This window comes from Micromonospora sp. URMC 103 (assembly GCF_051386435.1).
Classification (GTDB): Bacteria; Actinomycetota; Actinomycetes; order Mycobacteriales; family Micromonosporaceae; genus Micromonospora.
In genome coordinates, this window is the sequence record NZ_JBPQTR010000004.1 from 1,756,510 (window position 1) to 1,814,180 (window position 57,671).

The 57,671-nt window shown below is 74.0% G+C and carries 48 protein-coding genes and 1 riboswitch (2 of these 49 only partly in view); of the genes, 19 read left to right on the forward strand and 29 right to left on the reverse strand.

Features of this window, described 5'->3' with window-relative positions; genetic code table 11:
- The 6 genes from ACSNOA_RS11765 to ACSNOA_RS11790 all read right to left on the reverse strand — a co-directional run.
- A protein-coding gene (locus ACSNOA_RS11765) for a glycosyltransferase (RefSeq protein ID WP_436658008.1) crosses the window boundary here: on the reverse strand, window positions 1–140 show its start. Its footprint begins 1,078 nt before the window's first position; 140 of the gene's 1,218 nt are visible here — the first part of the coding sequence; its start codon is at window positions 138–140; its stop codon lies beyond the left edge, outside the window.
- Window positions 125–1,147: a glycosyltransferase gene (locus ACSNOA_RS11770; protein ID WP_436658009.1), complete on the reverse strand. Its 1,023-nt coding sequence runs from the start codon at window positions 1,145–1,147 to the stop codon at window positions 125–127. The genes ACSNOA_RS11765 and ACSNOA_RS11770 overlap by 16 nt, the downstream gene beginning before the upstream one ends.
- 49 nt (window positions 1,148–1,196) lie before the next feature.
- The gene (locus tag ACSNOA_RS11775) at window positions 1,197–2,861 is read right to left on the reverse strand and encodes an HAD-IIIA family hydrolase (protein WP_436658010.1); all 1,665 of its coding nucleotides are present in this window, start codon (window positions 2,859–2,861) and stop codon (window positions 1,197–1,199) included.
- On the reverse strand, window positions 2,807–3,814 hold the full coding sequence (locus ACSNOA_RS11780) for a glycosyltransferase family 2 protein (RefSeq protein WP_436658011.1): 1,008 nt from the start codon (window positions 3,812–3,814) through the stop codon (window positions 2,807–2,809). Before ACSNOA_RS11780 ends, ACSNOA_RS11775 begins: the two co-directional genes overlap by 55 nt.
- Complete coding sequence (locus tag ACSNOA_RS11785; protein WP_436658012.1) at window positions 3,811–5,463, reverse strand: carbamoyltransferase family protein; 1,653 nt, start codon at window positions 5,461–5,463, stop codon at window positions 3,811–3,813. The genes ACSNOA_RS11780 and ACSNOA_RS11785 overlap by 4 nt, the downstream gene beginning before the upstream one ends.
- Window positions 5,464–5,701: 238 nt before the next feature.
- The gene (locus ACSNOA_RS11790; protein ID WP_436658013.1) at window positions 5,702–6,361 is read right to left on the reverse strand and encodes a class I SAM-dependent methyltransferase; all 660 of its coding nucleotides are present in this window, start codon (window positions 6,359–6,361) and stop codon (window positions 5,702–5,704) included.
- 297 nt (window positions 6,362–6,658) lie between these two features.
- Here ACSNOA_RS11790 and ACSNOA_RS11795 point away from each other — a divergent pair, with 297 nt between their 5' ends.
- On the forward strand, window positions 6,659–8,788 hold the full coding sequence (locus ACSNOA_RS11795) for a DNA gyrase/topoisomerase IV subunit B (RefSeq protein WP_436658380.1): 2,130 nt from the start codon (window positions 6,659–6,661) through the stop codon (window positions 8,786–8,788).
- Between the two features lie 19 nt (window positions 8,789–8,807).
- Window positions 8,808–11,291, forward strand: a complete 2,484-nt coding sequence (locus ACSNOA_RS11800; RefSeq protein WP_436658014.1) for a DNA gyrase/topoisomerase IV subunit A — start codon at window positions 8,808–8,810, stop codon at window positions 11,289–11,291.
- Between the two features lie 209 nt (window positions 11,292–11,500).
- On the opposite strand, the gene ACSNOA_RS11805 is transcribed toward ACSNOA_RS11800, so the two are convergent.
- The 8 genes from ACSNOA_RS11805 to pseB form a co-directional block, all read right to left on the reverse strand.
- Window positions 11,501–12,844 (reverse strand): uracil-xanthine permease family protein, encoded by a 1,344-nt coding sequence (locus ACSNOA_RS11805; protein ID WP_436658015.1) that lies wholly within the window; start codon window positions 12,842–12,844, stop codon window positions 11,501–11,503.
- Between the two features lie 219 nt (window positions 12,845–13,063).
- Window positions 13,064–13,699, reverse strand: coding sequence for an alpha-ketoglutarate-dependent dioxygenase AlkB (locus tag ACSNOA_RS11810; RefSeq protein ID WP_436658016.1), 636 nt, complete (start codon window positions 13,697–13,699; stop codon window positions 13,064–13,066).
- Between the two features lie 44 nt (window positions 13,700–13,743).
- The gene (locus tag ACSNOA_RS11815) at window positions 13,744–14,802 is read right to left on the reverse strand and encodes a PseG/SpsG family protein (protein WP_436658381.1); all 1,059 of its coding nucleotides are present in this window, start codon (window positions 14,800–14,802) and stop codon (window positions 13,744–13,746) included.
- Entirely contained in the window at window positions 14,799–15,530 is a 732-nt protein-coding gene (locus ACSNOA_RS11820) for a cytidylyltransferase domain-containing protein (RefSeq protein WP_436658382.1), read from the reverse strand. Before ACSNOA_RS11820 ends, ACSNOA_RS11815 begins: the two co-directional genes overlap by 4 nt.
- A gap of 16 nt (window positions 15,531–15,546) precedes the next feature.
- Window positions 15,547–17,376 (reverse strand): class I SAM-dependent methyltransferase, encoded by a 1,830-nt coding sequence (locus ACSNOA_RS11825; protein WP_436658017.1) that lies wholly within the window; start codon window positions 17,374–17,376, stop codon window positions 15,547–15,549.
- Window positions 17,366–18,208 carry a hypothetical protein gene (locus ACSNOA_RS11830; protein ID WP_436658383.1) on the reverse strand — a complete coding sequence of 281 codons (843 nt, stop codon included), beginning with the start codon at window positions 18,206–18,208 and terminating at the stop codon, window positions 17,366–17,368. The genes ACSNOA_RS11825 and ACSNOA_RS11830 overlap by 11 nt, the downstream gene beginning before the upstream one ends.
- 10 nt (window positions 18,209–18,218) lie before the next feature.
- Complete coding sequence (locus ACSNOA_RS11835; protein WP_436658384.1) at window positions 18,219–19,367, reverse strand: DegT/DnrJ/EryC1/StrS family aminotransferase; 1,149 nt, start codon at window positions 19,365–19,367, stop codon at window positions 18,219–18,221.
- Between the two features lie 5 nt (window positions 19,368–19,372).
- On the reverse strand, window positions 19,373–20,356 hold the full coding sequence (gene pseB / locus ACSNOA_RS11840) for a UDP-N-acetylglucosamine 4,6-dehydratase (inverting) (RefSeq protein ID WP_436658018.1): 984 nt from the start codon (window positions 20,354–20,356) through the stop codon (window positions 19,373–19,375).
- Between the two features lie 363 nt (window positions 20,357–20,719).
- On the opposite strand from pseB, the gene ACSNOA_RS11845 reads away from it, so the two are divergent.
- Window positions 20,720–22,456 carry a hypothetical protein gene (locus ACSNOA_RS11845; RefSeq protein ID WP_436658019.1) on the forward strand — a complete coding sequence of 579 codons (1,737 nt, stop codon included), beginning with the start codon at window positions 20,720–20,722 and terminating at the stop codon, window positions 22,454–22,456.
- A 90-nt stretch (window positions 22,457–22,546) separates the two neighbouring features.
- On the opposite strand, the gene ACSNOA_RS11850 is transcribed toward ACSNOA_RS11845, so the two are convergent.
- Window positions 22,547–23,098 carry a GNAT family N-acetyltransferase gene (locus ACSNOA_RS11850; protein ID WP_436658020.1) on the reverse strand — a complete coding sequence of 184 codons (552 nt, stop codon included), beginning with the start codon at window positions 23,096–23,098 and terminating at the stop codon, window positions 22,547–22,549.
- A 59-nt stretch (window positions 23,099–23,157) separates the two neighbouring features.
- On the opposite strand from ACSNOA_RS11850, the gene ACSNOA_RS11855 reads away from it, so the two are divergent.
- The 4 genes from ACSNOA_RS11855 to ACSNOA_RS11870 all read left to right on the forward strand — a co-directional run bounded on the left by ACSNOA_RS11855 (window position 23,158) and on the right by ACSNOA_RS11870 (window position 26,018).
- On the forward strand, window positions 23,158–23,409 hold the full coding sequence (locus tag ACSNOA_RS11855; RefSeq protein ID WP_167402636.1) for an acyl carrier protein: 252 nt from the start codon (window positions 23,158–23,160) through the stop codon (window positions 23,407–23,409).
- On the forward strand, window positions 23,406–24,680 hold the full coding sequence (locus ACSNOA_RS11860; RefSeq protein WP_436658021.1) for an AMP-binding protein: 1,275 nt from the start codon (window positions 23,406–23,408) through the stop codon (window positions 24,678–24,680). Before ACSNOA_RS11855 ends, ACSNOA_RS11860 begins: the two co-directional genes overlap by 4 nt.
- Window positions 24,673–25,428, forward strand: a complete 756-nt coding sequence (locus ACSNOA_RS11865) for an SDR family NAD(P)-dependent oxidoreductase (RefSeq protein WP_436658022.1) — start codon at window positions 24,673–24,675, stop codon at window positions 25,426–25,428. Before ACSNOA_RS11860 ends, ACSNOA_RS11865 begins: the two co-directional genes overlap by 8 nt.
- Before the next feature lie 146 nt (window positions 25,429–25,574).
- A complete protein-coding gene (locus ACSNOA_RS11870; RefSeq protein WP_436658024.1) occupies window positions 25,575–26,018 on the forward strand; it encodes a hypothetical protein in 444 nt (147 codons plus the stop codon).
- Here ACSNOA_RS11870 and pseI read toward each other — a convergent pair.
- Both pseI and ACSNOA_RS11880 read right to left on the reverse strand, forming a co-directional pair.
- Window positions 26,015–27,067 carry a pseudaminic acid synthase gene (pseI, locus tag ACSNOA_RS11875; RefSeq protein ID WP_436658385.1) on the reverse strand — a complete coding sequence of 351 codons (1,053 nt, stop codon included), beginning with the start codon at window positions 27,065–27,067 and terminating at the stop codon, window positions 26,015–26,017. The genes ACSNOA_RS11870 and pseI overlap by 4 nt on opposite strands.
- 133 nt (window positions 27,068–27,200) lie before the next feature.
- Window positions 27,201–28,355 (reverse strand): glycosyltransferase family 2 protein, encoded by a 1,155-nt coding sequence (locus ACSNOA_RS11880; RefSeq protein ID WP_436658025.1) that lies wholly within the window; start codon window positions 28,353–28,355, stop codon window positions 27,201–27,203.
- 232 nt (window positions 28,356–28,587) lie between these two features.
- Here ACSNOA_RS11880 and ACSNOA_RS11885 point away from each other — a divergent pair, with 232 nt between their 5' ends.
- From ACSNOA_RS11885 to ACSNOA_RS11905, 5 genes are all read left to right on the forward strand, one after another.
- Window positions 28,588–29,799, forward strand: a complete 1,212-nt coding sequence (locus ACSNOA_RS11885) for an acyltransferase family protein (protein ID WP_436658026.1) — start codon at window positions 28,588–28,590, stop codon at window positions 29,797–29,799.
- 92 nt (window positions 29,800–29,891) lie between these two features.
- Complete coding sequence (locus ACSNOA_RS11890) at window positions 29,892–30,305, forward strand: hypothetical protein (RefSeq protein ID WP_436658027.1); 414 nt, start codon at window positions 29,892–29,894, stop codon at window positions 30,303–30,305.
- A gap of 139 nt (window positions 30,306–30,444) precedes the next feature.
- Window positions 30,445–31,212: a hypothetical protein gene (locus ACSNOA_RS11895; RefSeq protein ID WP_436658028.1), complete on the forward strand. Its 768-nt coding sequence runs from the start codon at window positions 30,445–30,447 to the stop codon at window positions 31,210–31,212.
- A 360-nt stretch (window positions 31,213–31,572) separates the two neighbouring features.
- A riboswitch (cyclic di-AMP (ydaO/yuaA leader) is annotated at window positions 31,573–31,716 on the forward strand.
- 226 nt (window positions 31,717–31,942) lie between these two features.
- Window positions 31,943–32,773, forward strand: a complete 831-nt coding sequence (locus tag ACSNOA_RS11900) for a C39 family peptidase (protein ID WP_436658029.1) — start codon at window positions 31,943–31,945, stop codon at window positions 32,771–32,773.
- Window positions 32,774–32,988: 215 nt separating this feature from the next.
- Complete coding sequence (locus ACSNOA_RS11905) at window positions 32,989–33,723, forward strand: alpha/beta fold hydrolase (protein WP_436658030.1); 735 nt, start codon at window positions 32,989–32,991, stop codon at window positions 33,721–33,723.
- Between the two features lie 11 nt (window positions 33,724–33,734).
- On the opposite strand, the gene ACSNOA_RS11910 is transcribed toward ACSNOA_RS11905, so the two are convergent.
- From ACSNOA_RS11910 to ACSNOA_RS11925, 4 genes are all read right to left on the reverse strand, one after another.
- The gene (locus ACSNOA_RS11910) at window positions 33,735–35,450 is read right to left on the reverse strand and encodes a CDP-glycerol glycerophosphotransferase family protein (protein WP_436658031.1); all 1,716 of its coding nucleotides are present in this window, start codon (window positions 35,448–35,450) and stop codon (window positions 33,735–33,737) included.
- Window positions 35,451–35,491: 41 nt separating this feature from the next.
- Window positions 35,492–37,009 (reverse strand): D-ribitol-5-phosphate cytidylyltransferase, encoded by a 1,518-nt coding sequence (locus ACSNOA_RS11915; RefSeq protein WP_436658032.1) that lies wholly within the window; start codon window positions 37,007–37,009, stop codon window positions 35,492–35,494.
- Between the two features lie 167 nt (window positions 37,010–37,176).
- Window positions 37,177–37,995: an ABC transporter ATP-binding protein gene (locus ACSNOA_RS11920; protein WP_436658033.1), complete on the reverse strand. Its 819-nt coding sequence runs from the start codon at window positions 37,993–37,995 to the stop codon at window positions 37,177–37,179.
- Window positions 37,988–38,884, reverse strand: a complete 897-nt coding sequence (locus tag ACSNOA_RS11925) for an ABC transporter permease (RefSeq protein ID WP_436658034.1) — start codon at window positions 38,882–38,884, stop codon at window positions 37,988–37,990. Before ACSNOA_RS11925 ends, ACSNOA_RS11920 begins: the two co-directional genes overlap by 8 nt.
- Window positions 38,885–39,101: 217 nt before the next feature.
- Here ACSNOA_RS11925 and ACSNOA_RS11930 point away from each other — a divergent pair, with 217 nt between their 5' ends.
- The 3 genes from ACSNOA_RS11930 (at window position 39,102) to ACSNOA_RS11940 (ending at window position 44,072) form a co-directional block, all read left to right on the forward strand.
- Window positions 39,102–39,701: a TetR/AcrR family transcriptional regulator gene (locus ACSNOA_RS11930; protein ID WP_436658386.1), complete on the forward strand. Its 600-nt coding sequence runs from the start codon at window positions 39,102–39,104 to the stop codon at window positions 39,699–39,701.
- Between the two features lie 149 nt (window positions 39,702–39,850).
- Window positions 39,851–41,938 (forward strand): DUF6077 domain-containing protein, encoded by a 2,088-nt coding sequence (locus ACSNOA_RS11935; protein WP_436658035.1) that lies wholly within the window; start codon window positions 39,851–39,853, stop codon window positions 41,936–41,938.
- 376 nt (window positions 41,939–42,314) lie between these two features.
- The gene (locus tag ACSNOA_RS11940) at window positions 42,315–44,072 is read left to right on the forward strand and encodes a CDP-glycerol glycerophosphotransferase family protein (protein WP_436658036.1); all 1,758 of its coding nucleotides are present in this window, start codon (window positions 42,315–42,317) and stop codon (window positions 44,070–44,072) included.
- Between the two features lie 34 nt (window positions 44,073–44,106).
- Here ACSNOA_RS11940 and ACSNOA_RS11945 read toward each other — a convergent pair whose 3' ends face one another.
- On the reverse strand, window positions 44,107–44,445 hold the full coding sequence (locus tag ACSNOA_RS11945) for a DUF952 domain-containing protein (protein WP_436658037.1): 339 nt from the start codon (window positions 44,443–44,445) through the stop codon (window positions 44,107–44,109).
- A gap of 105 nt (window positions 44,446–44,550) precedes the next feature.
- Here ACSNOA_RS11945 and ACSNOA_RS11950 point away from each other — a divergent pair, with 105 nt between their 5' ends.
- From ACSNOA_RS11950 to ACSNOA_RS11960, 3 genes are all read left to right on the forward strand, one after another.
- On the forward strand, window positions 44,551–44,862 hold the full coding sequence (locus ACSNOA_RS11950; RefSeq protein ID WP_436658038.1) for a hypothetical protein: 312 nt from the start codon (window positions 44,551–44,553) through the stop codon (window positions 44,860–44,862).
- Window positions 44,863–44,948: 86 nt separating this feature from the next.
- Window positions 44,949–45,605 (forward strand): response regulator transcription factor, encoded by a 657-nt coding sequence (locus ACSNOA_RS11955; RefSeq protein WP_436658039.1) that lies wholly within the window; start codon window positions 44,949–44,951, stop codon window positions 45,603–45,605.
- 10 nt (window positions 45,606–45,615) lie between these two features.
- Entirely contained in the window at window positions 45,616–47,055 is a 1,440-nt protein-coding gene (locus ACSNOA_RS11960; protein ID WP_436658040.1) for an ATP-binding protein, read from the forward strand.
- Window positions 47,056–47,118: 63 nt separating this feature from the next.
- Here ACSNOA_RS11960 and ACSNOA_RS11965 read toward each other — a convergent pair whose 3' ends face one another.
- From ACSNOA_RS11965 to ACSNOA_RS11980, 4 genes are all read right to left on the reverse strand, one after another.
- A complete protein-coding gene (locus tag ACSNOA_RS11965) occupies window positions 47,119–48,069 on the reverse strand; it encodes a TAXI family TRAP transporter solute-binding subunit (RefSeq protein ID WP_436658041.1) in 951 nt (316 codons plus the stop codon).
- 175 nt (window positions 48,070–48,244) lie between these two features.
- On the reverse strand, window positions 48,245–48,919 hold the full coding sequence (locus ACSNOA_RS11970) for a hypothetical protein (RefSeq protein WP_436658043.1): 675 nt from the start codon (window positions 48,917–48,919) through the stop codon (window positions 48,245–48,247).
- Window positions 48,920–49,021: 102 nt separating this feature from the next.
- Window positions 49,022–49,819 carry a peroxide stress protein YaaA gene (yaaA, locus tag ACSNOA_RS11975; RefSeq protein ID WP_436658044.1) on the reverse strand — a complete coding sequence of 266 codons (798 nt, stop codon included), beginning with the start codon at window positions 49,817–49,819 and terminating at the stop codon, window positions 49,022–49,024.
- Window positions 49,820–49,828: 9 nt separating this feature from the next.
- Entirely contained in the window at window positions 49,829–51,448 is a 1,620-nt protein-coding gene (locus ACSNOA_RS11980) for a hypothetical protein (RefSeq protein WP_436658045.1), read from the reverse strand.
- 132 nt (window positions 51,449–51,580) lie between these two features.
- Here ACSNOA_RS11980 and ACSNOA_RS11985 point away from each other — a divergent pair, with 132 nt between their 5' ends.
- Window positions 51,581–52,621, forward strand: coding sequence for an App1 family protein (locus tag ACSNOA_RS11985; RefSeq protein ID WP_436658046.1), 1,041 nt, complete (start codon window positions 51,581–51,583; stop codon window positions 52,619–52,621).
- Window positions 52,622–52,639: 18 nt separating this feature from the next.
- On the opposite strand, the gene glgB is transcribed toward ACSNOA_RS11985, so the two are convergent.
- The 3 genes in view from glgB to glgA are tightly spaced (at most 38 nt apart) and all read right to left on the reverse strand, a layout consistent with a single transcriptional unit that may run on beyond the window.
- The gene (gene glgB / locus ACSNOA_RS11990) at window positions 52,640–54,742 is read right to left on the reverse strand and encodes a 1,4-alpha-glucan branching protein GlgB (protein ID WP_436658047.1); all 2,103 of its coding nucleotides are present in this window, start codon (window positions 54,740–54,742) and stop codon (window positions 52,640–52,642) included.
- Window positions 54,730–56,826 (reverse strand): maltotransferase domain-containing protein, encoded by a 2,097-nt coding sequence (locus ACSNOA_RS11995; RefSeq protein WP_436658048.1) that lies wholly within the window; start codon window positions 56,824–56,826, stop codon window positions 54,730–54,732. Before ACSNOA_RS11995 ends, glgB begins: the two co-directional genes overlap by 13 nt.
- Before the next feature lie 38 nt (window positions 56,827–56,864).
- Window positions 56,865–57,671, reverse strand: partial view of a glycogen synthase gene (gene glgA, locus ACSNOA_RS12000; RefSeq protein ID WP_436658049.1) — the 3' portion only. It continues 414 nt past the right edge of the window; the window shows 807 of its 1,221 coding nt (coding positions 415–1,221); its start codon lies off the right edge, out of view; it ends in the stop codon at window positions 56,865–56,867.

A 57,671-nucleotide genomic window follows, 5' to 3' on the forward strand; every position in this document is an offset into this window, starting at 1 on the left:
CGCGTGTAGACCCGGACGTCGTGGCCCTCGGTCGCCAACGCGGCCGCCAGCTCGGCGACGTGCGTGTTCTGCCCACCGGAATCCTCCTCGCCGAGAACGGCGAGCGGGCTGGCGTGCTCCGAGATCATCGCGATGCGCATGTTTCCTCCTCCAGAAGTCGGTCCCAGTCCGCGAGGAACCGGTCGAGCCCGAACCGTTCCTTGGCCACCTCCCGCGCCCGCGCGCCCAGCCGGTACGCGGCGTCGCGGTCCTCCATGAGCCACCGGGCCGCCTCGACGAGCGTCTCGACGCGGGTGGAGAGCACCCCGGCGTCGGGCGGCACGGCCGTCACCGCCTCGGTGGTGGCGAGTGCCACGACGGGCATGCCGATGGACATGGCCTCGATGAGGCTGAGTCCCAGCGAGGTCCACCGGCACAGGTGCAGGTACGCCCGCCGCCGCGCCAGCTCGGCGTGCATCTCGGCCTGCGGCAGGTCGTCGTACGCGGTCAGCCGCAGCCCGCCCGCGCCGCCGTCGCCCGCACCGGCGGCGGCCAGGCCGGGAACCCGGGCGGCGAGCGCCTCGGCCAGCCCGGCCACCCCCATGCCGAACACGTCCAGCGGTGCCACGCCGGCGAACCGGGGCATGAGGTCGGTGCCCGTGACCCGCCACCGCCGTACCGGCTCGTTTGTGACCACGGCCAACCGGTCCAGCTCGCCCGTGTACTCGACGGCCGGCGGGACGATCCCGTGGTCGACGACGGTCGTCCGGGTGCCGCCGCAGTCCCAGAAGAGTTGGTTGAAGCCGGTGACGTGGGCGATGAGTAGGTCGTCGCGGTCGGCCATGGGGTGGCGACTGTGGGGGATGTTGCCATCTTTGGGGGTGTTGTGTTCGACGTAGATGGCGGGTAGGTCGTGGCCGGGGCGGCGGTGTAGCCATTGTTGGGTGAGGTCGAGTTCTTCGGGGCGTTGGAGGATGACGGCGTCGATGTGGGTGGTGGCGAGTTGGTCGGGGGTGACTTCGATGGCGGTGTCGGGCCAGGGGTAGGTGCGGGCGCGGCCGAGGCCGTAGGGGCCGCGGTCGGGGGTGACGGGGATGAGGTAGCGGTGCCGGCCGTGCACGAACGCGGTCGTCCACGAACCGTGCACGTGCCAGAGCAGGACGTTCATGCCTCTCCTTCGCGGCTGTCGCGGGCGTGGGCGGAATCGGACGGGTCGGTCAACCGGGGGAGGGAGCGGCGAGGACGTCGACGGCCGCCACGACCTCGGCCGGGTCGATGCCGTCGAGGCAGGGGTGTCCGGGGACCGGGCAGGTGGCGGCGCGGGTGTCGCGGCACGGTGCGGTGGCGTCTCCGAGGCGGACGGTGGGCACCCGGTAGGGGCCCCACTGTCCGAACGGGACGGTCGGCGCGAAGAGACTGACCACCGGGGTGCCGACCGCCGCCGCCACGTGGGCCGGCCCCGTGTTGCCCACTACGAGGCACCGCGCCCGGGCGATCACCCGCGCCAGCCCGGCGAGGTCGAGCCGCCCGCCGAGGTCCACGCCGCCCGCCGCGGCCACGCGGGCCGTCAACTCCCGTTCGGCGGGCCCGCCGGTGACGAGCACCCGGTGTCCGGCAGCGGCGAGCGCCGCCACGATGTCCGCGTACCGCTGCGGGGGAGCGGCCCGGGCGGTCACCGACGCCCCGGGATGCACGACCACGTAGCCGTCCGGGCCGGTGTCCGGCTCCGCGCCCGGCACGGGCGTGAGCGTCCCGGGCCGCAGCCGGAGGGTGGGTTGGTCGTGGGGTGGTAGGCCGTGTCCGGTGGCGGCGGCGAGGGACAGGGCGCGTTCGGGTTCGGGGACGCCGGTGGGTACGCGGTGGCGGATGTCCAGGAGGCTGCCGGGGTAGTCGTCGCTGATCGCGGCGATACGGGCGACGCCGGCCATGCGCAGCAGCAGGGCCAGGGGCAGGGGGGACTGGTGGAAGGAGGTGAAGATGAGCGCCTCGTCCACGTCCAGGGCGGCGAGCCGGGCGGTCAACGCGTGCATGTCGGCCGCGTCGACCGGGTCGGGAGTCGGGTCGATCCACGGCAGCGCATGGGTGATGACCTCGTCCACCCCGGGCAGCAGGTTTGCGGCGGCGCGTCCCCGCGGCCCGCACAACAGCACCACCCGGTCCGCGGTGTGGGCGACGGCGCGGATCGCCGGGCCGGTGACGAGCACGTCCCCGGCCGAGTCCGACCGCACCACCAACACCGTCCCCACCCGGGACCCCGACCCGCCCCGCCGGCCGGGCCACGGGTCGGTCGCGGGCACGACGGCGGTCTGGCGGCGCAGGATCTCCGCCACCGCCGCCGGGAAGTCCGCCGCCACCCACGGCGCGGCCGCGACCTCCTCCGGCCGCGTCACCGGCGTGGGCACCAACACCCCCGCCGCACCCGCGGCCAGGGCCGCGGCCACGTCCCGGCCGATGTCCCCCACCACCACACACCGACCCGCCACCGTGCCCACATCCGCCGCCGCCGCGTGCACCAACCCCGGCAACGGCTTACGACACCCACACCCGTCCGCATCCTCATGCGGACACACCCGCCACGTGTCGAACGGCCCCAACAACGCCTCCACCCGCGCCTGCACCGCCCGCATCTGCGCATCCGTGAAGAACCCACGAGCCAAACCCGACTGGTTACTCACCACCCCCAGGCGCAACCCCGCCGCCCGCAACCGATCCAACCCCGCCCGCACCCCCGGCAACGGACGCACCTTCTCCGGATCACCGTTGTACGGCACGTCCTCCACCAACGTGCCATCCCGATCCAGCAACACCGCGTCATAGAGGGTGGGCGTCACACGCCCACCTCCGGGCGTACGCCGCGGCTGCGCCACCAGCCGCGCACCCATTGGACGACCGCCAGCGGCGGGATGAGCGCGCTGGTCGCCAGCATGGTGGCGACCTCGTCGCTCGACCGGGGGCCGGGCGCGATCCGGGCGCGGGCGAACTCCACGGTGCCGGCCGCCCAGGTCAGGGCGGCGGCGCCGGTGGCGAGGCCGAGCACGCGCCGCGCGCCGGCCCGCCCCGGCGGCCGGGCGTGCAGCGCCGCGCCGGCCAGGGCCAGCACACCGGCCGCCGTGACCGCGACGTGCCGGTGCCGGCGCCCCGGCGGAAGCCCGAGGTCGGCGCGCCAGCGCGGGCCGTACAACCGGCGCAGCAACGCGTCGTCGGCGTTGCCCCGCTGGGTCCGCAGGCTGATCCAGCGGTCCTCGGGGCGTACCGGATGGGTCACGGCCCGCCCACCGCGGACCAGGTCCCAGCCGGCGCGCCGGACCCGGTGGGCCAGCTCGGCGTCCTCCCGGTAGGCGCGCGGGAAGCGTTCGTCGAAGCCGCCGGCGGCGACGAGGGCGTTGCGGCGGTACGCCATGTCGGCGGTGATCCACTCACCCTCGGCGAGGCCCGCGGTGCTCCGCTCCCAGTCGGTCGGTCGCCGGTGCGCCGGCAGCGGCACGCGCACCCCGCCCTGCACCCCGCCGACCCGCTCGCCGACGGACAGGTCCCCGACGAGCCGGCGGGCCCAGTCGTGGGCGGGCACCACGTCGTCGTCGAGGAAGACCACCCACGGGCCCCGGGCCGCGCGCCACCCGACGTTGCGGGCCGCCGCCGGGCCCGCACCGCGCCCGGTGAGCACCTTGGTGTACGCGGCCAGCCTCCCCGGCACGGCCAGCTCGCCGGTGGCGTCACGCCGGTCGTCGACCAGCAGCACCTCCACCTCGGGCAGGTCGTCGAGTTGGCCGGCGAGCGCCTCCAGCAGCAGCGCGAGGCTGGGCCGCCCGACGGTCGGCACCACGATGCTGATCACCGGCCACCGCCCAGCCCGCTCCGGCGCACCGCGAACGGGCCGAGCGCGAGCAGGTCCACGGGCGCCGAGCCGAACAGCTCCATGGCCTCCCGCGGGGTGTCGACCATGGGGCGTCCGGCCGTGTTGAGCGACGTGTTCACGACCACCGGCAGACCGGTGAGCCGGTCGAACTCGGCCAGCATCTCGGCCACCAGCGGCTCGGTGTCGGGGGACACGGTCTGCACGCGGGCCGTGCCGTCCACGTGGGTGACGGCCGGGATACGGTCGCGCCACCCGGGCTTCACCCGGTGCACGAAGAGCATGTACGGGCTGGGCAGCTGCCCCTCGAAGATCTCGGCGGCCCGCTCGGCGCGGACCATCGGGGCGATCGGTCGGAACTGTTCCCGGCCCTTGACGTCGTTCATCCGGGCCGTGGTGGCCGGGTCGCCGGGGTGCGCGAGCAGCGACCGGTGGCCGAGGGCGCGCGGCCCGTACTCGCTGCGTCCCTGGTACCAGGCCACGATGCCGTTGTCGGCCAGCACCCGGGCGGCCTCGGCGGCGATCGACTCGGGACGGGTGTACGGCAGCGCGGCGCGCCGCAGCTCCGCCTCCAGTTCCTCGTCGGACCAGCCCCGACCGAGGTCGGCGCCGCGCATGGGCACGGACCGGTCGCCGAGGTCGCCGGCCACGTGCAGCGCCGCGCCGAGCGCCGTGCCCGCGTCCCCGGCGGCGGGCTGCACCCAGACCCGCCGGTACGGGCCCTCGGCGGCGAGACGCGCGTTGGCCACGCAGTTGAGCGCCACCCCGCCGGCCATGGCCAGCGTGGACGGTCCGCCCGCGGCGTCGTACAGCCAGCGGGCCAGGTCGAGGATCACCTCCTCCAGCCGGGCCTGCACGCTGGCGGCCAGGTCGGCGTGGTCGTCGGTCATCTCCGCGTCGGGCTCGCGGGCCTTCGCGAGGCTCGCCCAGTCGATCCGCTCGACGGTGAACCCGCCGTCGTCGGTGGTGCGCACGAGGTCCCGCAGCAGCCCGAGATGCCGCGGCTGCCCGTACGACGCCAGCGCCATCACCTTGTACTCGTCACTGGAGTGCAGGAAGCCCAGGTGGCGGGTCAGGTCCTCGTAGAGCAGGCCGAGCGAGTGCGGCAGCTCCTGCGTACGCAGCGACCGCAGCCGGCCGCCGTCGTACCGGCCGGCCAGGTGGCTCGCCGCCTCGCCGCGCCCGTCGAGGACCAGCACGGCCGTGTCGTCGCCGGCCTCCGGCGCGGCGAGGCCCGCGGACGCGGCGTGGGCTACGTGGTGCGGGACGAACCGCACCTTCGCGGGGTCGAGCCCGGGCAGGGCGGCGGCGAGGAACTGCGGGGCGCGGTTGGCGTACTCGACGCGCAGCCAGTCCCACGGGTCGGCCAGGCCGACGCCCTCCGGCTCCCGGCAGAGCGCCGGGTCGAAGGAGTAGGCGACCGCGTCGAGGTCGTCGACGCGCACCCCGGCGCTGGACAGGCACCAGGCGGCGGAGAGCTCGGGCAGTTCCCAGGCCGAGAAGGCAACGGGACGCTTGCCATGCTTGCGGCGGCTGAACCGCTCCTCTTCGGCGGCGGCCACCACCCGTCCGTCGACCACCAGGGCGGCCGCGGGGTCGTGAAAGATCGCATTGATACCGAGGACCCGCATGAGAGGTCCCTACCCTCGACTTCTCCGCCTAACCTCTAGATCATCGACTTCTCCCTGTGCGGCGGTCGACTGTGGAAATTCGCTGACCGACCGTGAGAGCCTCGTGACCGTACGGCGACATGACGCGGGGCGCGCCGGATCCGGCGGGCCCCAGGCGTACGCCCGGGATCAGGAGACGGTGACCGACCCCTCGCACAGCCGGGCGCCGTCGAAGGCCCGCTGCACGTTCAGACAGACGTCAGGCGGGACGGTGGAACTCGGCACGCCAGCGCAGCACGCCGGACGTGTCCCGGAGCGCCTCGACCCCCAGCGGGGTCAGGTCGGCGCGCGCGAAGGCGTCGACCTCCGTACGGGTCAGCGGCCACGGTGGTGCGGCGGGTGGCTCCTCGTCCTCGCCCCGGCCGGCCGCGATGACGAGCAGCGTGCCGCCCGACGCCACCGGCTCGCCGACCGCGCCGAACGCGGCGTCGCGCACCCCCGGCGGCAGCGCCTGCACGTTCATGCTCTCGAGCACCAGGTCGAAGCGGCGCCGCCAGTGCGCCGGCGGATCGAGCAGGTCGGCCGTGCGGTAGTCGACGGGCGAGTCGGGGTGCCGCTCGCGGGCCACCCGCACGGCGGTCGGGGAGATGTCGAAGGCGGTGGTGTCGAAGCCGAGCCCCGCCAGGTACTCGGCGTCGCGGCCGTAGCCGCAGCCCACCACCAGGGCCCGCCGGCCGGCCCCCTGGAGCCCGCGGTCGGTGGCCCACTCCACGAGCAGCCCGTGCGGCGACTCCCGGTCCCAGGGCACGGCGGACTCACCCCGTTCGGCCTCGGTGTAGAGGCGCTCGAACCAGCCGGTCGGGTCACCGGCGGCCAGCGACTCCGCCGACAGCCGCGCGGTCGCCTCGTCCTTGTCCACGCCGCCCGCCCTCCGCCCGCCTCCGGCGCGCCCGGTGCGGACGCGACCGCCGGTCAGCGTAGCGGCCGGAGGACATCCCGGCCGCCCTCGCGTCGAGCGCGTCCGTCGGGTGCCGAGTGGGGGTCGACCATGATCGCCCGGGAGCGGTGGTCGGGGCCGTGGAATCCCGCGCCGACCTGCGACGTTGCTGTCCCCGGGCGCCGCGTACCGGTCCGGCCGCCCTGCGCGCCGCGGCCCGTGCCGGCGCTCCGAGCGCGGCGGGTCGCGCGGGCTTGTCGGGGCATCCGGCTAGGCTCGCTGCGGCGCGCCGCGCCGGCGCGGCCCGCCGGTGAGCGGCACCACACCGCCGAGACCTGGGAGTACGACCCGTTGACCGCAGAGCCTGAGACCCTGTACGGGGCCGACGACCTCACGCACCTCGAGGGGCTGGACGCCGTCCGCAAGCGCCCCGGCATGTACATCGGCTCCACCGACAGCCGTGGCGTGGGTCACCTCGTCAACGAGATCCTCGACAACTCCACCGACGAGGGTGTCGCGGGTCACGCCAGCCGGATCGAGGTGACGCTGCACGCCGACGGCTCGGTCCAGGTCGACGACGACGGCCGCGGCATCCCCACCGACGTGCACGCCCGCTCCGGCCTCTCCGGCGTGGAGCTGGTCCTCACCCGGCTGCACGCCGGCGGCAAGTTCGGCGGCTCCGGCTACAAGACCTCCGGCGGCCTGCACGGCGTGGGTGCCTCCGCCGTCAACGCGCTCTCGCGCCGGTTCGACGTGACCGTCCGCCGGGGCGGCAAGGTCCACGCGATGTCGTTCCGCCACGGGGTGCCGGGCATCTTCGACGGCGACGGGCCCGACGCGCCGTTCACCCCCGGCCCCGGCCTGCAGGTCGTCGGCGCCATGAAGCGTCGCCAGCCCACCGGCACGTCGAGCCGCTGGTGGTACGACCCGCGCTACTTCGAGACCGGCGCGAAGCTCGACGTGGAGGCCGTCCGGCTGAAGCTCCGCAACACCGCCTTCCTCGTCCCCGGCGTCTCCTACCTGCTGCGCGACGAGACGGGCGAGTCCCCGGTCGAGGAGACGTTCCACTTTCCCAACGGCCTCAGCGACATGGTGGAGTTCCTCGCCCCGGCCGGCGACCGGCCGGTCTCCGGCACGCTGCTGGTGACCGGCGAGGGCACCTACCGGGAGAACGCGGCCGACGCCAACGGCGTCATGCAGTCCAACGTGCAGCGGCGCGCGGAGGTCGAGATCGCCTTCCGCTGGGGCACCGGCTACGAGCGCACCGTCGAGTGCTTCACCAACACCATCCGCAATGCCCACGGCGGCACCCACCGCAGGGGTTTCGAGCGTGCCCTGGCCCGCACCCTGGCCGACGCCGCCCGCAACACGCGGGGCCTGCTCAGGGCCAAGGAGGATGCGCCCACACTGGACGACGTCCTCGAGGGCATGACGGCCGTGGTGCACGTCCGGATCCCCGAGCCGCAGTTCACCTCGCAGACCAAGGACGAGCTGTCCACGGCCGGCATCACGAAGGTGGTCCAGGGCATCGTCGAGCAGCACCTGAAGTCCTGGCTGGAGGACCGCAAGACCAAGGCCGAGGCCCGCACGGTGCTCCAGAAGATCGTCGACGCGGCCCGGGTCCGGCTGACCCAGAAGCAGCAGAAGGACGCCGCCCGCCGCAAGACGGCGCTGGAGGGCGCGTCGATGCCGGCGAAGCTCGTCGACTGCCGGGCCACCGGCATCGACCGCAGCGAGTTGTTCATCGTGGAGGGTGACAGCGCGCTGGGCACGAGCCGGATGGCCCGCTCCTCGGAGTACCAGGCGCTGCTGCCGATCCGGGGCAAGATCCTCAACGTGCAGAAGGCGAACCTCCAGCAGGTGCTCGACAACGCCGAGTGCGCGGCGATCGTGCAGGTGCTGGGGGCGGGCTCGGGCCGTACGTTCGACCTTTCGGCCATGCGCTACGGGCGCGTTCTCATCATGGCCGACGCCGACGTGGACGGCGCCCACATCCGCACGCTGCTGATCACCCTGTTCGCCCGCTACATGCGCCCGCTGATCGAGGCCGGCCGGCTCTACGCGGCCATGCCCCCGTTGCACAAGATCACCACGAAGGGCCGCAACCCGGAGACCGTCTACACGTACACGCAGGCCGAGATGGAGGCCACGGTCCGCCGGCTGGAGAAGGCCGGCAGGCAGATCGTGACCCCCATCCCGCGCTTCAAGGGCCTCGGCGAGATGGACGCCGACGAGCTGTGGGAGACCACGATGAACCCGGCCACCCGGGCCGTCCGCAGGATCACCCTGGACGACGTCGACGCCGCCGAGCGGATCCTCGACCTGCTCATGGGGGAGAAGGTCGAGCCCCGTCGCAACTGGCTGATCGACTCGGCCGACCGGGTCGACCGCGAGGCGATCGACGCATGAGCTGAGGGGAAGGCTGAGCATGGCACGCCGCAAGGAAACGAAGGTCGACCTCTCCGCGTTCGACCAGGCCGGCGCGCGGGTCTTCGACAACCCGCTGGTGACCGAGGTGTCCGACTCCTACCTGGAGTACGCCTTCTCGGTCATCCACTCCCGGGCCCTGCCCGACGCCCGCGACGGGCTCAAGCCGGTGCACCGGCGCATCCTCTGGTCGATGTACGAGCAGGGGCACCGCCCCGACCGGGGGCACGTGAAGTCGGCCCGGATCGTCGGCGACGTCATGGGCAAGTACCACCCCCACGGCGACGCGGCCATCTACGACGCGATGGTCCGGCTCGCGCAGGACTTCTCGCTCAACGCCCCGCTCATCGACGGGCACGGCAACTTCGGCAGCCCGGACGACGGCCCGGCCGCGGCGCGTTACACCGAGGCGCGGATGTCCCGCGAGGCCATGCTGCTCGTGGGCGAGCTGGGCGAGGAGACCGTCGACCTCGAGCCCAACTACGACGGTTCGCTGACGCAGCCCACCGTGCTGCCGGCGGCCTTCCCCAACCTGCTGGTCAACGGGGCGTCCGGCATCGCCGTGGGCATGGCCACCAACATGATCCCGCACAACCTCGGCGAGGTCGTCCAGGCGGCCCGCTGGCTCATCAACCACCCGGACGCCCCGCTCGACAAGCTCATGGAGTTCGTCCCGGGCCCCGACCTGCCCACCGGCGGCATGCTCCTCGGCCTCGACGAGGTGCGCCGGGCCTACGAGACCGGCCGGGGCGTCGTCCGCATGCGCGCCAAGGTCGAGATCGGCCCGGTGGAGGGCAGCCGGGGCCGGCAGGCCATCACGGTCGTCGAGCTGCCGTACGGGGTGGGCGCCGAAAAGGTCATTGCGGCGATCACCAACGAGGTCACGAAGACCAAGCGGCTCACCGGCATCGCCGACGTGAAGGACCTGACCGACCGCGAGAGCGGCACCCGGCTCGTCATCGAGTGCAAGGTGGGGGTCAACCCGCAGGCGTTGCTGGCCGACCTCTACCGGCTCACCCCGCTGGAGCAGTCCTTCGGCGTCAACAACCTGGTCCTCGTCGACGGGCAGCCGCAGACCCTGGGGCTGAAGGCGCTCCTCGACGTGTTCCTGTCCCACCGCTACGAGGTGGTGACCCGGCGCACCTCGTACCGGCGGCGTAAGCGGGAGGAGCGGCTGCACCTGGTCGACGGCCTGCTCGTCGCGCTGCTCGACATCGACCGGGTGGTCAAGCTCATCCGGGGCAGCGAGGACGCGCAGGCGGCCAAGGACGCGCTGATGCGGCGCTTCAAGCTCTCCGAGATCCAGGCGACCTACATTCTCGACACCCCGCTGCGCCGGCTCACGAAGTACGACCGGCTCGAGCTGGAGGCCGAGCAGGAGAAGCTGCGCGCCGAGATCGCCGAGCTGTCGAAGATCCTCGACGACCCGAAGGTGCTCAAGAAGGTCGTCTCCGACGAGCTGGCCGCCGTGGGCAAGCAGTTCGCGGCGCCGCGCCGCACGACCCTGGTCGACGGGGACCTCAAGGAGGTGCTGGCCGCGTCCGCGCCGGCCGGTCCGCTCGAGGTGGCCGACGACCCGTGCCAGGTGATCCTCTCCGCGACGGGACTGGTGGCCCGCACCGCCGCCGAGTCGGAGGAGACCGCCGAGGGGCGGCGCCGGAACGGCCGGGTCAAGCACGACGTCGTCCGCGCCGTGGTGCACTCCACGGCCCGGGGGCGGGTGTTGCTCGTGACGAGCGCCGGGCGCGCCTTCAAGATCGACGTACTGCCGCTGCCGGTGCTGCCGGAGCAGGCGGGCACGCTGTCGCTGCGCGGCGGCATGTCGGCGGCCGAGCTGGTGCCGTTGGAGCCGGGCGAGACCGTGGTGGGGCTGGCGCCGCTCGGCCCGACCGCGGAGGGCTCACCGGGGCTCGCTCTCGGCACCCGTCAGGGTGTCGTGAAGGTCTGCGCGCCGGAGTGGCCGGTACGCGCCGACGAGTTCGAGGTGATCGGCCTCCGCGACGGCGACGAGGTGGTCGGGGCGACCTGGCTGACCGACGGGGCGGAGGCGCTGACGTTCGTCACCTCGGAGGCGTCGCTGCTGCGCTTCCCGGCCACGCTGGTGCGCCCGCAGGGCCTCCGGGGCGGCGGCATGGCCGGCATCAACCTGCCCGCCTCGGCGCGGGTGGTCTTCTTCGGCGCGGTCCGCACCGACGACCCGACGCACGGCGAGCCGATGGTGGTCACCTCGACGGGCGCCACGGTCAAGGTGACCCCGTTCGGGGCGTACCCGGCGAAGGGGCGCGCGACCGCCGGGGTGCGCGCGCAGCGGTTCCTCAAGGGTGAGACCGACGTGGTGGTCGCGTGGATCGGGCCGCGCCCGGTGGGCTCGACGGCGACCGGCGAGCCGGTAGAACTGCCTGCGGCGGACCCGCGCCGCGACGGGTCCGGCTTCGCCGTGATGCTCGGCCCCACGGTGATCGGCCACCTGATCGAACGCGACTGACCCTTACCCGAACGGCGGCGCCCCGGACCGATGGGTCCGGGGCGCGCCCACATCCAGCCGTCCCCTCTCCCCGGGCCCCTGGGCGGCCCCACCCATGTTGATCATGAAGTTATTGCCCCCGTCACCGGCGTGTCGAGGCAATAACTTCATGATCAACGCGCGGGGGCCCCGGGCGGGGCGGCGGGGCCCCGGGTGGTGCCGGGGGCGGGTCAGAGTTCGGGTTCGGGGCCTCGGCGGGACTGGGGGGTCGTGCCGCGGAGGCGGGCCACGAGCCGCATGCCGTGGTGGATCACGAGGGCGGCGGCCGTGCCGAGGGCGATGCCGTTGAACGAGAGGTCCCCGGCGGTCAGCGTGTAGTTCGCCGCACCCACGATCACCGCGACGGCGGCGGTCATGAGGTTCACCGGGTCGTGGAAGTCGACCCGGTTCTCGATCCAGATCCGGGCGCCGAGGATGGCGATCAGCCCGTAGAGGGCGGTGGTCGCGCCGCCCAGCACGCCGGCCGGCACCGTGAGGATCAGCGCGCCGAACTTCGGGCTCAGCCCGAGCAGCACCGCCGCCAGGCCGGCGACCCAGTACGCGGCCGTCGAGTACACCCGGGTCGCCGCCATCACGCCGATGTTCTCCGCGTACGTGGTGGTGCCCGAGCCGCCGCCGGCGCCCGCCAGGACGGTGGCGAGGCCGTCACCGAGGAAGGCGCGCCCCATGTCCCGGTCGAGGTTGCGTCCGGTCATCGCGGCGACCGCCTTGACGTGCCCGGCGTTCTCCGCGATCAGCACCAGGATCACCGGGATGACCAGCACCACGGCGCGCACGCTGAACGTCGGCGCGTGGAAGTCGGGCAGCCCGACCCAGGCGGCCTCCCGGAGCCCGGTGACCGCCGCCGGGTCCAGATCGCCGAGCGCGGCCGCGAGCAGCCAGCCGACCAGCACGCCGAGCAGGATCGACAGCCGGGCCAGGAAGCCGCGGAAGACCACGGTGGCGAGCAGGATCGCGGCGAGGGTGACCACGGCGATGACCGGCTGCGCCTTGACGCCGGTGCCAGCGCCGCCGCCGTCCCAGGCCACGGGCGCCAGGTTCAGCCCGATCAGCGCGACGATGGCCCCGGTGACGACCGGGGGCATGAGCGCGTCGATCCAGCGGGACCCGGCGAGCTGCACCACGAGCCCGACCAGCGCGAGCGCCACGCCGGCCACGAGGATGCCGCCGAGCGCCGGGCCGATGTCCCCGCCGGCCTTCGCGGCCAGCACCGGCGCGATGAACGCGAACGACGAGCCGAGGTACGACGGCAGCCGGTTGCCGGTGAGGAGCAGGAACAGCAGCGTGCCCAGCCCGGAGAAGAAGAGCGTGGTCGCCGGGGGGAAACCGGTGATCAGCGGCACGGTGAACGTGGCGCCGAACATCGCGACGACGTGCTGCACGCCGACGCCGACGGTGCGCGGCCAGGAGAGGCGTTCGTCGGGGTGGACCACGTCGCCGGGGCGTACGGACCGGCCGTCGCCGTGCAGCGACCAGGGTGTGCGGCGGGACGGTGCGGTGGGGGTCTGGGTCATGGCGCGCCCTTCACGTCCGAGGGGATGACGGGGGCGGTGAGGACCCTGGACGTCGTTTCTAGCACGACCGCCGGCGGCCCGAGCGCCCCCACTCCCGCGATCTTGCAGTTTCCGCCCCGGCACACCGGGTGAAAAGGCGCGAACCGAGGGCCGAAAGTGCAAGATCGCCGAGGCGGGGGAGGACGGGAGCGCGGGCGAGGGCGGGAGCGCGGGGAGGGGTCAGGCGACGTTGACGGGGCGGAACTGGACGCTGATCCGGGGGCCGGTCGGGCGGGCCGTCTTCGGGACCGTGTGCTCCCAGGTGCGCTGGCAGGAGCCACCCATCACGATGAGGTCACCGTGGCCCAGCGGGAACCGCAGGCTCTCGCCACCACCGCGGGGGCGCAGCAGCAGCGGCCGCGGCGCGCCGAAGGAGACGATGGCGACCATCGTGTCGGTGTGCGCCGAGCGGCCGATCGTGTCGCCGTGCCAGGCCACGCTGTCGCGGCCGGAGCGGTAGAGGCACATGCCCGCCGTCACGAACGGCTCGCCCAGCTCGGCCGCGTAGTGCCGGGTGAGCGCCGCCCGCGCCTCGGTGAGCACGGGGTGCGGCAGCGTCCGCTCGCCGTCGTACCAGCAGAGCAGGCGCGGCACGTCGACCTCGGTGTCGTACATGGTGCGCCGCTCGGCCCGCCAGGGCACGTCGCGCAGCAGGACGTCGAACACCTGGTCGGAGCCGTGGACCCAGCCGGGCAGGTGGTCGACCCAGGCGCCCCGGCTGAGCACATGCCGGCGCAGCCCGCCGGGAAGCTGCCCCAGGGACGGGCCGGTGTCGGTCAGGTCGAGCATCGACGGCTGGTAGGCGGCCGGTGTCATACCGCCCACCCTAGCAGGGCTTTCGTACAGCCGTACGATCGACGTCAGCGGGTCAGCGCGGTCCCGCGCAGCGCCTCCAGCACGGTGTCCACCACGCGGGCCCGGCCGCGCCCGTCCACGGCCGCCCACGCGCGGGCGGAGAGCGCGGCCCGCCGCTCGGGCGAGGAGAGCAGTGCCTGCAGGGTGCGTCCGGCCGCGGCCCGGGCCGCCCGCCCGGCCATCCCGCCGGCGGCCAGCTCCGGCAGCTCACCGAGCCCGGCCGCGAGGCCGTGCCGGACCACCCGGTGGTACGACTCCCGCTGGTTGTCCACCACGCAGACCAGTGCCGCGGGCGCGCCGAGGCAGCACAGTTCCCAGGTGGAGGTGCCGGCGGCGCTGACCACGAGGTCCGCCTCGCCGATCAGGGCCGGCAGCCGGTCGGTGGGCGGCACGGGACGCAGCACCTGCCCGCGTCCCGGGTGCACGTCCTCCAACTCGGCCTCGATCTCCGGGCGGCCCACGACGACGGTCAGCTCCATGGGGTGCCCGGTCGCGACGAGCACCCGCGCCAGCACCGGTGCGGCGCCGACCGCGTCGGTGCCGCCGAAGAAGGCGAGCACGCGGGGACGCCCGACCGGTGTCGCGGGCCGGGGCGCCGGCGGCCGGGCCGCCACCACCGAGTCGCGCAGCAGGGCGTACGCGGAGCCGGCGAGCAGCCGCGACGCCGGAGCGTCGATCCCGGTGCCGAAGTTCTGGTCGACGTAGACGTCGGCGTCCTGGCCCCGGGTGTCGTCGTCGACGATCGCGACGGTGACCACGCCGGCCGCGCGCAGCGCCCCCGCACCGGCCGGGTCCAACTCGTACGAGTCGAGGACCATGACGTCCAGGCGGTGCCGGCGGGCGGTCGCCACGAGGTCGGCCGGCGTCTGCGGGCCCGGGTGCAGCGGGATGCCCCGCGCCGCGAGCTGGGCGGCGGCCCAGCCGACCGACTCGACGGCGCCGAACATCTCGACCCGCGCGCCCCGGGCGAGGAACTCCTCGCCGAGCGCCAGGGAGCGGACCAGGTGGCCGACGCCGCGCCGGGGCCCGGCGTCGCAGCGCAGCCCGACACGTGGTGTGCTCAGGACTCCTCCAGCCGTTTCTGCCGTACGTCGGCGTTGAGCGCCCGCAGCGTGGGCTGCCCGTCGAGCCAGTCGGCGAGCTTGGCCAGCGGGACGCTCGCGTCGCCGAAGTGGTCGACGACCGCCCGTACGAGGTTCCAGTCCTGCTCGGTGTCGAGGGTGAGCCGCAGGCCGGACCGGTCCGGCGTGAGCGTCACCCCGAGCACCCGGAACAGCTCCGGGTGGGTGTACGCGTACGACGTGACGTGCACCCGGTGGTGGTCGGTGGCGAGCCGGTCCAGGGTCCGCAGCGCCTCGGCGCGGATGATCTCGACGTCCAGGCCTCGGGGCAGCGTGCGGGCGATCGAGGTGCTGGCGTAGTCGAGACCGGGCACGGCCCGGTAGACCGACGCCACGAGGGCGATGATCTCGGGGTCGAGCAGCGGACAGTCGGCCGTGAACCGCATGACGGCGTCCCCGGGGTGGGCGTCCAGCGCCCCGACGAACCGGCTCAGCACGTCGTCCACCGGGCCCCGGTGGCACGGGACGCCGAGCCGCTCGCACTCCACGGCCACCGCGTCGTCCACGGGATCGGTGCTGGTCGCCACCACGAGGTCGGCGATCACCCCGCTGTCACGCGCGGCCCGGACGACGCGGCCGAGGACGCTGCGGCCGGCGAGGGGGCGCAGCACCTTCCCCGGGAGCCGCGACGAGCCCATCCGCGCCTGCACGATTCCGACGATCCGCATCAGCGGCACCTCCGCCCGGTCACTGCTGCTCCTTCTGCTTCGGGGCCAGGACGTCGCGTGCGCGGCGCTTGGCCGCCCGCGCGCCCCGCTTCGCCAGCCGGGCCGGGGTGACGGCGAGCCGGCCCACCCGGTAGCTCAGCGAGCCGCTCAGGAGGTTGATCGTCGCCTCGGCCCGGCGCAGCGCCCGCTCCCGCGAGGTCAGCAGCTCGTCGGTCCACTTCTGCAGCGCGGCGAGCCGGGTCAGCTCCTCCCGCTGCCGTTCCCACGCCTCGTGCAACTGCTGGTAGCTGGGCCGGCCGGCCGGCGGGTCGGTGGGTTGGACGGCCCGCAGCTCGGTTGCGAGGGTCACCCGCCCCTCGGCGTCCAGCCCGCGCACCGCCGCCGTGACGGCGGCCTCGGTCTCCACGGCCGCCGACACGGTGGCCCGGTCCAGGTCGCGGCCGGCGAGGCCGCCGAGCACCACGGTGAGGCCGGCCACGTCCAGGGTGGACGGCCACGGATGGGCGTAGCCGCCGGTCAGCAGCTCCGCCGTGAACCGCCACAGGGCGCGGGCGAGCACCACGTCGCCGGGGACCGGCCCGGTGGCGCGCCAGCTCGTGTCGAGCAGCGCGTACCGGTCGTCGGCGACCACCACGTTGTCGACGCCGGCCAGCGCCACGGCGGCGGTGAGCGCGCCGTCCGGGTCGGCCTGCCCGGCCAGCCAGTCCGCGTACCCCTCGAGCAGCCGGCGCAGCGTGTCGAGTTCGCGGCGCAGGGCCGCGTCGATCAGGAGGGTGCGCAGCAGGCGGCCGTCCGGCACCGGCTGCCCGTCGAGCGCGGTGAGGTCGCGGTACGCGGCCTCGCGGCTCGCGAACGGCGCGGCCTCCGTCGCGTCGTCGCGCTCCGGCACGGTGACGTGCCACCGCCAGCCCTGCGGGCCGTCGACCACGGCGACCACCTCGGCGCCGGGCGGTCCGGTCTGCACGAGCGCCACCGGCAGCTCCGTGGGCGGCTCGGTCGTCGGGGCGGACGCGCCGGCCGACGCCGTACGGGCCAGCACCAGCCAGCCCGGGGCCAGCGCGGCGCCCTGCCCGGCGTGCAGCGCGTCGACCGCGAGCCGGGCCGGGTCCTGGAGCACGGACGGGCCGCCGGCCCCGCCGGCGCACGCGCCGTGCAGCACGGCGTCGAGGACGCCGGACGTGGGGTGCCGTTCCAGCCGGTCGGCGTCGACCAGCGCGGTCGCCGCCCCCGGATCGGGGTACGCGGCGAAGCAGGCGCCCGGCGTCAGACCGGCCGCGGCGAGCCGGTCACCGAGCTGCGCCCGGTTGGCCGGCCGACCGGTGTCCAGGACGCCGGAGATGCTCCAGGCGTCGTCCTCGCGGCGGGCGTACCAGGGCGTCACGTCGACCAGTCGCCGCAGGCCCATCGGGTTGTCCACCCGCAGGAGCAGCGCGCCGCCGGGGCGCAGCGCGCCGGACAGCCGGGCGAGCACCCCGCTCCAACCCAGCCGGGGGCCCTCCACCGACTCCACCGGGTCCAGGCCGGCGCCGGCGATGACCACGTCGAACAGCTCGCCGTCGGGCAGCCCGGCCGGCCCGCCCACGACCACCCGGGCGGTGCGCGTGGCCAGCGCCACCCCGTCCGGATAGCTGCGTAGCAGGCAGGTCACCTCGGCGTGCGCCAGCCGGTCGAGCAGCGCGGGGTCGTGCGGCCCGGCCAGCAGCACGCGGGCCCCCGCCGGCACGATCCGCGCCGCCAGCGTGGCCAGGGGACCGCCACCGGCCAGCCGCTTCTCCGGCAGGTCGGACCAGGCCAGCATCTCCCCGCCCGGCAGGTCGATCCGGTCGGCGGCCGCCGTCTCAGTGGTCAACTCGTGCCTCCTCGCGCTGCGCCCAACCGAGCAGCTCACGCAGCTCCGCCGGGGTGCAGCGATGGTCGGTGCCCAGCTCGGCGCGGGCGATCGCCACGGCGGTCGACAGGTCGACCGACTCGCCGTGCAGCTCCGGCCACTGGCGGCGGACCCGGGCCGTCCCGCCGAACGTCGGGTCCTCGTTGGCGAGCACCATCGGGTCGCCGTACACGGCCGGTTCGCAGCCGGCCGCGATGCCGTAGAAGATGGCGCTCGTCAGCCGGTTCGACGCCACCCGCCGGTGCCGGCGCAGCTCGGTGAGCTGCTTGTCGAGGAAGTGCGGGTCGGTGTCCTTCCACCAGTGGCCGCGGTAGCCGTGGCAGATGACCCGGAAGCCGGCGTTCTCGTAGAGCCGGCGCACCTTGCGCATGCCGTACTCGTGCCAGTAGAGGCAGACGGTCACCGGGCCCGGCTCGGTGGCCCGGATCAGGTCGATGAGCTTCCGGTGGTCGCCGCGGACGTGCTGCCCCTCCCAGCCGTGGAACGGGTACCAGATGGTGCCTTCCCGCTCCGCGGCCGGCGGCTCCTCGGGACGCATGGCCAGCAGGTACACGAAGGGGGCGCCGATGACCACGACGTTGCGCCGCCCCACCGACCAGGCCCGCCGCCGCGTCTGCTCGGACCAGAGCAGGCTCGGCGTCCGGTCGGCGTACGGGTGGCCGGGGGCCAGGCCGTCGCCGATGTTCCAGCCGTGCTGGACGTACCCGTTGATGCGCGGCGGGTGGCCCTCGCCCAGGCCCGCGTAGCGGGCGAGGACGTGGGCGTGTCCGTAGAAGTGGTTGGCGTGGTGCATCAACGTCCCATCAGACCACGGTGCGCGCCGGACGTCCGTGCAGCGCCGCGCCGAGGGCGTCGATGACGCGATCCTGGTCGGCGTCGCTCAACGTCGGGTAGAGCGGCAGCGAGAGCTGCTGGGCGTAGAACGACTCGGCCACCGGGCAGGACCCGCGCCGGTAGCCCAGATCCGCGAACGCCGGGTGCCAGTGCACCGGAATGTAGTTGACCTGCACGCCGATGCCGGCCGCGCGCATCGCGTCGTACACCTCGCGGCGACGCCCGTCGAGCACCCGGATCGGGTAGAGGTGCCAGGCCGGCTCCGCCCAGGAGCGACGGCCGGGCGTGCGCACGCCGTCCAGGTCGGCGAGCGCCTCGTCGTAGCGGGCCACCAGCTCGGCCCGGCGCGCGAGGAACGCGTCCAGCCGGCGCAGCTGGGCACGGCCCAGCGCGCACAGCACGTCCGGCAGCCGGTAGTTCAGCCCGAACTCGTGCACCTCCTGGTGCCAGCCGCCCTCGTCCGGCCAGCGCTGCTCGTCGCGGTCGCGGACCAGACCGATGTTGCGGAACCGGCGGGCCCGGCCGAGCAGGTGCGGATCCGGGGCGGCGACCGCGCCGCCCTCGCCCGTGGTGAGGTGCTTGGTCGGGAAGAAGGAGAACGTGGTGAGGTCGGCGAGGGCGCCCACCGGCCGGTCCCGGTAGGTGGCGCCGATGGAGTGGGCGGCGTCGGCCAGCAGCAGCGCGTCCGACCCGGACATGGCCGCGCGCAGCGCGTCGTAGTCGGCCGGGTGGCCCGCGTAGTCCACCGCCGAGACGACCTTCGTCCGCGCGGTCGTGGCGGCGGAAACGGCCGCCGGGTCGAGGGTCAACGTCTCCTCCTCGACGTCGGCGAACACGATCTTCGCGCCGAGCAGGGCGGCGCTGCTGGCCGTCGCCACGAACGTCATCGGCGGGACGATCACCTCGTCGCCGGGGCCCACGCCGGCCGCCGCGTACGCCACGTGCAGCGCCGCGGTGCCGTTCGAGACCGCGGCGCACTCGACGCCGCCGGTCCACTTGGCCAGGTCGGCCTCGAACCCGTCGACCTGGGGGCCGGTGGTGAGCCAGTCGGTGCGCAGCACCGCGGCGACGGCCTCGACGTCCTCCTCGGTGACCGTCTGCCGGCCGTACGGGAGCATCGCCATCACGCGGTGATGCCGAGCATGGTGCGCAGCTGCTCGACGCTGAGCCACTCGTCGTTGGTGTCCGACTGGTACGCGAAGCCGTCCGGCACCGCCTCGCAGTCGGCCGGCGGCTCGTAGCCCCAACCCGCGATGGTCGGCTGGACGATGAAGCGGTCGGCGGCGCGCAGCGTCCGGCGGCTGTCGTCCGGCGCGATCATCTCCTCGTGCAGCTTCTCGCCCGGGCGGATGCCGATCTCGTGCGTGGTGGCGTCCGGTGCGACCGCCTCGACCAGGTCGAGGATCCGCATGCTGGGGATCCGGGGCACGAACAGCTCGCCGCCGCGCATCTGGTCGAACGAGTCCATGACGAACTGCACGGCCTGGTCGAGCGTGATCCAGAAGCGGGTCATCCGCTTGTCCGTGATCGGCAGGCTCTTGCCCTCGGCGGCCAGCCGGCGGAACAGCGGGACCACCGAACCGCGGCTGCCCACGACGTTGCCGTACCGCACCACGGCGAACCGGGTCGGGTGGTGGGCGGCGTAGTGGTTGGCGGACACGAACAGCTTGTCGCCCACCAGCTTGGTGGCGCCGTACAGGTTGATGGGGCTGGACGCCTTGTCGGTCGAGAGCGCGATGACCTTCCGTACGCCCGCGTCGATCGCCGCGTCGACGACGTTCTGCGAGCCCGTGATGTTCGTGGCGATGAACTCCGACGGGTTGTACTCGGCCGTGTCCACCTGCTTGAGCGCGGCGGCGTGCACCACGTGGTCGACGCCGTGCATGGCCCGGGTCAGCCGCTGCCGGTCGCGGATGTCGCCGACGAACCAGCGCAGGCGGGGGTCGTCACCGAGCTGCTGGCGCAGCTCGTACTGCTTGAGCTCGTCGCGGGAGAACACCACCACCCGGGCCGGGTCGGCCTCGGTGAGGATGTGCCGGAGGAAGGTCCTGCCGAAGGAACCCGTTCCTCCGGTGATCAGAATGGACGATCCATTCAACTCACTCAATTTGGTGCTCCCGTATCCGTGGATGACCCGGCGGGCCTCGGCCGGCCGGCCGGAGCGGAACGCTAACCGCGGCGGGTTAACGGGCCGACGCCCGCGGGTTAACCACCGCCGCTGCTCCCGTGAATGGCCGGCACCCGTCAGGCGAACACTTGCCCCCGTGTCCGCGACGGGCTGACCAGCGGAGACGGGGCGGCTACAGTGACCCGCGCGTGCGCCCCGGGACCGCCGTTCCGGCGTCGCGCCGCCTCGTTCCACCCCGCCGGCGCCCGCCCCGACGGCGACTTCCCCCGAAGCAGACCGGCCGCTGGCCGCGCACCGGACCGCGTCCGGCGCCGGCGCGGCCCACGACCCCAGGAGGCCGAGATGGCATCCGGTACCGACGTGATGGACCGGGCCCCGGCCCCCACCCCGAGCGGGCCGGCCGACGGCGGCCGACGCCGTTGGCTCGTTCCGCTCCTGCTGGCCGTCGGCTGGCTGGTCGGCGTGGCGTGGCGGATGTGGCTGGCCCGGCACACGACCCTGCCGATCGCCCACACTGACGAGGACAGCTACCTCAACACGGCCCGGGCGCTGGCCGGCGGCCCGGGCGGCTTCAGCAGCGAGAACGAGGTGCTGCGGCGGGTGGGCTACCCCCTGCTGATCTCCCCGGCCTTCCTCGGCGACCACGACTTCACCACCAGCTACCGGCTGGTCAAGCTGATCAACGCGATGGCGAACTCGGCCCTGTTCCCCCTCGCGTACCTGCTCGCCCGCCGGCTGCCCCGGCTGGGCGTCCCGCAGGCGCTGCTGGCCGCCGCCGTCGCCGCGACCCTGCCGGCCACCGTGTTCTACGCCAACGTGGCGATGATCGACGCCGTCATGGCGCCGCTGGTCGTGGTCTGGATGCTCGCCGTGCACCGGTGGATCGGGCGGCCCGGCCCGCTCGCGGCGGCGACCGCCGGCCTGCTGGTCGGCGCGTTCCACCTGCTGCACTCCCGCGGACTGGTGATCGTGGCGGTGCACGTCGGGCTGGTGCTGCTGCTGGCCGTCCGCCGACGGATCCGGCCCCGCGACGTCGCGGTCGCGCTGCTGCCCGTGCTCGCCCTGGCCCTCGTCAACGAGGCCGTCGTCCGGCTGTTGGGGGACCGGATCTATCTGCTGGGCAGCAACCCCGGCGGCGGCACGGTGCAGGCCGTCGCGTCCGGTCAGGGCGTCGTGCGCCTGGGCGCCGCGGTGGCCACCCAGCTCTGGTACCTCGTGGTGGTGACGTTCGGCCTGGCCGGCGTCGCCTGGGCCACCGCCGTGCGGGAGCTGCGCCGGCGCGGGTCGGACGCGGCGATGCGGTGGACGCTCGGCGTCGCGCTCGTGACCACGGTGGGCGTCGCCGGAGGGGCGTCGGTCATCCTCGCGGGCGTCACCGGGAAGCCGTCCGACGCCATCTACGCCCGTTACGTGCAGATGCTCGTCCCGTTCTGGCTGCTGGTCGGGCTCGGCGTGGTCCTGGCCGCCGGGTACCGGGTGGTGCTGCGCCGGGCGGCCGTCGCGGCCGCCGTGCTCGTGCTGGGCGCCGCGGTGGTCGCCGGCCGGCTCGCGTACGTGGCCAGCCAGGGCCACTACCTGCGCTACGGCGGGTTCAGCGCTCCCGACCTCATGGCGCTCACCGGCGGCTGGCGGGAGTTCCGTCCGGTCGTGGGTGCGGTGGTGGGCCTCGTGGGCTGCCTGCTGCTGGTCGCCGTGGCGCGGGTGCCCCGGCTGCGGGTGCCGCTGCTGGTCGCGCTCGTGGTGGTGAACGTCGGCGCCATGCAGCTGATCGGCCAGCGGCTGGTGCGGCCCATGGTGGCGTGGACCGAGCCGACCCCGACGGTCGCCGACCTGGGCATCCGCCCCGGCGAGCGGGTGTACGCGTCGAACGGCGTGAACTACATCCTCCGGTTCAACCTGAGCCACCAGGTGACCTGGACCGATGTGCGGTGGTTCGGCGAGCGCCCGCCCGCCGACGCCGACGTGGTCCTCACCCGGTGGGCGCCCGGCGCCGCCGACGACTGGGACGGCGCGGCGTACGGCTTCGTCCGCCTCGGCGGGAATCCGCGTCAACACTGGGCGGCGTGGCGTCGGGGCTGACAATTCCGGCGGTATTTTCGGCGTACGGATGAACGGCGGGTGTCCGGGTGGTTAATGGCTGCCGGACACCCGCCGAAGCGTTTCCCGAAATCAGCGTCGGCGGCGATTCGCCCGGTCCAGGGAAATCGGGATGACGGTGATTTCCCGGCCGTCGGCGACCTCCGTGCGGGGCGTTCCCTCGACGAAGCGGAACCGGCGGTTCATCTGACGTACGACGGTGTTGTGCCCGAGCACCTCGCCCTCGAGCCGGTTGAGCCCCAGCTCGTCGAAGGCGTGGTCCACGGCCGCACGCATCACCCCGAGCCACGCGGGCAGCGTCTCGCCCCGCGCGGCCAGCCCGTCGGCGTCCAGGTAGAAGCCCCACGAGCCGCTCCGGGACCCGTCGTCGCGCAGGTCGAAGAACGTGACCACACCGCACGGCACGCCGTCGCGCAGGTACATGAGCACGCGCCGCGTCGGGTCCGTCCGGACCGCCGCCCACCACCGGGCGTGCTCCTCCGGGGTGATCACATGGCTGGTCTTGCTGGCCTGCCGGTTGATGTCCTGGTTACGCCAGGACAACATCAGGTTAACGTCGTCCCCGGTCGCTTCGCGCAGCACTTCTTCCCGCTTTCCCGGTCCTTTGTTTTCCGCCTGGAGCACCCTACCCGCCGGCCCCCGGGAAATGGGATGTGCATTCGCCGGCCTGTACACTCCGGCGCATGAACGAATTGAGTCGCGCGCAGATCCGCGACCTCATGGCGCAGGTGCTCAAGAACCAGGGCAAGGTGCTTCCGGACGACGACGCCGCGGACCTGCGGGAGATCGGGTTCCGCTCCCTGGACTTCTCCGAGCTCGCGCTGCGGGTCGAGGACGAGACGGGCGAGGAACTCAACTTCGACGCCCCCGGGCTGCGCCGGATCGCCACCGTCGGGGACGTCCTCGACTTCCTCGTCGAGCTCCAGCAGCAGTGACCGTCGGGACCACCGGCCCCGTCGCCGCGTCGCAGCCGCGGCCTGGCGGTGCGGGCAACCGCATCGTCGTCGGCGGCGCCGTGCTGACCTGGGAGGAGCTGCCGGATCCGGCGCTGCCCGCCCCGGCCGCCGTGCTCGCGCACAGCGCCCGGGACGCCCTCGCCGCGGCCCGGCACCACGCCGTGCACGGCACCGAGCTGCTCCTCGGCACGGACGGGCGGGTCGACGCGACGCTGCGGGCCGAGCTGCGCGACGCCGGGTTCACGCTGACCGACCTCGCGGACGGGCAGACCCAGGGCACCCCGCCGACCCGTCCGCGCGCCGCCGAGCCGGGCCGGCTCTGGCTGCTCACCTCCGGCTCCACCGGTCGGCCGAAGCGGGTCGGGCACACCCTCGGCTCGCTCACGACCGTGCGGGGCGACCAGCCGGCGCGGACGTGGCTCTGCCCGTACGCCCCCGGCACGTACGCGTGGTGGCAGGTGGTCACCCTCTCCCTCACCCAGCCCGGGCAGGACCTCGTGGTCGTCGAGCCGGACCAGCTCGACGACTGGCCGGCGCTGGCCGCCACACACGGCGTCGACGCCGCCTCCGGCACGCCGACGTTCTGGCGACGGAGCATCTACGCGGACGCCGCCGCGCTGGCGCGGGTGCCCCTGCGGCAGATCACGCTCGGGGGCGAGCCGGTCGACCAGGCGATCCTCGACCAGCTCCGGGAACTCTTCCCGGCCGCCCGGATCTCCTGGATCTACGCCTCCTCCGAGGTCGGCGCCTCCATCGTCGTGCACGACGGCCGCGCCGGGTTCCCGGTGGAATGGCTCGACCGGCCGGCGCCGGGCCGCCCGACACTCAGCGTGCGGGGCGAGGAACTCGTCATCACCTCGCCGTACCACGGCGCGGGGCTGGACGGGCCCGTGCGCACCGGCGACCGCGTGCAGGTCGTCGGCGACCGCGTGCTCATCACCGGTCGGCTCGACTCCGACGAGATCAACGTCGGCGGCAGCAAGGTCTCCGCGGGCCTCGTACGCGACGTGCTCACCGCCCACCCCGGCGTCGCCTGGGCGCGGGTGACCGGCCGCCGGGCCCCCGTGCTGGGCCGGATGGTGGTCGCCGAGGTGGTCCTGCACCCCGCGAACGGCGACGGCTCCGTGCCGCCGGACGAGGCCGCGCTCGTCCGCTGGTGCGCCGACCGGCTGCCCGAGCACGCGGTGCCCCGCCGGATCCGCGTGCTGCCCGAGATTCCCGTCAAGGAGACCCTGAAGAGCGATGTCTGACCGCGTCGAAACCCCGCTCGTCCCGCCCAGCTCCGTGGTGCTCGTCTCCGGCGGCTCCCGCGGTCTGGGTCTGGCCATCGTCACCGACCTGCTGGCGCAGGGCGTACGGGTGGCGGCCTTCGCCCGGACCGTCACGCCGGAGCTCGAGAAGCTCGCCGCCGAGCACCCCGACCGGCTCCACGTGGGCGCCGTCGACGTGACCGACCTGGCCGCCGCGCAGTCCTTCGTCCGCGAGGTGGAGGAGCGGCTCGGGCCGATCGACGGGGTCGTCAACAACGCCGCCGTGGGGCAGGACTCGCTGCACGTCCACACGGCCAACGGCGACATCGCGCGGATCATCGAGACCAACCTGACCGCGCCGTTGCAGCTCACCCGCCTCGTGATCCGCCGGATGCTCGGCAAGGGTCGGCGCGGCCGGATCGTGAACATCACCTCGATCTGCGCCCAGCGCGGCTTCCCCGGCCTGGTCGCCTACTCCGCCACGAAGGGCGGCATGGACGCGGCGACCCGGTCGCTCGCCCGGGAACTCGGCGGCCGGATGCTGGTCAACTCCGTGGCGCCCGGCTTCTTCGCCTCGGAGATGTCCGCGGTGCTCGGCCCGACCCAGCTCGACCAGATCGTCCGGCGTACCCCGACCGGGCACCTCACCGAGCCGGAGGAGGTCGTTCCCGTGGTGCGGATGCTGCTGCGGGAGCACACCAACATCAACGGCCAGGTCCTCGTGGTGGACGGTGCGGCCTCCGTCTGAGCCGGCCCGGCCCGGAGTCGGAGGCGCACGGGGCAGATGTGGCGGCAGGCGTGATGCCTGAGAGTCATAAATATGCCTCTGAGGCATCACCGCTTTGGAGACAACCGCCCCGGAGCTGCCGCGACGAGGGCGGACGGCTCGTTCCTGTGGCCGCCGTCGGGCCGCGGCCGGTGCCGGCGCTGCTGGCCGCCGCCGAGCGGCACCTCCGGGTGGGTACGCCCGCCGACCTGGCCGGCGCGGTCACCCGTAGTCACCTCGACGACGGCCGCTGCGTCGGCTGGTACGGCCCCCCTGCCCTCGGATGGCGGGTGGCCGTCGACGCCGAGCGCGCCGACGCGCCGGTGCCCGCGGCGCTGGCCCGGCGCTTCGGCACGGCCGACTTCTGGGCCCGGTGGACCCGGGCCGAGTGTCTCTGCAAGCTCGCCGACGTGCCGGTCGCGGCCTGGTGGCGGCGGCACGGCCTCAGCATCCCGCCGGACAGCGCCGCCGTCTGGCGGACGCTGCGCCTCGGCGACCTCGTGGTGACGGTGGCCTTCGCGCCGGACCCACCCCCGAGGCCGGGCCGAGGCCCGGCCTCGGCCCGGTTCTAGATCAGGTCCCAGCTGAGCGGGGTGCCGCGCGGGACGTCGACGGCGAAGGTGCGGCCGAGCACCCGGTCGATCTCCACGGGCGGCAGGCCACCCGCCGGCCGGATGGACCGGACGTTCCGCTCGGTCACCGGGTCGCCCGCGCGGACGTCCTCGACCACGAAGAGCGAGCGGCGGAAGCGCAACCCCTCCCGCTCGGCCGGCGTCGGGCCGATCGCCGTGCCGCCGAGCGCCGCGTACGCCCGCTCCGACTCGGCCACGAGCGCCGACAGCTCGTCCGGGTTCAGGGAGAAGTCCGAGTCGACGCCGCCGTCGGCCCGGTCGAGCGTCACGTGCTTCTCGATGAAGCAGGCGCCGAGCGCCACCGACGCGACCGCCACGCCGATGCCCGGCGTGTGGTCGGACAGCCCGACCGGCACGCCGAAGGCGTCGGCGAGCACCGGGATCCGGCGCAGGTTGCTGTCCTGCGGCGGGGCCGGGTACGAGGCGGTGCAGGCCAGCAGGACGATCCCGCCGGCGCCACCCTCCCGGGCGGTGCGTACCGCGGCGTCGATCTCGGCGACGGTGGCCATCCCCGTCGAGATCACCATCGGCTTGCCGGTGCTCGCCACGAGCCGGATCAGCGGCAGGTCGACCAGCTCCGACGAGGCGATCTTGTACGCCGGCACGTCCAGCGACTCCAGCAGCTCGACGGCCGTCGCGTCGAACGGGGAGGAGAAAACGGTGAGACCGTGCCGGCGGGCCCGCTCGAAGATCGGCGCGTGGAACTCGTACGGGGTGTGCGCCTTCTCGTACAGCCTGTAGAGGTTCTCCCCGCCCCACAGCTCGTGCTCTCCCGAGATGCGGAAGGCCGGGGTGTCGACGTCGATGGTGATCGTGTCCGGTCGGTACGTCTGGAGCTTGAGCGCGTGCGCGCCGCTCGCCGCCACCGCGTCGACGATGGCCAGCGCCCGGTCCAGATCACCGTTGTGGTTTCCGGACATCTCGGCGACCACGAAGGGTCGCTCGCCGGCACCGACCACGTGTGGCCCGATCTTCATTGTCGCCGTCATACCTCTGCTCACCTGCCTCCGCACCCGGGGTGCGGTCCTGCCGTCGTCGTCCCTCGTGCGGGGGAACGACCTGGAAAACCGTGGCGCCGGGAGCCGATACGGCCCCCGGCGGGGATGTCGTCGCGCATCGTCGTCACCCGGCGCCGCGGCCCGCCAGCGCGCCCTGGCGCTCGGTGTCCGCCACCCGGTCGGCCGGCCCGCCGTCGTCCCCGGAGGAACGGTCGTCGGCCGACCCGCCGGTGGCGGACGCGGGGCCCGGCGACGGACGCCGCAGCCGGCCGGCCACCCGGTGGGCCTGGCGCAGCGCGGCGTACGCCACGTAGTCGTTGCGCCCCACGAGCCGGTGCTTCAGGCCGGCGACACCGGCCGGCAGCGGGTAGCCGCCGGCCGGACGGTACCGGCGGTAGTGCTCGGCGACGCGCGCGAAGAAGGCCCGCCGCAGGTGCGGGTGCAGCCGGTCGTCGTTGCCCACCACCACGAGGTAGTGGTTCACCATGAGTTGGAACAGCTCGGCGTGCAGGTGCTCGTCCGGGTACCGGCTGCGCACCCACTCCATGAGCCGCTCGTACTGGTCGAAGGCGTCGAAGTGCCGGCCGCTGCGCGTGGAGGTGATGGCGCCCTGCCGGCCCTGGCGGTAGAGGTAGCAGACCCGGTCGAGCACCGAGATCTTCTCCGCGCCGATGAGCAGCGGGTGGCTGAAGGGGATGTCCTCGTACCAGCCGGGGTAGAAGCGCAGCCCCAGCTCGTCCATGAAGGCCCGGCGGACCACCTTGTTCCAGGCGGTGTGCTGCACCCGCAGCAGGTGGGGTTGGTCGGCCAGGCGGACGACTCCCGACACCCCGTGGAGCAGGTGGCTGCTCGCGTCGACCTCGCGCCGGCCGTCCTCGTGCACCCGCAGGTGGTCGAGCATCAACACGTCCGGCTCGTGCTGGCGCAACCGGTCCAGCACGGCGGGGATCGTGCCCGGCGGCAGCCAGTCGTCGCTGTCGACGAACCAGACGTACCGGCCGCCGGCCACGTCGAGCCCCGCGTTGCGGGCCAGGCCCAGGCCGACGTTGGTGGTCAGGTGCACGGTCCGCACCCCGGACCGGCCGGCGGCGTACGACCGCAGCATGTCCCCGCAGCGGTCCGGTGAGGCGTCGTCGACCGCGATCAGCTCGACGGCGTCCGCGTCGCCCGCCGGGATGTCGGCCCGGATCGACTCGAGGCACTGGTAGAGGTACGCCTCGACGCCGTACACGGGCACGACGATGCTGAGCAGCGGTGGTTGCGACGGCTCATTGACCACCACGCCACTTTTGTCCCCCCGGGTGGCCGGCCCTGGAACCGCACGTGGCCGGCGGAGGTGAAGTCCCTGAACAGCGGCGGAGCGCAAGGTTAACGGCGCGCGTCGCCCGCGGGCCGGGGGATCGGCGTGCGCGAAGCGGTTTCGGGTAGGGTGCCCCGATACGGCCTGCCGGCCGCCACGTCGATGGATGCCGAGGAGGAGGCCTGGTGCTGGTGATCCCGTGGAGTGCGACGTGACGGGCGCCCCCACGGCGGCACCACCCGCACCACCGGCGCCGGCGGCCGTCGTCGCCCGGCTGCCCTCGTTGACCGGGCTGCGCTGGATCGCCGCGCTGCTGGTCTTCGGGTTCCACGCGGGCACCATGCGCATCATCGCGGAACCCGACTACCAGCACGTCGTCGGCAAGGTCTTCAGCCTCGGTCTGTCCGGGGTGGAGTTCTTCTTCATCCTCAGCGGGTTCGTGCTGGTGTGGTCGGCCCGACCCGGTGACACCCGGTGGCGGTTCTGGCGGCGCCGGTTCGCGAAGATCTGGCCGAACCACGCGCTGCTCTGGGCCCTCGCGCTGCTGGCCGCGTTCTGGTTCGCCGACCCGGTGCGGCTCGACGTCGCCGTGGAGAACCTCCTCCTGCTCCAGGCGTGGGACCCGCGGGAGGGAGCCTTCTACAGCGTCAACACCGTGAGCTGGTCGCTGTCCTGCGAGTTCTTCTTCTACCTCTGCCTGCCGCTCGCGATGCCCCTGCTCCGTCGGGCCCGGCCGTGGATGCTGTGGGCCGTCGTGGTCGCGGTGCCGCTGCTGATCCTGGCGCTCTGGCCGGCGCAGGCGCTGGTGCCGGCGGAGAACCGCTGGTGGTTCACCCAGGTCTTCCCGCTGACCCGGTCGTTCGAGTTCTGGATGGGCGTGGCCGCCGCGGAACTGATGCGCCGCGGACGCTGGCGGGGGCCGGGGCTTCTGTCGGCCAGCGTCACCTTCGTCGTCGTCTGGGTGGCGGCCGCCGGGTGGATCCGCGCCGAGTTCTGGGCCGCGCTGCTGTCGGTCGCGTACCTCCTCGTCATCACCGCGGCGGCCGACGCGGACGTGCGTGGCCGGCGCTCCCCGTGGCGGTCGCGTCCTCTCGTCTGGCTCGGCGAGGTGTCGTTCGCCTTCTACCTGGTGCACGTGTTCGTCGCGACGACCGTGCTGCGGTTGACCGGCGACTGGGGGACCGGCCTGCCGGGTTGGCAGGGGCCCGCCGCGGTGTTCGGACTCCTGCTGGCCAACCTGGCGCTGGCCGGGCTGCTGCACCGCTGGGTGGAGAGGCCCATGATGCGCCTGCTCGGCCCGCGCCGGTCCGGCCCGGCCGCCGCCGTGGCGCCCACCGTTCCGCGGCCCCGACCGGCGGCCGACGGGGACGAGGGGGAGGCGGCACGCGCCGCTGACCGTCACGCCTACGTCGACTCCCGCTGAGACCGTCCGCTCTGGCCGGTGCGGTCGGCGCGGCATGTCCGACACGCCCGGCATCGATGCGTTCGGGCCACTGTGGCGGTAGCGTTTGTCGCGTGCTTCCCGTCGCGCTCACCTGTCCCCTGTGGTGGGTCGCGCGGTGGGCCGCCCGGCTGTTGACCAGCCTCGGGCTCCTCGGCTCGCTCGCCCTCCCCGCGGCCGCCGCCGCGCCGCTCGGCGCTCCCGCTGCCGGCGTCGACACGTCCGTCGACCTGCACACCGCGCTCGGTCGGCTCGGCGACCCGGGCCGGCTCGTCGTGGTCGCGCACGTCACGGCGCCCGACCGGGCGGTTCTCGTCGGCGCCACGACCGACCCGCACCGGTCGTTCGACGACTCGGTGCCGCTCGACGCTGTCGTGCCCGGCGCGTCGGCGCGTGTCGCCGGTGACGCCGTCACCGGGCCCGAGCCCGATGTGCCGCCGGCGTCCCTTCCGGCCGCCTCGGCCCCCCGCGCTCCGCCGGGCGCCTGAACGTCGCCGGCGGGAACGGCCTCCCGCCCCACCGCACCTCGATCCTGCTTCCGCACCCGCCGCCGCACTTCTGTGGTCCCGACCACGCTCCGGCCGGTCGTGCGGTCCCTGTCGCATCCGCTGCCCGTGAGGTGCCGCCATGGAGAAGACCGTCCTCTACCAGTTCCTCGTCGAGGTGCCACAGGCCGCCGCCATCTGGTCGGGCCTGCTGGTGCTGGCCCTCGTCGTGCTCACCGTGCTGGTCGCCCGCCCCGAACGCGACCGCCCCGAGGACGACGCGGCCCCCGCCGTCCCCTCCGACCGCGAACTCGCCGCCGCCGAGGCCGCCGACCTGCGCCGGTACGCGGAGGAGGTGGCCGTCGCGGCGGCCGGCGCAGCGCAGACCGCCCGCCGCCGCCGCGGCGAGTGGCTGTCCGCCCAGACGGACCTGGAGCGGGCCTGGGCCGCGTACGACGAGGCGGAGACCGCCGCCCGACGGTTCGCCGGGGCGGGTAGCCTGTCCACGCCCCGTACGCCCCGCACACCCGCCGAGTACGCCGCCCGGGAGCGGCACCTGCACCGCGCGGCCGCGGCGGCGCACTGGCGGGGCGAGCTGACCCTGCACCAGCTCGGCGAGGTGTTCGGTCACCGCAACGGCTGGGACCCGCGGCTGCACCCGGTCGAGCAGGAGGTGCGACTGACCCGGGTCGTCCGGGACACGCGGCTGGCCGACTACCGGGCCGCCCAGGAGCGGGAGCGTGCGGCCTGGCGCGACGCCGAACTCGCCGCGGACGCGGCGCGGGCCCTCTCCGCCGAGGCGTACGCGGCCCGGGCCCGGCTGCGGCCGATCCGGGTGCCGGCCGCCGTGCCCGCGGCCGAGCCCCGCCCGGCCACCGCGCCTCGCTGGCGCCCGGCCCGGGTGGGCTGAGCCGGCTCACCGTCGATCCCGGGCTCGGCAGCCGAGTTGGTCAAAGGCTCGGGGAGGAAGCCCACCGCGCTTCCGGTGCGGAATGTTCCGTGAGCCCCGTCACAGCGCCACCGAAACGGTCAGGAGGGACAGCCCGCCACAATTCCTCGGGCCGATCGGGTGCCTTCCCGCCCCGCTGTCCCGTTGTGTCCCGGGGGCGCCGACGGAAACGCTCGTCCCATTGAGTCACGTCAGTGGCGCTACGACCGGAAAAAAACGCGCTCGGAGCAGGTTTATGCAGGTGGGGAGGGGTTGGCAGGCCCGGTACCGACCAGTACTGTCGGCCCGTCCGGTGCGGTAACCGATCGCAAGAGGCGACGCCGCGCCGACCCGCTCAATCGTGACCATCACGAGCCGGGGACCCACGTGCACGTCCGGGGTGAATCCGCGAGCCACGGCCCGCGGTAGGGCGATCTTCCCGCCCGAATCCGTCAGCTAACCCGGTAGGCGGTGTCGGAAGGAGTTCCATCCTCGTGCAGCACCACCCCACCCCTCGGCCCTCTCCGCCCCTCCACGGCACCGCGGTGCCCGCTCCCGCCCGTCCCGTAGCGACGAGCTGAGCCCGGCACCCGCGTCTTCCCGCCCGGCCCGCCGGGCGATCCCCTGAGCGCCGCACCGCCCGCGGACGACCTCCGCGCGGTGACGCCTGCCCGGATCCGGGCGCGCTCTCCCCCTGAACCGTGGAGGAACTGTGAAGCACACCCTGAAGCGTCAGCTCCGCCGGCTGGCCTCCCAGCGCCCGTACCAGATCGCCGCCGCCTCCGCCGCGGCCCTGACGCTGGCCACCGGCGCCGGCGCCCTGATCAGCGCCACCGACGACGCACCCGCCGGGCGGGCCTCCGCCGCTGTCGCGGAGCTGCGCAGCGACACGGGCGTCGCGTCCCGAGGCGAGGAGCGGACCGCCCCGTCGCCCAGCGACGCGCCCGAGACCGGTGCCCCGTCGTCCCCGAGCGCGTCCCCGGCGGCCAAGAAGACCGCGGACCCCGACCTGACCCGCAAGCCGGCGCCCAAGCCGCCGGCCAGCAAGGTCCTCGACTACGACTACCAGGCGCAGACGACCTACTTCTACTGCGGCCCGGCCGCCACCCGCAACGCGCTGAGCGCCAGCGGCATCGAGCGGAGCCAGGACGCCCTCGCCGCGCAGCTCGGCACCACCGAGATGGGCACCAACTCCGCCGAGGACACCACCCGCGTGCTGAACGCCGTGGTCAAGGGCAGCCCGTACCGGACCCGGATGTTCCCCGACGCGCCGAGCCCCGCCCAGATGGACCAGCTCCAGGCCGACGTGGTGCGGGCCATCACCGACGGGCGCGGCGTGGTGGCCAACATCGTGGGCGACGCCACGGACGTCGACGGCGGCTGGCACTCGTTCTCCGGCGGGCACTACATCGCCGTGGTCGGCTACCGGGACAACGGCCGGACCGTGAAGATCGCCGACTCGGCCAACCCGGCCGTGCCGTCGTACTGGATCACCACGATCGACCTGGCGAACTGGATCACCACCCGCGGCTACTCCGCCTGATCAACCGCGTTACCGTCGGGCGCCGGCTCCCGGAGGGGCCGGCGCCCGCGGCGTTGGTGCCCCGGCGTCAGTACGTGACGAAGCCGTACCGGCCCGCGGGACTGTCCGCGGGCGTTCTGCCCGGCTCGGACGCCGGACTCCACAGTGGCCACCGCCGTGCCGTCCCGGCCGGTCGGCCGCTCGTGCGCGGTCGTGTCCCGTGGCAGACTGCGCGCATGGTGGATGCCCCGGGTGGCCGACCGGTCCTGCTGCTCCTGCACGGCATGGGCGCGACCGGCGACGTCTGGGCGCCCTGGGCCCCGCTGATCGAGAGCCGCTGGGCGGGGCGCTGGCTGGCACCGGACCTGGCCGGGCACGGCGGCGCGCCGCCGCTGCCCGCGTACTCCTTCGCGGCGCTCGCCGAGCGCGTGGCCGCCGCGCTCGCGCCGAACGACCGGCTCGTGGTGCTGGGGCACTCGCTCGGCGGCGTGGTGGGGCTGGCCCTGGCCGCCCGCGCCGGCGGGCCGCCCGTGGCCGCGGTCGTGGGGCTCGGCATCAAGGCCGTCTGGTCCCCGGCGGAGCTGGCCAGAGCGCGCGAGCTGGCCGGCCGCCCCGTCACCTGGTTTCCGAGCCGGGACGAGGCCGCCCACCGCTACCTGCGGGTCTCCGGCCTTTCCGGCCTGCTCGCCCCGGACCACCCGGCGGTCGACGCCGGCCTGCGCGAGGTCGACGGGCGGTGGCGGCTCGCCATGGACCCGGCGGCGTTCGCGGTGGGCGAGCCCGCCCTGCCGTCGCTGATTTCCGCCACCGACGTGCCCGTGCTGCTGGCCCGTGGCGAACACGACCCCATGGTCACCGACGCGCAGCTCAAGGAGCTGGGCGTGCCGGTGGCCACGCTGCCGGGGCTCGGGCACAACGCCCACGTGGAGGACCCGGAGGCGGTGCTGGCGCTCGTGGACGCCTACCGCTGACCGGTCGACGGTCAGGCGGTGGGGGAGAGCGGGGCGGTGCCCGGCTCGACCGGGCGGCCGACGCGCGGCGCGACCGGGTCCCAGCCCGGCGCCAGCTCCCGGCGGGCGGCGTCGAGGAACGCCTCGGCGTACGTCTCGACGGGGAAGTCCCCGAGGTAGCGCCGCCGGGTCGACCAGCGCTCCGGCGCCAGCGGGTCGGCGCCGAGCAGCCGGTCGAGCACCTCGTCGAGGTTGGCCATGTCGCGCCGCAGCACGTAGCCGGCCGTGGCGAGCGGGAACCGTTCGGTGAACGCCTCCCCGTCGCCGCCCATGTCCGTGACCGCGAACGGCTTGCTCGAGTAGAGGTAGTCCGAGATCACCCCGGAGACGTCGGAGACCAGCGCGTCGGAGCGGTTCACACACTCCACGAGGCTCAGGTCGCGGCTGGCCGCCGTGCCCCAGAGATGCTGCCGGCCGGTCCGGGCGCGGTCGGCCGCCAGCAACTCGGTGAGCCGGCCGAGCTGCCGCGCCGAGGCGGGGTTCTGCGTGGTGTACGGGTGGGCCCGCAGGATCACCGTGGCCCCCCGGTCGAGCAGCCCGCGTAGCAGCGGCTCGGCGACCGGCAGGGAGCAGTAGTCGGCGTCCGCGTGGTGTCCCGTCCACGTCGGCGTGTAGAGCACGGTGCGCGGCGCGCCGGCGGGCAGCGGCTCCGGACGCACGGCGATCGACTCCACCTGCGGGCGGCCGACCACCACGAACTTCTCCGCCGGGATGTCCACCCCGGCCCGCGCGTACCGCTCGATCGCCGCGGGCCCGGCCACGAAGATCCGGTCGAAGATCGCGGACACCGGGTTGGCGCTCGGCGCCTTGTCGCTGTCGCCGTGGTGCAGCTGGATGTGGGTGAGCTGACTGAACCGGATGCAGTGGCTGTTCTTGGCGCCGTGGTTGACGTAGAACGCCACCTTGAGGCTCGGCACCAGCACCTCGTCCATGGCCCGCAGGGTGGGGCAGTAGACCACGGGCGCCGTGGTGGCCGCCGCGACCGGGGCCAGGAACTCCGGCTCACGCAGCAGCACGAGGAACGGCCGGCCGATCCGCTCGAGGTACGGCAGCCACATGGTGACCTGGTACTCCGAGCCCGGCGGGGCGGAGAAGTAGAGCAGGAACTCCGGTTGGTGGGCCCGCACCGCCCGGCCCACGGCCCCGCCCCCGGCGGGGGGCCGGAAGCGCCGCCGGGCCAGGTCCAGCGCGACCGCCGCGGCGCCCGCGCCGACCAGCAGCGCCGCGACCAGCGCCACCCACGCCGGCAGGGTGGCCGCGGCGGCCAACGCCACCACGGCCAGCAGCCCGAGCAGGGCCTCGCCGAGGTGGGTGGCGGCCAGCGGCGTCCACGACCGCACCCGCAGGTTCGCGGCCCGGGTCTCCAGGTTTCCGGCCTGCCGCAGCGGCCCCACGAGCAGGACGAGCCCGAGCAGCAGCAACGCGGTGACCGCGAGCGCGGGGTCGAACCCGTCGTCGAGCCGGCGGGCGTACCCGACCAGGACGGCCGCGGCGATCAGCGTCGTCTCGGCCGCGGTGTCCGCGCCCGGACGGATCCGCCGCTCCACGGCCGCCGCGCCGAGGGCCGCCACCGCGAGCGCCAGCCCCCAGCCGGTCGCGCCGGTCAGCGCTGCGAGGAGGAAGGCCAGCACGGCCAGTCCGATGCTCAGGCACCGGGCGATCAGCTTCCGGACGAGGTCCCCACGCATGTCGCTCCGATCATCGCCGTCCCGGTCAGGCTCCGGCCGTTTCAGCCGGCGGTCGCCGCGGACGCGGCCGCGGTGGCGCCGGCCTGGGCGGGCACCGCCGGCGACGGCGCCTGCGGGGTCTCGCCCGGTGCCCGGCGTACGTCGATGACCTGCCCGGTGAGCTCCGAGATCAGCACGTCCAGCGAGGCCTGGGCCACCGCCTCGGCCGAGAGCAGCGTGTGCTCCGGCTCCTCGCCGAAGGCGCGGGTGCGCATCGGGGTGGCGGTCCGCTCCGGGTTGATGCAGTTGACCCGTACGCCGGACTCCGCCCACTCGTCGGCGAGCGCCTGCGTGAGGTTGACGAGCGCGGCCTTGGTGGCCGAGTAGAGCGCGTAGCGCGCGCGACCCCGCGTGTACGAGCTGGAGGTGTAGAGCAGCAGCTGGCCCTTGGTCTGCTGGAGGTACGGCAGGGCGTGGCGGGCCACCGTGACGGGGCCGACGAAGTTGACCTGGAGGACCCGGTCCACGGTCTCGTCGTCCATCTCGGTGAGGGTGCCGCGCTCCAGGATGCCGGCGGTGACGACCACGTGGTCGATCCGGCCGGTCGCCTCGAAGGCGGTCTTCAGGGCGGCCTCGACGTCCTCGGGGCGCTCCACGTGCGTGCCCGTGCTGCTGCGGCTGAACGGGAAGACCTGCGCGCCGTGGCGGCGGGCCAGCTCGGCGAGGTCGTGGCCGATGCCGTAGCTGCCGCCGAAGATCACCAACGTGCGGCCGGTCAGCTCCTCGCGGTAGCTGCGGTGGTCGGCCAGGCGGGGCGGCTGCGCGGCCGCCAGCTGGAAGAGCTTGTCGGCCAGGTGGACGTCGACCGGGTGGGTGACCTTGATGTTCTCGTCCGAGCCCTCGATGACCTTGATCGGCGTGCCGGGCAGGTAGCGCAGCACCACGCCGCAGTCGTCGGTGGCCGCGAAGTTCGGGTCGCCCTCGGCGAGCCGGTAGGCCTCGCGGATCGTCCCGGAGCGGAAGGCCTGCGGCGTCTGGCCGCGGCGCAGGGAGGAACGCACCGGGATGTCGGTGATGCAGTCGTCCGCGTCCACCTGGATGATCGTGTCGGCGGACGGGATGGCCACGTCGACGGCGCAGTACGTCCACAGCGCGTTCACGCACTCGCGGACGATCCGGTTGCTCACGAGGGGCCGCACCGCGTCGTGGAAGAGGATGTTGCAGTCGTCCTCGCCGACCGCGTCGAGCGCGATGCGGGTGGTGGCGTTGCGGGTGTCGCCGCCCTCCAGGACCTTGCTGACCTTGCGGAAGCCCGCCTTGTCGACGATCTGCTGTGCCTCGTCGACGTGCCCGGAGGCCATCAACACGATGATCTCGTCGATCTCCGGGGCCGACTCGAAGACGGCGAGGGTGTGCTCGATGATCGGCTTACCGGCGATCTTCAGCAGCTGCTTGGGGATGCCGAGGCCCAGCCGCGTCCCCGTGCCGCCGGCCAGCACCACGGCCACTGTCCGCGCGGGCCGCCACGGTGCCGGGATCTCCGGTGCGGCGTCCGGGCCAGTGGTGTGGTCCTGCGTCATTGCCGATCCTCACTTCCGGGGGTGGTGAACGAGAGGTTCCGCCCAGGCGGCGCCGGGATGAACCTTAACGCGCGAATCGATTCACCCCAACGGCGGCGGCGGGCCGGACGGCACCGTGTCGGTGCCGCGGGCCCGCCGCCGCATCGATGACGCTGGTCGTCGCCAGGTCACTTGCCGTTCGCGAACGCCTCGTACGCCCGGATCACCTCGTCGGTCGGCCCGTCCATGCGCAGCACGCCCGATTCCAGCCAGATCGTCCGCTCGCACGTGTCGCGGATCGAGCTGAGCTGGTGGCTGACCAGGAACACGGTGCCGGCGCTCTCCCGCAGCTCGCGCACCCGCTGCTCGCTGCGCTTGCGGAAGCCCTTGTCGCCGGTCGCGAGCGCCTCGTCGATGAGCAGCACGTCGTGCTTCTTGGCCGCCGCGATGGAGAAGCGCAGCCGCGCCGCCATGCCGGAGGAGTAGGTGCGCATGGGCAGCGAGGCGAAGTCGCCACGCTCGTTGATGCCGGAGAACTCGATGATGCCGGGGGCCTCCCGCTGCACCTCGGCGGGGGACATGCCCATCGCGAGGCACCCGAGCGTCACGTTCCGCTCGCCGGAGAGGTCGTTGAGCAGGGCCGCGTTCACCCCGAGCAGCGAGGGCTGGCCCTGCGTGTAGACCGCGCCCCGGTTCACCGGGAGCAGGCCGGCGATCGCGCGCAGCAGGGTGGACTTGCCGGAACCGTTGCTGCCGATCAGCCCGATCGCCTCGCCCCGGTACGCCGTGAAGGTGACCCCCTTCACGGCGTGCACCTCGCGGATCTCCGGGGCGGCGGTGCGGGTGACGAGCCGGCGCAGCGCCGCCACCGGGCTGGTCCCGCCGCCCGCGCCCTTGTGCACCCGGTAGATCACGTGCGCGTCATCCACCACCACGGTGGGGATGCGCTCCTGCACGCGAGGCAGCGTGAGCGTCGAGTCGCTCGACGTCTCGTACTGGTCAACCACGGCCGTACTCCTGTTCGCCGCGCCAGAAGTAGAAGAAACCCCCAACACCCATCACGATCGCCCACGCCACCGCGACCAGCCAGAGCTGGGGCAGGGACGAGTTGAGCACCGGCGCGTTCTCCAGCAACGCCACCCGGGCCAGCTCGATGTAGACAAGCATCGGGTTGAACTCGACCAGCCGGCTCGCCCAGCCGGGAAGGTTGTCCTCGAAGAGCGTCACGCTGTAGAGCACGCCGGAGCCGTACATCCAGGCCCGCATGACGAACGGCATGACCTGGCGCAGGTCGGAGGCCTTCGCGCCCATCCGCGCGACCGCCATCGTGAGGCCGGCGTTGAAGACCGTCTGGAGGAGGACGGCCGGCACGAGGATCAGCCAGCCGAACGTGATCGGCTCGCCGGTCAGAAGCACGATGGCGAGCAGCACCACGATCGAGCCGAGGAGCTGCTGGAACTGGGTGACGGTGACCGCGAGCGGCAGGCAGGCGCGGGGGAAGTGCAGCGCCCGGATGAGGCCCAGGTTGCTGCTGATCGCCGTGGTGCCGTTCTGCGCGGCCGTCTGCGTGAAGTTGAAGATGAACAGACCGGTGCACAGGTACGCGATGAAGTTCGGGGTGCGGCTCTGCTCCAGCACGAGACCGAAGATCAGGTAGTAGACGGCCGCGTTGGTGAGCGGGGTGAGCAGCTGCCAGAGCTGCCCGAGCCGCGCGTTGCTGAACGAGGCGACCAGCTTGGCGTTCGCGTACGTGGCCGTGAAGTGCCGGTAGTGCCAGAGTCGCCGGCTGTACTCGGCCAGGGACGGCGGCTGGTCGGCGACCCGCAGTCCGTAGCGGGCGGCCAGCTGCGCCTGGGTGAGGCCGGAGTCGGGGTCGGCCAGCGCGGTGTTGGCCATGGGTGTGGGCGCTCCGATCTTTCGGGTCGGCTGTGATGCGCGACGATGGTCTCAGACGTGGCCACTGCGGGGGAGCGCCGCCTCGTCGCTGCGTGGACAGTAGTCCGAAACACGTCGGGACGCAACCGTATCGTCGTTGCGTTACCCTGGTGCCCGTGACGTGCGGAAAGAGCCCCAGGTGACGACAGAAAAGCGACGGACCCCGGCCGGTGCGGCGGTGCTCCGCGACGACATCACCACGGCCATCCGCCGCGCGCTGATGCAGGAGCTGGCCGCCGTCGGCTACGGGCGGCTGTCCATCGAGGCGGTGGCCCGCCGTGCCGGCGTGAGCAAGACCGCGATCTACCGCCGGTGGAGTTCCAAGACCGATCTCGTGCTGGAGATCGTCGGGGCCGCCGCCCACGGCAAGCTGCCGGCGCTGGACACCGGCAGCCTCCGGGGCGACCTCGCGCTGCTGTACCAGGTGGTGGCGCACGCGTTGCGCCACCCGCTCGCCTCGCAGATCATCCCCGACCTGCTCGCCGAGGCCGCCCGCAATCCGGCCATCGACGAGACCCTCCAGCGGCTGCTCCGGGCACGGCAGCAGGAGATCGGCGGCCAGTTGGTCGTGCGGGCCGTCCGCCGCGGCGAGCTGCCGGCGGACACCGACCCCGAGGCGGCCGTCGACCTCATCGTCGGGCCGATCTACTGGCGGCTCGCCATCGCCCGCACCCCGCTCACCGACAGCTACCTGGACGCCCTCGTCGAGTCCGTCGCGGCGGGCCTCGGCGCGGCGGGCGCCCTGCCCCGGCCGCGGGCGGAGCCGCTGCCCGGTTGACCGTCGGCGCCACGACACCAGGTTCCGCCGGATCCCGACAACCAGGGCTTGCCGCTACTCTGCATGCCAGATCGGAGCGGACCGGCCGCCCGCCCGCCGGCTGGCGCAGGTCACCGCCACCCTCGTCCACACAACGACAAGGACTTCCCGTGTCGAACGTCGACCAAGTCGCCGTCGCCCCGCCCCGACCGGCTCCCGCGGCGGGCGCCAGGACCGAACGTCCCCGGCCGGACGTGCCGGGCCGGCTCCGGTCCCTGATCGCCGCGGCCCCGGCCCTGCTCACCGACGCCGGCGTGCTGGCCTTCGCGCTCTGGACCGTGCTCTACCACCTTGCCTTCCTGTTCGGCCTGGCTCCGTCGACGACCTTCCTGGTCTGGGTGGCCGGTTGCGCCGCCGCCTTCGCCGGGTGGCTGTGGTGGCGCCGGCGGTCCGGCCCGGAGTTCCCCGCTGCCCCGGCTGAGGGGGACGCCACCGCGCCCGCGCCCGCGGCGTACCCGCGTGCGCTGCTCGCCACGGTCCTCGGCGCGGGCGCGCTGGCCGCCGTCACGGCCGGGCTCACCGTCGTCAAGGACGGTCCCGGCCAGGGCATACCGTGGTGGATCCCGGGCGGCTGCGGCGCGGTCGCCGCGGTGGCGGCGCTGCTCCTCGCCCGGAAGCGCTGGCTCACCACCGCGATCGGGGCCGCGCCGGCCGCCGCCGCGACGCCGCTGTCCTCCGCGTACGCGCTCCTGGTCGCCGTGTCGGCCGCGATCTCCGGCCTCTTCTTCGCCCGCAACTCCGTCGACGATGCCTTCTTCATCGGCAAGTCGGTCTGGGTGGCGGAACGCGACGAGGTGCCGCTGCGGGACTTCCTCTTCACCGATGGCGTCGCCCCCGCGATGAACTCCCAGCCGCCGGTGCCCTCGATCGAGGTCTTCTACGGCGCCTTCGCCCACGTGTTCGGCCTGCACGCCGCCTCCGCCACCTGGTACCTCGTCACCCCCGTGATGGCCGTGCTGGCGGTGCTGGCCCTGTGGCGCCTGGTGCACCGCTGGGCGCCGCGGCGGGCCGCGCTGGCCTTCACCGTGGCCGTGGCCTATCTCTATCTGGTGGCTGGCGAGGACGCGGCGCTGGGCACCTTCCACCTGACGCGGCTGCACCAGGGCAAGACCATGTTCGTGGCCGCGGTGGTGCCGCTGATGTGGCTCTACCTCACGGAGTGGTTCGACTCGCGTTCCAGGCGCGGGCTCGTCCTCATCGCCGCGCTGTCCATCGTGGCCACCGGCCTCACCACGACCTCGGCCATCATTCTTCCCCTGCTGGTGGGCGGCGCGGCGTTCGCGATGATGGTGGTCGGCCGGTGGCGGGACGGTCTCCTCGCCGGCGTGGCGGCTCTGGTCTACCCGATCGGCGCGACGATCTGGTCGCGGCTCAACGCCGGTCCGATCACCGAGACCGCTGCCGCGGCCTTCTACGACGCCGAGACGACGTACCGGCGCACCATCCTGGCCGGCGTGCTGGGCGTGATCGGCGGCCTCGCGCTCTGGCTCGGCCCGATGATCGCCCGCAAGCGGACGCCCCAGCTGTTGGTGGCGGGCGGCACCCTGGCGATGAGCGTGCTGCTGCTCCCCGGCGTGCTCGAATTGATCAACAGTTTGACCGGCATCGGCGTGGTGCTCTGGCGGGTGCCGTGGATGTTTGCCCTCACCGCGCTGGTCGGCATCCTGTGCACCGTCGACCTGCCACGCCTGCGCGCCGTCGGCAGCGCTGCGCTCGCGGTGGCGTTGGTGGCCTGCTTCGCCTTCTTCGGGACACCGATGTGGTCACCCAAGAGCTACGTGGAGGTGCACGGCGAGCCGGTCTGGAAGGTGCCCCAGACGCGCAAGGCGGTCGTCTTCTGGATGACCCGACTCGACCGGCCCGACGGTGTGGTGCTGGCTCCTTCGACCCTGATGCACACCGCCCCGATGGTGACCAGCAGGATGCGCGTGGTCAGCCCCAACGACCGCTACCTGCCGGACTACGACATGACCTCGCCCTTTGTGCAGGACCGGCTGAAGCTGGTGGCGCTCGCCAACGGCAGCGCGAAGCTGGCGCCGGTGCCCGAGCTCACCGCGGCGATCGAGCGGCTCGATGTCACCACCATCTGTGTCTGGTCGAGCAACCAGGTGGCGCGGGACCTCGCGCCGCAGCTGGGCTTCGAGGAGTTTGCCAAGCGCAAGCGGCCGGGGGCGGTCACCTGCTTCCGACGCGGTTGAGAGACGGCGCGAGACCCGGCGTACCCGCACCCGTCCCCGGGGCGGGTCGGTACGCCGGCCGTGCGGGAGGCCGCGAGGTTTGACCGGAAATGGCATCGATACCCGAGGGACACCCTGATGTCCCCTCGCGTTAAGGTCGCAGCTGCGCCCACTCAGGCGGGAGACCCGGGTCGTCTCCGTGACACACTGCAATTCGGGAGTTCACACATGGGACGAGGCCAGCCGGCACGCCGACGGCACCGGGCGGCCGAGCCGTTCCCGCAATGGCGACCTCACCCGGCCGAGGGTGGGCCCGCAACACCCGACCACGTGTCGGGGTGATGGCATGACGACCGGGGCGACCCGCCCATCATCGATCTCGTAGGGAGCGTTCTCGTTGTTCGGCACGGTGTCAGGACGGATCGGAGTCGCCGCTCGCGGCGCGCTGCTGGTGCTGTCCTACCTGGTCATGCTCGCCGCCGGGGCCCTGGGCTGGGTGGCGGTCTTCGCCGTCGCCGGGCTGGCCGCCGTCCTCGGTGAGTTCGCCCTCGCCCGCTGGTCGCCACCGTCCGCGACGCTGCTGGAGAAGGTGGGGCTGCAGGGTTCGTACCGGCAGCTGGCCCGGGACCTCGCGGCCGTGCTGCTGGTCGTCGCCGAGGTGCCGCTCGGCAGGGTGGAGCTGACCCTGCTGCTGGCGCTGCCCGCCGCCGTCTGGGTGATCTCGGTCTTCTCGGGTGCGCTCTCCACCATGATCGACCGGCGCAACCCGCTGTCCGCGCTGGTCCGGAACATCGACCTGGGCCCGCTGAAGGCCGCTCCCCGGCCGCCGGCCTGGGCCGCGTCCGTCGCCGGTGAGCGGATGCCGCTGCTGAACGTGCTGCTGGTGCCGGCCGCGGTGGCGGCCGCCGTGCAGGACGACGTCACGCCGTTCTTCGTGGCGGGCGCCGTCGCGCTCGCGGTGACCGCCGTGATCGGCGCCGTCATCGTGGTGACCTGGCTGCGGGGCCGGGGCATGGGGCAGAGCCCGCTGCTGCCCGCGGTGCAGCGCTGGCTGGACAGCTACCGCCCGGAGGTGGCGCTGTACTTCGCCGGGCCGGCGAAGGACGTCTACCAGGCCAACATGTGGCTCGCGCCCACCGAGGCGCTCCGGCAGCGCGCCGTGGTGCTCATGCGCAGCCGGGAGGCCTTCCACGAGCTCAGCGACACCCGGCTGCCGGTGATCTGCGTCCCGGCCGGGGTGGACTTCATGAACCTCGAGCTGGGCAGCGTCCGCGCCGCGCTCTACGCGGCGAACGTCGGCGCGAACATCCACATGCTCCGCGAGCCGGGGATGAAGCACGTGTTCGTCGGCCACGGCGACAGCGACAAGCAGGCCAGCGTCAACCCGTACAGCAAGGTGTACGACGAGGTGTGGGTCGCCGGTCTCGCCGGCCGGGAGCGGTACGCACGGGCCGACGTCGGTGTGCTCGACTCGGACATCGTCGAGATCGGACGCCCCCAGCTCGCCGGGGTGCACACCTTCGGCGCGGAGTCGGTGGACCGGCCGTTCACCGTGCTCTACGCCCCCACCTGGGAGGGGTGGCTCGACGACGACCCGTACCACACCTCGCTCGTGCTCATGGGGGAGCGGATCGTCACGGGCCTGCTGGCCGTCACGCCCCGGGTCCGGCTGATCTACAAGCCGCACCCGCTGACGGGTTCCCGGTCGAAGACGGCCAAGGCCGTGCACGAGCGGATCGTGGAGATGGTCCGTGCGGCCGGCGGCGACGCCGACGCGACCTCGCTGGACGGCACCCGCCACCTCGTGGTGACCGGCCGCGTGCCGGCGCTCTTCGACTGCTTCAACCAGACGGACCTGCTCATCAGCGACGTGTCCAGTGTGGTGTCCGACTTCGTGCAGAGTCAGCGGCCGTACGTGGTCGCCAACCCCGGCGGGTTGCCGGAGGACGAGTTCCGCCGGGAGTACCCGACCTCGCGGGCGGCGTACCTGCTCGCGCGGGACTGCGGTGAGCTGGAGAAGATCGTGGCCGTGACCCGGGCCGGGGACGACCCGATGACCGAGGCCCGCCGCGAGCTGAAGACGTACCTGCTCGGCCCGGCCGAGGCCAACCCGATGGACCGGTTCCAGGAGGAGATCGCGCGGCTCTGCCGCTGAACGCGACTCTGCCGCTGAGCGCGGCCGGCGGTGGTCAGCCCAGCAGGGCGGCCACCGCCTCGTCGACGGGGGTGTCGGCCGGCAGCGCCTCGGCCGCGACCACCGCGGCCAGCGGCAACGGGCCGTACAGGTGCGGGAAGCGTTGCCCGTCCCGGGACGGCTCCCACCGCAGCCGGTCGCCGAGCCGGGCCGGATCCACCGTGAGCAGGCTGAGCCCGGTGACCCCGGTGAAGTACCGCCGGGCGGTCTCGACCACCTGGTCGCCGGCCGAGAGGTGGATGAAGCCGTCCTGGCGGTCCATCGCCGTGCCGGCCAGGTGCCCGGCCGCCCTGGCATCGTCCCACTCGACTGTCGGCAGCAGCTTGTAGATCATCTCCGCAGCGTACGCGGGAGTGGGGCACCGTTTCGGCGGTACCGGCCCGAGCGTCCACCCCGGCCCGGCATGCTCAGGGTGGAGCGGGGTCGCGGAGGGGTGGCGATGGCGAGCTACGACGAGGACTGGACCGACAGCGAGCGCGCGCTGTACGACGAGTGCTACCGGTACGGCGGCGAGTGGGCCGACGACCCGGGCACCCCCTCCGACGACGTGCAGTACGTGATCAACCTGGCCGAGGCGGACGACGACACCCTCGGCGACGCGGAGCTCGACTACCCGCCGCTCGTCGACGCGGTCACCCAGGCCAGCGGCGAGAACGTCACCAGCGTCCCGGCCAGCCACCACGATCCCGGCTTCCGCGGGTTCGTCGACGGCGTGCGGGACGCCACCGCGGACGACGTCTTCGGCCTCTGACCAGCGCCGCGCTGGGCGGCTCTCCCGCCGCGCCGGTTCGTCTGCCACCATTCGCAGGACGACCGTTCGACGGATGGGGGGCATCGGTGCGGATCCTGCTGGTCGAGGACGACCGTCGGGTGGCCGCCGCCCTGACGTCCGCGCTCACCCGCCGTGGCTACGAGGTCGAGCAGGCGGCCACCGTGGCCGCCGCGCTCTCCGCCGCACCGTGCGACCTTGTCCTGCTCGACCTGACCCTGCCCGACGGGGACGGCACCGACCTGTGTCGGGAGCTGCGCCGCCGCAGCTCACAGCTCGGCATCATCGCGGTGACGGCCCGGGGCGAGGAGCGCGACCGGGTGCTCGGCCTGCGGCTCGGCGCCGACGACTACGTGGTGAAGCCGTTCTCGATGGTGGAGCTGCAGGCCCGGATCGAGGCGGTGCTGCGCCGCACCGCGCAGGCCACGCCGGAGCGGAACCTCATCGAGGCCGGGACGGTCCGCATCGACGTGTCGGCGCGCACGGTGACCGTCGCGGGCCGGGAGGTGGCGCTCACCCGCAAGGAGTTCGACGTGCTGCTGTCGCTGGCCCGGCAGCCGGGCGTGGCGGTGCCCCGCGACCGCATCCTGCTGGACGCCTGGGGCACCACGTGGACCGACCGGCACACCGTGGAGGTGCACGTCGGGTCGCTGCGCGGCAAGCTCGGCGACTCCCGCCTCGTGGAGACGGTACGCGGGATCGGCTACCGGCTGCGGAGCGAGTGAGGAGGGGCCGGTGCGTCGTCGGCTGGTGATCAGCTACCTGCTGCTCATGGTGCTGGTCCTCATCGCGCTGGAGACCCCGCTCGCCATGACGCTCGCCAGCCGGGAGACCGACCGGGTGCGGGCCGACCGCCTCGCCGACGCCACCCGGTTCGCGTCGCTCGCCGGGCCGGCGCTGCGCGGCGGCAGCACCGGCCCGCTCCAGAGCGAGCTGCGCAGCTACGACGACCTGTACGGCATCGGCGCGGCGGTGGTCGACCGGGACCGGCGCAGCGTCGTCTCCTCGGCGCGGTTCCACAGCGCGGTCGGCACCGCCGAGGCGTTGGACACGGCCCTCGCCGGCCAGCAGGTCAGCGGCCCCGACTCGGTGTGGCCATGGGCGGACGCCCCGGTGGTCGTGGCGGCGCCCATCAACGACGGTGGTGAGGTGCTGGGCGCGGTCGTCACCGTGAGCCCCGCCACCGACGTACGCCGCACCGTCACCGGCTGGTGGCTGGCGCTCGCCGTGATCGGGCTGCTCGCCGTGCTGGCCTGCGTGCTCACCGCATTCGGACTGGCCGGTTGGGTGCTGCGGCCGGTCACCGAGCTGGACGCGGTCACCCACGAGATCACCGAGGGTGACCGTGGCGCGCGGGTGCAGCACCACCTCGGGCCGCCGGAGCTGCGCCGGCTGATGACCAGCTTCAACACGATGGCCGACGCGGTGTCGGACGTGATGGACCGCCAGCGTGCCTTCGTGGCGCACGCGAGCCACCAGTTGCGCAACCCGTTGACGGCGCTGCGGCTGCGGGTGGAGGAGCTGGGCCCGAGCCTCACCGACCCGGAGGGCCGCACCGAGCACCGGCTGGCGCTGGAGGAGACCGACCGCCTCGCGCTGGTGCTCGACGCGCTGCTCACCCTGGCCCGCGCCGAGAGCCAGGAGAACGAACGCGTCGTCGTCGACGCGGCCGACGTGGCCGCCTCCCGGGTGGCCGCCTGGCAGCCACTGGCCCGGCACCGGGCGGTGACGCTCGGACTGGACGCCCCCGACACGCCGGTGTACGCCCGTACCGTGCCGACGGCCGTGGATCAGGCCCTCGACGCGCTCATCGACAACGCGGTGAAGTTCAGCGGCGCCGGCGGCGTGGTGACGGTGACCGTGTCGGCCCGCGACGGAGGAGTGGCGCTGGAGGTGCGCGACACCGGGCCGGGCATGACGGAGAGCCAGCTCGGCCAGGCCACGGAGCGGTTCTGGCGGGCCCCGGACGTGCAGAACATTGACGGCGCGGGGCTGGGGCTGACGATCGCCGCGGTGCTCGTGGACGCCTCCGACGGGCGGCTCACCATGCGCGCGGGCACGCCGCGGGGTCTCGTGGCCGGGCTCTGGTTCCCGACGCCCGACGACGGGCCGTGCGACGACGCCGACGGCGCCGGCCCGCCCGCGCCGGCCCGGCTGCCGGCCGCCGCGAGTTAGGAGCGCGAGCCGCGTTCCCCGGCGGCCGGAGCACGCGCCCCGGTGTGCCGCCCGCTCGGCCCGTCAGGGTTTCGCGTCGCGGTACCACGCGGCGGCGCCGGCGTGCAGCGGCAGCGGCGAGGTCGCGATCGCCGAACGGGGGCTCATCCGGCCGGCGGCCGGGTGCGCGGCGGCCAGCTCCGAGCGGCGTTCCATGAGCAGCCGGGTCACGTCCCGCACCAGGGACTGCGGCAGGTCGGAGCGGACGATGAGGAAGTTCGGGTCGGCGACCGTGGTCACCGGGTCGACCCCGTACACCGAGCGGGGGATGTCCCGCGACACGTACACCTCGCCGTAGTGCGCGCGCAGCGGCTCCGTCCACGCGCCGAGGTCGAGGACGCGGGTGGGGCTCCCCGCGGCCAGGTCCGCGATGGCGCGTACGGGCAGCCCGCCGGAGAAGAAGAACGCGTCGATGCGGCCGGAACGCAGCGCGGCCACCGACTCGTCCAGGCCGAGCCGGGACTGGCGGACCTGGTCACCGGCCAGTCCGGCCACGTCGAGCAGGCGCATCGCGGTGATCTCGGTGCCGGAGCCGGCCGCGCCGACCGACACCCGCCGGCCCCGCAGATCCTCCACCGTGCGGACCGGCCCGCCACCGGACGCGACCAGGTGCAGCTGGTCGTCGTACACCCGGGCGATGGCGGCGACGCGGGGCTCCATGGCGGGGTCGGCCGGCAGCACGTCGGCCTGGGTGAAGCCGAGTTCGGCCTGGCCGGAGCCGACGAGCCGTACGTTCTCCGCCGACGCGGCGGTGACGACGACGCTGGCCCGCACCCCGGGCAGCTCACGGTTGAGGATGGCGGCCAGCGACTCGCCGAAGGCGTGGTAGACGGCCGTCGGGCTGCCCGTCGCGATGCGGATCTCCACCGGCGCGCCCGGAGCGTCCCGGCAGGCGGTGAGGCCGACGGCCACGGCCAGCAGCACCACCAGCAGCGTCGCGGGACGGGCGGCGCGCCCGGGCCAGGTACGACTCACGGCCAGCACTCTGCGCCCGGCGAACGGTCAACGCAACTCCACATTCACCGGGGTCACGGCCTCCGCCTCGGCGATCAGGCCGGTGGGGTGGGCGACAGAAGGGGCACCTGTGGACGACCCCGGCGCCGCACCTGCATGATCGGCCCGGGCGGGGTCGGCTTCTCGTCCCGTGGGGTCAGGCCGGTTGGTTGGCCGCGGCGGGCGCGAGCGTGGTCCGGTGCAGGATCCGCAGCCGGTCCGGGCCGTCGGCCACGCTCACCAGGAAACAGCCGGTGCCCGCCCGCAGCTCCGCGGGCACACCGAGCAGGGCGCCGCTGCGGATCAGCACCGCGGCGAACTCCCGGTCGCTGAGACGGATGCCCAGGATGTGCCGCCGGACGTGCCGGCCGCCGGCCAGCAGGGCGGAGCGCCAGGCCGCCTCCGCGAGCCGGGGGATCCACACCCGGCGGGGCGCGGACGCGCCGGACACCGGCGCGGCGAGCAGTTCGCGCCGCCCCTGTCGCCAGCCGGCCTCCACGAGCCGCGCGTAGCGCGTCCGGTGCTCCGGCGCCACCTGGAGCCGGTGCAGCTCGTAGCGGCGGCGCAGGCCGCCCACCGCGAACTCGTGCGCGACCGGGACGCCCAGCCGCTCCAGGAGCTGCCGCATGCGTTGGGCGGCGTCCTCGCGGTTGAACTCCACGAGCGGTGTGGGACCGGACTGCGCCGCGCGCGGCGGGCGGGTGCCCGCCGGTGGGGGCATGCAGCGCAGCAGGCAGGCGGCTTCGAACGCGTCGGCCAGGGTCAGCCAGTCCAGCGGAGGCGGTGCCGACGGCCGGCGGGGCCGGTCGAGCAGTGCGGGTTCGCGGGCCAACGGAGGCACTCCCTTGTCGCGTCGGGACACCCCTACCGTGAACCGTGCGCCCCGGGCAGGGAACCGATCGGCCCCAGCCTTGAGGAAATCTTGCGGACGCCCTCAGAGTTCGGTGACGACGACGTCCACCTGGCGTGGCCGCCCGGGCGGCGTCGGCTGCTCCACCACCGTGTATTTGAGGTCCCGCAGGGCGGCCACGAGCTGGTCGACGGTGCGCGGCCGGACGTCCGCGAGCAGCAGGTCGCGGACGAGGCGCCCCTTGGTCGCCTTGTTGAAGTGGCTGACCACCGACCGCACCGGCACGCCGTCCACGACACGTTCGTGCAGCACCCGTACGGTCACCGTCCGGGCGGCCACCTCGCCGCGCGGCGTCCAGGTGGCGGCGTACGCGCCCGAGCGCAGGTCGAGCACGGGCCGGTCGCCCGCCGCCGCGTCCATGGCCGGGCCCAGGACCCGTCGCCAATACGCCGGAAGTGCGCCCGGGCCGGGGAGCTTCGCCCCGATGGGGCAGCGGTAGGGCGGGATCCGGTCGGTGAGGCGTACGGCGCCCCAGAGGCCGGAGCTGATGAGCACCGACCGGCGGGCGGCCCGTGTCGCGGCCGGCGGCAGCGACGCCAGGTCGAGCGCCTCGTAGAGCACCCCGGTGTAGAGCCGGGCGGCGGGGGCGGTGGCCGCCCGCGGAAGGCGCGCGTTGCGCCGCAGCTCGTCGCGCTGGCCCTCGCTGAGCCCCAGCGCCGCCCGGGCCGCCGCCTCGTCCGGCCCCTCGCAGAGCGCGACGAGCGCGGCCAGCACCTCCTCCCGACCCGGGTTCAGCTCCGGCAGGCTGAGCCGGGTCAGGTCCAGCCGCCGGCCGGTGCCGGTGTCGGCCTTCCCCTCGGAGGGTGGCAGCAGGATGAGCACCGGTGGAATCTACCGCCAGGGCCGCACCGGGTCCTCCGGGTGGTAGACGCGGTAACCGCCCACCTCGCGGACCGGTGTGCTGTCCACGCGATCGCCCAGGAGCCGGCGCAGCCGCCGCTCCGCCGCCGAGCCGGCCTCCACCACGTACCCCGGCCGGTCCGCGCGTCCCACCTGGCGCCAGTACGGCAGGTAGCGGTTCTGCCCCGGCATGAGGTTGGCGTCGAGCACCCCGCACACCACGTCCTCGGCCGTGTTGAAGGCCAGCCGGTTGCAGATCCAGTAGTCCCCGTACACCTCGTGCGGCCCGTCGGCGCGCAGCGCGCCGGCCAGCTCCCGCGCGCCCCGCTCCTCATCGCGGGAGGCGCCCAGGCCGGTGGTCGCGAACAGCACGGTGGCCACGAGGCTGGTGGCGGCCAGCCCGGCCAGCAGCGCGGCGGCGACCGCACCGGTCAGCCGGCCGACGGCACCGACGGTCCCCCGCCAGCAGGCCAGCGCCGCGAGCCAGAGCGGCCACAGCACGGCGGGCAGAGAGATCTGGAGCACCGACAGATACCGCGCGTTGCCGAGCGGATCGGTGGCGGAGAGGGGGCTGCGTACGTACGACAGCAGGGTGAGCGCCGCGCCGGCGACCAGGGCGAGGTGCGCGACCGGCCGGACCCGGACGGCGCGGGGCGCGCCCGCGGTGCGGCGGTAGAAGATCAGCGCGAGCGCGGCCGCGACGACCAGCAGCAGCGGGTAGACCAACCCGAACCACTCCTGCCACCGCGCGCACCCGTCGATCGGGCAGAGCCCGCCAGCCAGCGGCACCCCCTCCAGCACGCCGCCACGCAGCCGCTGCGACCACGGCGGCGACGGCCCCGCCCGGCTGCTGATCTCGCGGAACACCGACAGCGAGTCCTGGCCGGGCGGCGCCACGAGGTTGTCCCAGATCATCGGGGCCACGCCCACGACGAAACCGGCCACCAGCAGCACCCCCGCCCACCCGAGCAGCTCCCGGCGGGCCGCGTAGAGCAGCAGCAGCCCCGCCACGGCCAGGTACGGCACGATCAGCCAGTCCGACCAGAGCGCCAGCCCGGCGAGCAGCCCGAAGAGCCCGGCGGCCAGCCGGCGCCCGCGCATGGCGCCGCTCGCCCACCCCACGGCGATCAGCACCATGAGCAGCACCGCCGGTTTGACCTCGGGCCGGCCGCCCACCGCGGTGAGCTGGTCGCGGACGACGCGCTCCGGGCCGAGGACGAGCAGGCCCACCACGAACGTGGCGAACCAGGGCGAGCCGATCCGCCGGGTGAGCCGGTGCACGAGGTAGAGGAACACCGCGTACAGGACGAGCAGCGGCAGCCGCAGCACGGGCCAGCTCGGCCCGGTCACGGCGATCAGCGGCGCCGCCAGGTACGACTCGAGCATCCCCATGTAGCGCTGGCCGTAGAGGAAGACCGGGTGCGCCCGGCCCTGCGAGATGTGCAGCGCGGCCAGGCCGAACGTCGCCTCGTCGCTGTTCGACACCGGCACCGTGAGCAGCGTCAGCACCAGCCGGTACGCGACCCCGACCACCCCGAGCAGCAGCGCGACCAGCGCCGGCCGGTCCAGCCGCGGACGCCACCGCCCGCGATCCTGCACTGGTTGCGACACGACCACGCCCCCGTCGTCGTCCCGACCGGAGTGTTTCACGATCCCGGGGGCGGGCGCGGTGGATCGGGGCAGACGACCGGACGGAGATCGCCTCGCGTGGCCGGGACCGCACGGGTGTGGCAGGGTGGCAGCGTGTCACCGACTCCCGCCGGCCAGTTGGCCATCCCGCGCCTGCACCGGGCGGCGCGGATCGAGGACGCCGTGCACCAGTTCGTCGAGCGCCGGCTGCGACGCACCGGCTGGCGGGTCAACATCGTCGCGTACACGGGCTACGGCGCGCCCGGGTGGGTGCGGGTGCTGTGCCGGGTGCTGCTGGGCCGCCCGGACACGCGCCAGCGCGCCCGGCTGGAGAAGGTCCGGGGCTGGCGCAGCTTCACGACCCTGCCCGCCAAGCACGTCGCCGTGACCATCGAGGCGGGCGGGGTGCGGCACGAGGCCCAGACCGATCGCAGCGGCTTCGTGGACACGGTGGTCGAGGCGGACCTCCCGCCCGGTTGGGGTTCGGTGCGGCTCAGCGTGCCGGACGCGGAGCCCGTGGACGCGCCGGTGCGCGTGCTCGACCCGGCCGTCCGGTTCGGCATCCTCTCCGACATCGACGACACGGTCATGGTCACGGCGCTGCCCCGGCCGCTGCTCGCCGGGTGGAACACGTTCGTCCTCGACGAGCACGCCCGGGCCGCCGTGCCCGGCATGGCGGTGCTCTACGAGCGGCTGGTCACCGCGCACCCGGGCGCGCCCGTGTTCTACCTGTCCACCGGCGCGTGGAACGTCGCGCCGACGCTGACCCGGTTCCTTTCCCGGCACCTCTACCCGGCCGGCCCGCTGCTGCTCACCGACTGGGGGCCGACGGCGGACCGGTGGTTCCGCAGCGGCCAGGAACACAAGCGGGCCACCCTGGCCCGGCTGGCCCGCGAGTTCCCCGACGTGCAGTGGCTGCTCGTGGGCGACGACGGGCAGCACGACCAGGAGATCTACCGCGAGTTCGCGGCGGCCCACCCGGAGAACGTGGCCGGGGTCGCCATCCGCCGGTTGTCCCCGACCCAGTCGGTGCTGGCCGGCAGCCTGCCGGCCCCGGCCGGCCGGTCGGTCTCAGGGCCGGTGGGGCAGAAGTGGCTGTCGGCGCCCGACGGCGCCGGCCTGTGGCAGCTGCTCCGCGACGCCGGCCTGGTCTGAGGCACGCGGCGGGTCGCGCTAGTCCCGTGCCAGCCAGAGCACGCCCAGCGGCGGCACCTGGAGCGCGGCCGAGGCGACCATGCCGTGCCACGGCACGTCCTCGGCGTGCACCTCGCCCAGGTTGCCCACCCCCGAGCCGCCGTAGTGGTGGGCGTCGGTGTTGAGCACCTCCCGCCACGTCCCGCCGGCGGGCAGGCCGATCCGGTAGTCACGCAGCGGCAGCGCCGAGAAGTTCGCCACGCACACCACCGTCGAGCCGTCCGGGGCGATCCGGACGAACGAGACCGTGTTGTTGGCGACGTCGTCCCCGGCGATCCACCGGAACCCGGCGGGCTCGGTGTCCTGCGCCCACAGCGCCGGGGTGTCCCGGTAGACGCGGTTCAGGTCGCCGACGAGCCGCTGGACACCGGCGCGCCCCGGGTCGTGCAGCAGATACCAGTCGAGCCCGCGCTCCTCGCTCCACTCCCGGTCGTCGGCCAGCTCACAACCCATGAACAGCAGCTGCTTGCCGGGGTGCGCCCACATGTAGCCGAGCAGCGCCCGCACGTTCGCCAGCCGCTGCCACGTGTCGCCAGGCATCTTGCCGGCCAGCGAGCCCTTGCCGTGCACCACCTCGTCGTGACTGATCGGCAGCACGTAGTTCTCGCTCCAGGCGTACGCCAGGGAGAACGTGAGCTGGTGGTGGTGATGCTGGCGGTAGATCGGGTCCTTCGACGTGTAGAGCAGGGTGTCGTGCATCCAGCCCATGTTCCACTTGAACCCGAAGCCGAGCCCACCGGCCGAGGTGGGCCGGGTGACACCCGGCCACGCCGTCGACTCCTCGGCGACCATCACCACCCCCGGGTGGTGCTTGTAGACGGTCGCGTTCACCTCCTGGAGGAACGCGATCGCCTCCAGGTTCTCCCGGCCGCCGTACTGGTTCGGGGCCCACTGCCCCTCCGGCCGGGAGTAATCCAGGTAGAGCATCGAGGCGACGGCGTCCACCCGAAGCCCGTCCACGTGGAACTCCTCCAGCCAGTAGAGCGCGTTGGCCACGAGGAAGTTGCGGACCTCGCGGCGGCCGAAGTCGAAGACGTACGTGCCCCAGTCCGGGTGTTCGCCGCGGCGCGGGTCGGGGTGCTCGTACAGCGGGGTGCCGTCGAAGCGGGCCAGCGCCCACTCGTCGCGGGGGAAGTGCGCGGGCACCCAGTCGAGGATCACGCCGATCCCCGCGGCGTGCAGCCGGTCCACGAGGTAGCGGAAGTCGTCCGGGTCGCCGAACCGGGCGGTCGGGGCGTAGTAGCCGGTGACCTGGTAACCCCACGAACCGCCGAACGGGTGCTCCATGACGGGCAGGAACTCCACGTGGGTGAAGCCCAGCCCGGTGACGTACTCGGTGAGCTGGTCGGCGAGCTTCCGGTAACCGAGGCCGGGCCGCCACGAGCCGAGGTGCACCTCGTACACGCTCATCGGCGCCTCGTGGGACCGTGTCCGGGCCCGCCGCTCCAGCCACGCCGCGTCGGACCACTCGTACGTCGAGTGGTGCACCACCGAGGCGGTGGCCGGCGGCACCTCGGCGTACGCGGCGAGCGGGTCGGCCTTGTCGCGCCACCGCCCGTCGGCGCCGAGGACCCGGTACTTGTACCGGGCGCCCACGGAGACCCCCGGCACGAAGATCTCCCACACGCCGGTCGAGCCGAGCGAGCGCATGGGCCAGCCGTCGTCCGGCGCCCAGCCGGTGAACTCGCCCACCACCCGCACACCACGCGCGTTGGGCGCCCACACGGCGAACGCCACACCCTCGTCGAAGACCCGCGCGCCGAGCGCCTCCCAGAGCCGCTCGTGCCGGCCCTCGGCGATCAGGTGCAGGTCGAGTTCGCCGACTGTGGGCGGGTAGCGGTACGGGTCGTCGCACACCGTGCCGTCGACGTCGACCCGGTAGTCCAGCACGGTGCCCGGCACCGTCGCCTCGAAGATCCCCGCGTCGTCCACCCGCTTCATGGGGTGGCGGTCGCCGTCGACCAGCACGGCCACGTCGCCGGCGCCCCGGCGCAGCGTACGGATGGTCGTCCGGCCGCCGGCGGGGTGCGCGCCGAGCACCGCGTGCGGGTCGTGGGTGTGGCCGGCGATCAGCTGGTCCATCGCGGGTCGTCCTTCTCGGCGGGGGTGGTCGGGGCGGTGCCCCCGGACAGGTCGTCCGGGACGGCCTCGACGGTGAGATCCGCCGGGCCGGTCGGGGCGGCGGTCGGCGCCTCGGGCGGGGTCGGGCGGCGCACGGTCAGCACGTGCGCGGGTTGCAGGTACGGGTCGAGCCGCACCGCGTTGCGCTGCCCCCAGTCGTAACTGGTGCCGGTCAGCTCGTCGTGCACGGTGAAGCGCTCGTGCCAGTCGAACCCGAGCGCCGGCATGTCCAGCGTGGTGTTGCCCCACTGCACCTCGCGGGCGTCGAACGAACAGACCACGATGACCGTGTTGCCGGTGTCGGGGTCGTGTTTGGACCAGCAGAGCAACGCCGGGTTGTCGATGTCGTGGAAATGCAGGGTCCGCAGCCGCCGCAGGGCGGGATTCTCCCGGCGCACCCGGTTCAGCGTGGTGATGAAGGGCGCCAGCGAGCGTCCCCGCTCCTGCGCGCCGGCCCAGTCCCGGGGGCGCAGCTCGTACTTCTCGTTGTCCAGGTACTCCTCGGCGCCGGGGCGGGCCACGTGCTCGAAGAGTTCGTAGCCGGCGTACATGCCCCAGGAGGGGGAGAGCAGCGCCGCCAGCACCGCCCGGATCTTGAACATGGGCGGGCCGCCGTGCTGGAGCGTCTCGTGCAGGATGTCCGGCGTGTTCGGCCAGAAGTTCGGTCGCATGTAGTCGGCGGCCGCGACCAGCTCCTCGCAGTACGCGCGCATCTCCGCGGCCGACGTGCGCCAGGTGAAGTACGTGTACGACTGGCTGAAACCGATCTTGCCGAGGCCGTGCATGATGGCTGGCCGGGTGAACGCCTCGGCGAGGAACAGCACGTCCGGGTCGACCTTCTTGACCTCGCCGATCAGCCAGTGCCAGAAGTCGAACGGCTTGGTGTGCGGGTTGTCCACCCGGAAGATCCGGATGCCCTCGCCGACCCAGTGCAGCACCACCCGCAGGATCTCCGCCCGGATACCGTCGGGGTCGTTGTCGAAGTTCAGCGGGTAGATGTCCTGGTACTTCTTCGGCGGGTTCTCCGCGTACGCGATGGTGCCGTCGGCCCGCGTGGTGAACCACTCCGGGTGCTCGCGCACCCAGGGGTGGTCCGGCGCGCACTGCAACGCGAGGTCCATGGCCACCTCGAGGCCCTGCTCGGCGGCGGCGGCCACGAAGTCGCGGAAGTCCTCCGGCGTGCCCAGGTCGGGGTGGATGGCGTCGTGACCACCCTCCTCCGCGCCGATGGCCCACGGCGAGCCCACGTCGTCCGGCCCTGCGGTGAGCGCGTTGTTGCGGCCCTTGCGGTTTACCCGGCCGATCGGGTGGATCGGCGGCAGGTAGAGCACGTCGAAGCCCATGGCCGCCACCCCGGGCAGCCGTTCCGTGGCCGTGGCGAACGTGCCGGAGCGGGCCGGCGCGTCGACGGTGGCCGGGATCGCGCCCTCCGAGCGGGGGAAGAACTCGTACCAGGCGGAGAACAGCGCCCGCTCGCGGTCCACCCAGAGCCGGTGCTCGTCGCCCGCCGTCACCAGCTCCCGCACCGGGTGCTCCCACAGCAGGTCGGCCAGGTCCAGCGCCGGCGCGATCCGCTGCCGCAGCGCCCGGTCGTCGTCGCGCAGCGCCGCGGCGGCCGTCACGACCCGCTCCCGCTCGGCGGCGGGCACGAGCGGCACGGCGGCGTCCAGGACGCGCGCGCCCTCGGCGAGGTCGTTGGCCAGGTCCGCGGGCCCCTGCCCGGCGGCGACCTTCTTGGTCACCGCGTTCTGCCAGGTGAGGTACGGGTCGGCGAACGCCTCGACGCGGAACGTCCAGGCACCCACCGCGTCCGGCCGGATGGTCGCGTGCCACCGGTCCTGCCCCGGCTCGCCCGGCCGCATCCGGGTGAACGGGCGGGTCGCGCCGTCCGGACCGCGCCAGACGACGTTGCAGCCGAGCGCGTCGTGGCCCTCCCGGTAGGCCCGGGCCGCCACCGGCACCAGCTCGCCGACCACCGCCTTGGCCGGATAGCGACCGCACGAGACGACGGGGGAGACGTCTTCGATCGGGAACCGTCCAGTCACCCCGCCAACCTACTGCGGAAGATCCGTTCCCGCTCGGCTCAGCCGGCGGCGCCCACCGACCGGTAGACCTCGAGCGTCCGCGCGGCGACCGCGTCCCACGAGAAATGCTCGACGGCTCGGGCCCGCCCCGCCCGCCCGAACCGCGCGATGCGCTCCGGGTCGGCCAGCAGCTCGTTCATCCGCGCCGCGAGGTCGGCCACGAAGCGCCCCGGGTCCAGCGGCCGGCCGGAGCCGTCGGTGGCCTGCTCGATGGGGACCAGCAGGCCGGTCTCGCCGTCGGCCACCACCTCCGGGATGCCGCCGGTCGCCGTGGCGACCACCGCCGTCTCGCAGGCCATCGCCTCCAGGTTGACGATGCCCATCGGCTCGTAGACCGACGGGCAGACGAAGAGCGTGGCGTGGGTGAGCACCTGGATCACCTCGTGCTTGGGCAGCATCTCGGCCACCCACACGACGCCGGAGCGGTTCGCCCGCAGCTCGGCGACCAGACCCTCCACCTCGGCCGCGATCTCCGGGGTGTCCGGCGCCCCGGCGAGCAGCACGAGCTGCGTGTCGGCCGGCAGCTCCCGCGCGGCGCGCAGCAGGTAGGGCAGGCCCTTCTGCCGGGTGATCCGGCCCACGTAGACCACGCTGGGCAGCGCCGGGTCGACGCCGAGCCGGGCCAGCACGTCCGTCCCCCGGTCCGGCGCGTACTGGGCTGTGTCGATGCCGTTGTAGACCACCCGCACCCGGTCCGGGTCCACCGCCGGGTAGGCGGCCAGCACGTCCCGCCGCATCCCCTCGCTCACCGCGATGACCGCGTCCGCGGCCTCCACGGCCGTGCGCTCGCACCAGGACGACAGCGC

Coding starts and splice junctions, on each gene's coding strand:
- ACSNOA_RS11770 (WP_436658009.1), bottom strand. CDS start 1,147: ATGAACGTCCTGCTCTGGCACGTGCACGGTTCGTGGACGACCGCGTTC.
- ACSNOA_RS11775 (WP_436658010.1), bottom strand. CDS start 2,861: ATGGGTGCGCGGCTGGTGGCGCAGCCGCGGCGTACGCCCGGAGGTGGG.
- ACSNOA_RS11785 (WP_436658012.1), bottom strand. CDS start 5,463: ATGCGGGTCCTCGGTATCAATGCGATCTTTCACGACCCCGCGGCCGCC.
- ACSNOA_RS11800 (WP_436658014.1), top strand. CDS start 8,808: ATGGCACGCCGCAAGGAAACGAAGGTCGACCTCTCCGCGTTCGACCAG.
- ACSNOA_RS11805 (WP_436658015.1), bottom strand. CDS start 12,844: ATGACCCAGACCCCCACCGCACCGTCCCGCCGCACACCCTGGTCGCTG.
- ACSNOA_RS11810 (WP_436658016.1), bottom strand. CDS start 13,699: ATGACACCGGCCGCCTACCAGCCGTCGATGCTCGACCTGACCGACACC.
- ACSNOA_RS11830 (WP_436658383.1), bottom strand. CDS start 18,208: ATGCACCACGCCAACCACTTCTACGGACACGCCCACGTCCTCGCCCGC.
- ACSNOA_RS11835 (WP_436658384.1), bottom strand. CDS start 19,367: ATGCTCCCGTACGGCCGGCAGACGGTCACCGAGGAGGACGTCGAGGCC.
- ACSNOA_RS11845 (WP_436658019.1), top strand. CDS start 20,720: ATGGCATCCGGTACCGACGTGATGGACCGGGCCCCGGCCCCCACCCCG.
- ACSNOA_RS11855 (WP_167402636.1), top strand. CDS start 23,158: ATGAACGAATTGAGTCGCGCGCAGATCCGCGACCTCATGGCGCAGGTG.
- ACSNOA_RS11865 (WP_436658022.1), top strand. CDS start 24,673: ATGTCTGACCGCGTCGAAACCCCGCTCGTCCCGCCCAGCTCCGTGGTG.
- pseI (WP_436658385.1), bottom strand. CDS start 27,067: ATGACGGCGACAATGAAGATCGGGCCACACGTGGTCGGTGCCGGCGAG.
- ACSNOA_RS11895 (WP_436658028.1), top strand. CDS start 30,445: ATGGAGAAGACCGTCCTCTACCAGTTCCTCGTCGAGGTGCCACAGGCC.
- ACSNOA_RS11905 (WP_436658030.1), top strand. CDS start 32,989: ATGGTGGATGCCCCGGGTGGCCGACCGGTCCTGCTGCTCCTGCACGGC.
- ACSNOA_RS11910 (WP_436658031.1), bottom strand. CDS start 35,450: ATGCGTGGGGACCTCGTCCGGAAGCTGATCGCCCGGTGCCTGAGCATC.
- ACSNOA_RS11915 (WP_436658032.1), bottom strand. CDS start 37,009: ATGACGCAGGACCACACCACTGGCCCGGACGCCGCACCGGAGATCCCG.
- ACSNOA_RS11925 (WP_436658034.1), bottom strand. CDS start 38,884: ATGGCCAACACCGCGCTGGCCGACCCCGACTCCGGCCTCACCCAGGCG.
- ACSNOA_RS11945 (WP_436658037.1), bottom strand. CDS start 44,445: ATGATCTACAAGCTGCTGCCGACAGTCGAGTGGGACGATGCCAGGGCG.
- ACSNOA_RS11950 (WP_436658038.1), top strand. CDS start 44,551: ATGGCGAGCTACGACGAGGACTGGACCGACAGCGAGCGCGCGCTGTAC.
- glgB (WP_436658047.1), bottom strand. CDS start 54,742: ATGGACCAGCTGATCGCCGGCCACACCCACGACCCGCACGCGGTGCTC.